The following is a 56223-nucleotide window of genomic DNA, read 5'->3' as shown; positions in this document are numbered from 1 at the left end:
ACCTCCAGCCGCTGCATCGTCTTCGACAAGGACGGCCGGATCGTCTCCGTCGACCAGAAGGAGCACGAACAGATCTTCCCGAAGCCGGGCTGGGTCGAGCACAACGCGACCGAGATCTGGGAGAACGTCCAGGAGGTCGTCGCCGGCGCCATCGTCAAGGCGGGCATCACCGCCGCCGATGTGAAGGCGATCGGCATCACCAACCAGCGCGAGACCACTCTGCTCTGGGACAGGAACACCGGTGAGCCCGTCCACAACGCCCTGGTCTGGCAGGACACCCGCACCGACGCGCTCTGCAAGGAGCTCGGCCGGAACGTGGGCCAGGACCGCTTCCGCCGCGAGACCGGTCTGCCGCTGGCCTCGTACTTCGCGGGCCCCAAGGTCCGCTGGCTGCTCGACAACGTCGAGGGGCTGCGCGAGCGCGCCGAGCGCGGCGACATCCTCTTCGGCACCATGGACTCCTGGGTCATCTGGAATCTGACCGGCGGCACGGACGGCGGCGTCCATGTCACCGACGTCACCAACGCCTCGCGCACCCTTCTGATGAACCTGCACACCCTGGCGTGGGACGACAAGATCCTCTCGTCCATGGAGATCCCGGCGGCCGTGCTGCCCGAGATCCGCTCCTCCGCCGAGGTGTACGGCACCGCCAAGGGCGGCGTCCTGGACGGTGTCCCGGTCGCCTCCGCGCTCGGCGACCAGCAGGCGGCCCTGTTCGGCCAGACCTGCTTCTCCGAGGGCGAGGCCAAATCCACGTACGGCACCGGCACCTTCATGCTCATGAACACCGGTGAGACGCCCGTCAACTCGTACAACGGACTGCTGACGACGGTCGGTTACCGGATCGGCGACCAGAAGCCGGTGTACGCCCTGGAGGGCTCCATCGCCGTCACGGGCTCGCTGGTGCAGTGGATGCGCGACCAGATGGGCCTGATCAAGTCCGCGGCCGAGATCGAGACCCTGGCCTCCTCGGTCGAGGACAACGGCGGTGCGTACTTCGTGCCCGCCTTCTCGGGTCTGTTCGCCCCGTACTGGCGCTCCGACGCCCGCGGCGTCATCGCCGGTCTGACCAGGTACGTCACCAAGGCGCACATCGCCCGTGCCGTCCTGGAGGCCACCGCCTGGCAGACCCGCGAGATCACCGACGCCATGACGAAGGACTCCGGTGTCGAGCTCGCCGCCCTGAAGGTCGACGGCGGCATGACCTCCAACAACTTGCTGATGCAGACACTCGCCGACTTCCTGGACGCACCCGTGGTGCGGCCCATGGTCGCCGAGACCACCTGCCTCGGCGCCGCCTACGCCGCCGGTCTCGCCGTCGGCTTCTGGCCGGACACCGACGCGCTGCGCGCCAACTGGCGCCGGGCCGCCGAGTGGACACCCCGCATGGCCGCGGACACCCGCGACCGCGAGTACAAGAGCTGGCTCAAGGCCGTGGAACGGACCATGGGCTGGCTCGAAGACAGCACAGTCGAGGAGTAATCACAATGACCACCCTGCAGAGCGTCCCGTCACTCGGGACGCACCCGGCCTCCGGCTCTCTTCCGAGCCGCGCCGAGACTCGGGAGCAGCTCTCCAAGGCGACGTACGACCTCCTGGTGATCGGTGGCGGCATCCTGGGCATCTCCACCGCCTGGCACGCCGCTCAGTCCGGGCTGCGGGTGGCCCTGGTGGACGCCGGCGACTTCGCCGGCGCCACCTCCTCCGCCTCTTCCAAGCTGCTCCACGGCGGTCTGCGCTACCTGCAGACCGGCGCGGTGAAGCTGGTCGCGGAGAACCACTTCGAGCGGCGCGCGGTGTCCCGTCAGGTCGCCCCGCACCTGGCGAATCCGCTCACCTTCTACCTGCCGGTCTACAAGGGCGGCCCGCACGGCGCGGCCAAGCTCGGTGCGGGTGTGTTCGCGTACTCGGCGCTCTCCGCGTTCGGTGACGGGGTCGGGCATGTGATCAGCCCGGCGAAGGCTCAGCGCGATGTGCCGGAGCTGCGTACGGACAATCTGAAGGCCGTCGCGGTCTACGGCGACGACCAGATGAACGATGCCCGGATGGCTCTGATGACGGTCCGCGCGGCCGTCGACGCGGGTGCGGTCGTCCTGAACCACGCGGCGGTGACCGGGCTGCGGTTCACCAAGGGCCGGGTGACGGGCGCCGATCTGGAGGACCGCACGGACGGCACGGAGTTCGGCGTCGATGCGCGCCTCGTGCTGAACGCCACCGGCCCGTGGGTCGATCACCTGCGCAAGATGGAGGACCCGAACGCGGCGCCCTCGATACGTCTGTCCAAGGGCGCTCACCTGGTGCTCAAGCGCACGCGTCCCTGGAAGGCCGCGCTGGCCACCCCGATCGACAAGTACCGCATCACGTTCGCCCTGCCGTGGGAGGACATGCTGCTGCTCGGGACGACGGACGAGGAGTACGAGGGCGATCCGGCGGACGTCGCGGTCAACGAGAAGGACACCGCGCAGATCCTCGACGAGGCGGCGTTCTCCATCAAGGACCAGCAGCTGTCACGCGATCTGATCACCTACTCCTTCGCGGGCCTGCGGGTGCTGCCGGGTGGCCCGGGCGACACGTCCAAGGCCAAGCGCGAGACGGTCGTGACGGAGGGCCGGGGCGGCATGCTGTCGGTCGCGGGCGGCAAGTGGACGACGTTCCGCCACATCGGCCGTACGGTGATGAACAAGCTGGCCGCGCTCCCCGGGCACCCCCTCGCGGAGGACATGGAGCCGATCTCGCACCTGCCGAAGAAGCTCCCGCTGCCCGGCATCGCCAACCCGAACGCGGTGGCGCACCGGCTGCTGGTCGACGGCGGTACGCCCGGTCCGCGGATGGCGGCCGACACGGCCCGCCACCTCGCCACGCACTACGGCTCGCTCTCCTTCGACATCGCACGGCTGGCGAACGAGAACCCGGCGCTGGCCGAGCGCATCCACCCCGACGCGCCGGAGATCTGGGCGCAGGTCGCCTACGCACGTGATCACGAGTGGGCCGAGACGGCGGACGATGTGCTGCGCCGCCGCACGACACTGACGATCCGGGGTCTGGCGACGGACGAGATCCGGGCCGGCGTCGAGTCCATGCTCGGCGACCGGGGCTGACGGGGCCGAACGGATCGGACGGGGCGGCTGCCACGGGGGGAGCCTCCCCGTCCGTATGCCGGGAGGACCGCAGCCCGGTGAATGCGCCACACGGTTGCCATGCGGGCGCAATATGACGCAGGGACAGTTGAACCATGAAGCTCTCCGTACTGTCCCTCATCGGCCACGCCCCGCACCCGCTGAACGGTCGACGCCCCTCCCCCGCCGAGCGGTTCGAGGAGGTGATCGAGACCGGAGTCGTCGCGGAGCGGCTCGGCTTCGACGCGTACTCGATCGGCGAGCGGCACGCCGGGCCGTTCCTCCACCGTGGACGGCTTCGGACTCGGCCACCCCGAGCAGATCGAGACGCTGCGGTGGTTCGCCGAGGACATCGCTCCGGTGGTGCGGCGTGAGACACCGTCCGCGCTCCGGGACCTGCCCCGCCCGGCCCCGATAGCCGTGCGGTAGCCGCGTACCTGGGACGATCTGCGGCAGTCCTGGTTCATCCACCTCTTCCGACCCGCATAATGAAGAGAGACATCGGATGTCTGATTCCAGTCCGGATCCAGGAGGACCGTCATGGCTGTCACCGACGAGGCGATCGAGAAGATCAAGGGAATGATCGTCTCGGGTGCGCTACGGCCCGGCGACCGGCTCCCCAAGGAGAGCGAACTCGCGGCGGAGCTGGGGCTCTCCCGCAATTCTCTGAGGGAGGCGGTGCGCGCCCTGTCACTGATCCGCATTCTCGATGTGCGGCAGGGCGACGGCACGTACGTGACCAGCCTCGATCCGCAGTTGCTGCTGGAGGCGCTGAGCTTCGTGGTGGACTTCCACCGCGACGACACGGTGCTCGAATTCCTCGCGGTCCGCCGCATTCTGGAACCGGCCGCGACGGCGATGGCCGCGACCCGGATCAGCGAGGCCCAACTGGACGTACTGAGCTCACAGTTGGACGCCCTGGGTGCGCAGCCCTCGGTGGAGGAGCTGGTCGCCTGCGATCTGGAGTTCCACCGCGGCATCGTGCAGTCTTCCGGGAACTCGGTGCTCTGCTCGCTGCTCGACGGGCTGTCGGGGCCGACGACCCGGGCGCGGGTCTGGCGCGGCCTGACGCAGGAGGACGCGGTCAGCCGCACGCTCCATGAGCACCGGGCGATCGTGTCGGCGCTGCGGGACCGGGATACGGAGGCTGCGCGGGCCTGGGCGACGGTGCACGTGGCGAGCGTCGAGCAGTGGCTGCGCTCGACGCTGTAACGCACGGCGGATGGGTGGCCGGGGCCCCGCGCGTCGGACGCCGGTGGGGCTGAGGAATCAGCCCCACCGGCGTCCGCGAGAACGGGTTCAGTCCTGCTTCTCGCCGCTCGCGAAGCGGGAGATGACCAGGGCGACGATGATGATGGCGCCGTTGAGGAACTGGTTCCAGAGCGCCGGGACACCGCCGAGGGTCATCACATTGACCACCAGCTGGAGCGTCAGTACGCCGGTCAGCGCGCCGAACAGGGTGCCCCGGCCGCCCTTGAGGCTGATACCGCCGATGACCGCGGCCGCAAACACCTGGAAGATCCAGCCGTTGCCCTGGGTCGCCGCGACCGATCCGTAGTGGCCGGTGTAGAGGATGCCCGCGAAGGCCGCCAGCAGACCGCCGATGGCGAGCACGATCCAGGTGACCCGGTCCACCCGGATGCCCGCGGCTCGCGCCGCTTCCGGGTTGCCGCCGATGGCGTACAGCGAGCGTCCGTGGCGCAGCCAGGCCAGTGCGGCGCCACCGACGGCGAACAGCGCCAGGCAGATCCAGACAGCGGCCGGTGCGCCGAGCCATTCGCTCTTGCCGAGGTAGCGGAAGGACTCCGGGACGTCGGTGATGGACTTGCCCTCGGTGATGCCGATGTGGAGGCCGCGCAGCATGGTGAGCATGCCGAGCGTGGCGATGAAGCCGTTGACCCTCAGCTTCAGCATCAGGAAGCCGTTGATCGCACCGATCGCGAGGCCCACCAGCAGACAGAGCGGGATCGCCGACCATGTGGGCAGCAGGCCGAGGCCCGCGAAGCGGCCGCCCTCCGCGGGCAGGACCAGCCACATCGCGACGACCGGCGCGATACCGATCGTCGACTCCAGTGAAAGGTCCATCCGTCCGCAGATCAGGATCAGTGCCTGGCCCAGGACCAGCAGGCTCAGCTCGGAGGACTGCTGGACGACGCTGATCAGGTTCTCGGAGGTCAGGAACACCGGCGAGACGATGAACCCGATCACCATCAGCACCAGAATCACCGGTACCAGGGAGAAGTCGCTCCACCGGATCAGCTTCAGCCGGTCCAGCGGGCTCTCGCCCGTCAGGGAGCCCTTCGGCCCGCCGTCGATGCCGTCGGCCGCCACAGGCCGTACCGTTCCGGTCATTCCCTTTCCCCCACACCTTCCATGGCGGCGACGAGTTCCCCGTCGGTCCACCCGCTTGCGAATGTTGCGACCACGCGCCCGTGGAACAGGGCGAGCACTCGGTCGCAGACCCGCAGATCGTCCAGCTCGTCCGAGATGATCACTGCGGCGTTCCCCTCGTCGGCGACCCGCCGCACGACTCCGAGCAGTGAGTCCTTGGACTTGATGTCCACACCCGCGGTGGGCCGCACGGCCACCAGCACGCTCGGCTTGCGGGCCAGCGCACGGGCGACGACCACCTTCTGCTGGTTGCCGCCGGAGAGCCCGGAGACGGGCTGCTCGGGCCCCTGCGTCTTGATGTCCAGCGAGGCAATCATCGACCGTGCGAACTCCCTGGTGCGGGAGGGCAGTACGGTCCCCCACGGGCCGAGCTGGTCGGTGACCGTGAGGGTGGCGTTCTCGGCGACGCTGCGTTCCAGAACGAGGCCCTGGTCGTGCCGGTCCTCGGGGATGTAGCCGATCCCGGCGTCCAGCGCATGCGGCACACTGCCGGTGCGCACGGCCCTTCCGTGTACGGAGACCGTGCCGCCGCCCGCCTTTCGCATACCGGCCAGGGCCTCACCCAGAGCCGTGTTGCCGCTGGCCGCGGAGCCGGCGAGGCCGACCACCTCGCCGGGGCGGACCTCCAGGTCCAGCGGTTCGAACTGGCCCTCCAGAGTGAGCCCTTCGGTACGCAGGACGGGGGCAGCCGACTGATTCCGTACCGCCGCACCGTCACCGCCCGCGTGCCAGGCGGTGGCGCCGGCGGACTGCTCTCCGGTCATCGCCGCCACCAGTTCCGCCTTGGCGATGTCGGCGACCGGGGCGCTCAGCACATGGCGGGCGTCACGGTAGACGGTGACCGCCGTGCACAGTTCGTACACCTCCTGCAGATGGTGGGAGATGAAGAGGAACGCCACTCCCTGGCTCTGCAGTTCCCTGAGCTTGTCGAAGAGCCGCCCGATGCCACGGGCATCGAGCTGGGCGGTCGGCTCGTCCAGGATGATCAGCCGGGCGCCGAAGGACAGCGCCCGGGCTATTTCGACGAACTGCCGCTGCTCGACGGCGAGATCGCGCGCCCGGGTGCCGGGGTCGACCTGGACCCCGTAGTCGGCGAGGAGCCGCTCGGCGCGCCTGCGGAGCTTCCCCCAGCTGATCCAGCGGGAGTTGTCGTCGAAACGGTTGAGGAAGAGGTTCTCGGCGACGGTCAGGTCGGGGACGACCATGGACTTCTGGTAGACGCAGGCGACCTTCGACTGCCAGGCCGTGGTGTCCCCGAAGTCGGGCGCGGGCTCCCCGCCGAACGTGACCGTGCCCGCGTCCGCCTTGTGGAGTCCGGTCAGGACGCTGACCAGCGTCGACTTGCCCGCACCGTTGCGACCGACGAGGGCATGGGACTCGCCGGGCTGCACGGTGAGCCGGACCCCGTCGAGCGCCACGGTGGGCCCGAAGCGTTTGACAACGCCTTGTGCCTGTACGGCGGGTGGTGCCGTTTCCATCAGACCCCTTCTCAGCGAAGCGCTGTAGCAATGTCGGTGCCCTGCCTTCGGGCGGCGGTCAGGGCTTGGCCGCGTCTCGGCTCTTCGTTGCCGAGAGGGAAGCCCTCTCGGCAACGAGAGGGAGGAGTCACGGCTAGCTCTTCTTGTCTAGCTGATTGGCCCACAGTTTCGGGTCGTCCACGTTGTCCTTGGTCACCAGGGGCGCGGGAAGCTGGTCCTCGAAACCATTGGGAATCTTGATGATGTTCGAGTCGTGGTCGGTCGGGCCTTCCTTGAAGGTCTTACCGTCCAGGGCCGCCTTGGCGTAGTACAGCGCGTACTTCGCGTACAGGTCGGCGGGCTGGGAGATCGTCGCGTCGATCTTCCCGGCCTTGATGGCGTCGAACTCCTCCGGGATGCCGTCGTTGGAGATGATCGTGATGTGGCCCGGCGTGCCGGCCGGCTTCAGCAGCTTCTTCTGCTCCAGGAGCGCGAGGGTGGGCTGCAGGAAGACACCGCCGGCCTGCATGTAGATGCCGTTGATGTCGGGGTTGGCGGCCAGGGTGGCCTGGAGCTTGGCGGAGGCGACATCGCCCTTCCAGTCGGTGGCCAGCTCGAAGACCTTGATGCCGGGGAATTCCTTGTCCATGCAGGACTTGAACGCCTCGGACCGGTCGCGGCCGTTGATCGAGGCGAGGTCGCCCTGGAACTCCACGACCTTGCCCTTGCCCTTCAGCTGCTCGCCGAGGTACTTGCAGGCATTGGCCCCGTACGCCTTGTTGTCGGCCCGCACCACCATGTAGATGTCGCCCTTGTCGGGGCGGGTGTCGACGCTGACGACCGGGATCTTCTTCTCGTTCAGTGTGTTGAGCGACTCGGCTATCGCACCGGTGTCCTGGGGTGCCATCACGACGGCCTTGGCGCCCTGGTCCGTGAAGGTCTGGACGTTGGCGACCAACTTGCCGATGTCGTTCTGCGAGTTGGTCAGCGGCAGCGCCTTGACCTCGCCCGCCTTGACCCCCTTCTCCACATAGTTCTGGTACGAGTTCCAGAAGTCGCTGTCGCTGCGCGGCAGGTCGATGCCGACCTTCCCGCTGCCCGCGCCGTCAGCGGTGGACTCGCGGTTGCAGCCCGCGAGGGCAGTGACGGCCAGCAGTACGGCGCAGGCTGCCGCACTCGTCGTACGCACTCTCATTGGTGTCCCGTCCTTTGTGGAGTACCGGCTCGGAGCTCTGTTGGCAATGCGGCGGTGCATGGTTCACAGGGGTGCGGCCCGTCTGTGCGGCTCGGGCCTGTCCGGCCCTGGTCCGCCGGACAGGCCCGCGGGCCGCGCACCCTTGATCAGTTCTCGGCGGGGCGCAGGCGCAGGCCCTGCATGCCGCCGTCGACGGCCAGTGCCGTGCCGGTGACCGAGGCGGCGGCAGGGCTGGCCAGGTAGACGATCGCGGCGGCCACCTCGTCGGCCGAGACCAGCCGTCCCAGCGGCTGGCGGGCGTCCAGCGCCGCTCGCTCGGCGGCCGGGTCGTCGGCCTGGCCCAGGAGCCGCCCGATCCACGGAGTGTCCGCGGTGCCCGGATTGACGCAGTTGACCCGGATGCCCTCACGGACGTGGTCGGCGGCCATCGCAAGAGTCAGCGAGAGGACCGCGCCCTTGCTCGCGCTGTACAGGGCACGCTGCGGCAGTCCGGCGGTCGCGGCGATCGAGCAGGTCTGGGTGATCGAGACGGCACCGGGGCGGTCGGCCGCCGCGCGCCGCAGATGGGGCAGGGCGTGCCGGGCGGTGCGGACCATGCCGAGAACGTTGATGTCCAGGACCCGGGTCCACTCGTCGTCGGCGTTGTCCTCGACCGTGCCGATGGAACCGATGCCCGCGTTGGACACGACGGAGTGCAGACCGCCCAGTTCACCGGCGGCCAGGTCGACCGCCTCGCGCACGGCGGCGTCGTCGGTGACGTCCGCCTTCAGCGCGAGCGTGCCGTCGGGGGCGCCTGCAGTCTCACGGTCGAGTACGGCCACGCGCGCACCGCGCGCCAGCAGCATCGTCGCCACGGCGGCCCCGATACCGGAGGCGCCTCCCGTCACCAGGGCGTTCATGCCCTCGAAGTCGCTTGTGCCGGTCATCGGTCATCCTCCTCGGTGGTGCGGCGGGCCTGCCACACGGGGCCCTCCGGATAGCGGTGTGCGGCGATCGATTCGGGGAGCATCCGGGCGGAGAAGCCCGGGGAACTCGGGGCGGCGTAACGGCCGGACTCGATCACGGTGGGGTCGGCGAAGTGTTCGTGGAGATGGTCGACGTACTCGATCACACGGTTCTCCCAACTGCCTGAGACCGCCACATAGTCGAACATCGAGAGGTGCTGCACCAGCTCGCACAGTCCGACACCGCCCGCGTGCGGGCAGACCGGTACGCCGTACTTGGCGGCGAGCAGCAGGATCGCGAGGTTCTCGTTGACGCCCGCGACACGGGCCGCGTCGATCTGGACGAAGTCGACGGCTCCGGCCTGCAGCAACTGTTTGAACACGACCCGGTTGGCGACATGTTCGCCGGTGGCGACCTTGACCGGCTGCCCGGCGCGGACCGCGGCGTGGCCGAGGATGTCGTCGGGGCTGGTCGGCTCCTCGATCCAGTGCGGGTCGTACGGCGCGAGCGCGTTCATCCACTTCACCGCGTCGGCGACGTCCCAGCGCTGGTTGGCGTCGACGGCGATCCGGACGTCCGGCCCGACGGCCTCGCGGGCCAGGGCGAGTCTGCGGACGTCGTCGCCGAGATTGCCGCCGACCTTCAGCTTGATCTGGGTGAAGCCGTCGGCAACGGCTTCCTTCGCCAGCCCGACCAGCTTGTCGTCGGTGTATCCCAGCCAGCCGGGCGAGGTGGTGTACGCCGGGTAGCCCTCGGCGCGCAGTCGCTCGGTGCGCTCGGCCCGGCCCGGTTCGGCGGCCCGCAGGATCGCGAGGGCCTCATCGGGGGTGAGGGCATCGGTGAGATAGCGGAAGTCGACGAGGGAGACGATCTCCTCGGGTGTCATCTCGGCGAGGAACTGCCAGACGGGCCTGCCTGCCTGCTTCGCCGCGAGGTCCCAGGCGGCGTTGACGACCGCGCCGGCCGCCATGTGCATCACACCCTTCTCAGGGCCGAGCCAGCGCAGTTGGGAGTCATGGGTGAGCTCACGGTGCAGTGCGGCGAGGTCGGCCGCGGTGCGGGGCACCGGGCGCCCCACCACGTACGGGCGCAACGCTTCGATGGCTGCGGCCATCACCTCGTTGCCGCGCCCGATGGTGAAACAGAAGCCATGCCCCTCGATGTCAGTGCCGTCGGTGCCGTGGGCGGGAGCAGTGCTCAGTACGACATAGGCGGCCGAGTAGTCCGGGTCGGGGTTCATGGCGTCCGAGCCGTCCAGTTGTTCCGAGGTCGGGAAACGGATGTCGTGGACCTCGAAATCCGTGACGGTCTGACTCATGTGCGCCCCCAGGGGAATAACATCGGACCTTTGCTTTGGTCATCCGATGTATAGCGTCACGAAGGCCCCAACGTCCAGGGTTGAGACGAAATTGACTGGACACAGCTCGGATGTATTCAGAGACTGATGCCCTGATTCGACCGGTGATGCACCTTCGCGGGTCGGGTTCACCCAGCTGTGCACAGGGGCTGCGGCGAGAGTGGCCGGAAGCCGTAAGGTTGGTGGGTACGCAAGGGAACTTCGGAAGGAGGCCTGGGTGATCGAGCTCGAGGGGGTTCCCGAGCTGATCGACCCGGTCATGGTGGCCGCGTTCGAGGGATGGAACGACGCAGGTGACGCCGCATCCACGGCGGTCGCGCATCTGGACCGGGAGTGGAAGGGCGAGGTGTTCGCGGCGCTGGACGCCGAGGACTACTACGACTTCCAGGTCAACCGGCCGACGGTCTGGCTGGACGGCGGGGTGCGCAAGATCACCTGGCCGACCACCCGGCTCTCCGTGGTCCGCATCGGCGGGGACAAGCCCCGCGATCTCGTCCTGGTCCGCGGTATCGAGCCGTCCATGCGCTGGCGCTCGTTCTGCAACGAGATCCTCGCCTTCGCCCATGAGCTGGGCGTGGAGATGGTGGTGGTCCTGGGCGCGCTGCTCGGCGACACCCCGCACACCCGCCCGGTACCGGTCAGCGGAGTCACCTCCGACCCGGATCTGGCACGGACCATGGACCTGGAGGAGACCAGGTACGAGGGTCCGACGGGCATCGTCGGCATCCTCCAGGAGGCCTGTACGCACGCGGGCGTGCCCGCGGTGAGCCTGTGGGCGGCGGTGCCGCACTACGTGTCGCAGCCGCCCAACCCGAAGGCCACGCTCGCGCTGCTGAACCGCCTGGAGGATCTCCTCGGTCTGCGCATCCCGCTGGGCGAGCTGCCCGAGGACGCGCGTGCCTGGCAGCTCGGAGTCGACCAACTGGCCGCCGAGGACAGCGAAGTGGCGGAGTACGTGCAGACGCTGGAGGAGGCCCGGGACACCGCGGAGCTTCCCGAGGCGAGCGGCGAGGCCATCGCCCGGGAGTTCGAGCGCTATCTGCGCCGCCGGGACGTCGGTCCGGGCCAGACGCCCGGCGGGCATGCGACGGAGAGCGGCGATGCCTCGTATCTGCGCGACACCTCCAGCGGCCGCACCCGTCCGCCGAAGCCGGTCCGGCCGGACAGCGGGGGCGAGACGGGACCCGGCTCGCCGCCCACGAGCGGGCCCGGCCGGAAGCCACCGGCCGACCAGGAGAACGAGGACAGCGACGGCGACGACGGCCCACAGGATTCGTCGGAGGAATCCTCGGAGGACTGATGAGACCGGCGGAGCGCCGGGCGGGTACGTCCCCGCCCGGCGCTCCTGTGCTGTCCGGGTCATTCAGGAACAGATGAACCGCGCAGCGGCCCAGTCCCCGTGGTCACCGGTCTTGGATCCATTGGTGTCCGTGACCTTCAGGTGCACATGGCGCGCACCGTCGAGCTTCACATCGACCGGTACGGTCGCCGACGACCCCGTCACCTTCGGCGAGGTCCACAGCACCTTGCCGTCCGCCTCGACGGAGAACGCCACTTCGCCGTAGCCGTTGATCTCGTCGTCGATCCCCACGTCGGCGGTGAAGGCGGTGCAGCGCCCGCCGAGATAGACCTCGATGTCGGAGTCGGCATGGGTGCCGATCCCCTTGTCGTACGTCTTCCCCGCGAGGGTGAGCCGGTGTCCGTCGGCCGCGCCCGACTCGCCGTTGCTGCGGTCGCGTTCGGCGGGCCCGTAGCCATTGACCGACTTCAGCCACACCAGATCGCTCGCCCAGGCCTCACCGGTGGGCGGCGGTGGCATCACACCGGCAGCGAACCGCTGGACGGAGGTCCGGGCTTCGCCGGCCGCCCGGTAGCGGGCGAGTGCGGTGATCCTCGCCTCCCCCGCCGTGGCGTCCTTGGCCGGCGTGAGCGACACCTCGACCCGCCGGGTGGTGCCCGCCGGAATCCGGTCCACGGCCGGGGCCTGGGTGACCTGCCAGCCCTCGGGAACGTCGAGGGTGACCGCGGCGTCCGTCACGTCGGCATTGCCCGCGGTGACATCGACGGCGACGGTGCCTTCGACCCCGGCGCCGATCTCCTGCCCGGCCGGCGCGGAGAGGACGGCCGTCGCGGCCGCGTTCCTCCCGCCGACCGCGCTCGTGTTCTCCAGCTTCACGGAGAACTTCTTTCCGGTGGAGAGCGGCGCTGTCTTGATCTTCACGACACCGCCGCGGTCGTCCTGGTCGTACCACCAGCCCTGCTTCGCGGCCTTGTACGCGGCCGCGGAACCCAGCCGGGGCAGCTTGCCGTTGAGCTTGACCGCGCCCGGCGCGGAGCCGGTGTGCACGCTGAACTCGTACGGGCGGGTGTTCTGCTTGCCGGTGAACTCCCCCTTGCTCTCGCCGATCCGCACGGTGACGTCGCCCGCACCCCGCACCGGGGCGTCGACGTCGGCGGTCTGTGTGGCGTACTTGCCGTCGCGGTGCTGCCGGGTGACGCCGTCGTCCTCGTAGAGCGTGAAGGACGACTTGCCCTGCGGGTAGATGTCCCAGGCGAGCGGGGAGTCGGCGGTGCGGTCCTTGTACGAGCGGATGCCGGGCCACATCGGCACACTGGCACCGCCCTTGACGAACAGCGGCAGGGTGTCGAGCGGGGCGCTGTAGTGGTCGACGGTGGTCGGCCCCTCGTACGTGCGGCCGCTCCAGTAGTCGGTCCAGGTGCCCTTCGGCAGATAGATTCCGTTGCGCTCGGTGCTGTCCTGGTAGACGGGCGCGACGAGAAAGTCCTCGCCCGACATGAACTCGTACTTCGCCGCGTCCGTCGCCGCCTTCGGGTCGTCCGGGTATTCGAGGACCAGCGGGCGGACCATGCCGACGCCGGTCTTCGTCGCCTCGTGCGCGTAGGAGTACTGGTAGGGCAGCAGCGACTCCTTGAGCTTGAGGTAGTCGCGGTTGATGGAGGTGTACGGCTCCCCGTACCGGTAGGGCTGCTTGTCGCTGGCCGCCCAGCCGTCCATGGTCATCGTGGTGCCGAGGAACATCTTCCACTGGAGGTCACGGGTGTATGTCTTGGCGCTGCCGCCGAAGATTCCGTCGACGTCGCCGGTGGTGTAGGCGAGACCGGACATCGTGGCGCCGGCGTAGGTCGGGATCTGCCAGCGGATGTAGTCCCAGGTGCCGTACTGGTCGCCGGACCACTGGACGCCGCAGCGCTGCGCGCCCGACCAGCTCTCGGGGGCGTAGGTGAAGCCGCGGGCGTCGCTGTTGTCCTCGATGCCCTTGTACGCGTCCTTGCAGCCGTCCAGGGCGAACTTGTAGCCCGAGCCGACCCAGGCGACATCCAGCTTGGCGACCCGCTGGCCCGCCTTGACCTGGTCGGCGATCTTGTCGATGCCGTCCTCGGTCCACAGGCCGAGCTGCATGTCGCGGTCCTGGAGGCCCTTGGCGGTCTCGGCGAGGTCCTCGTAGCCGCAGCCGTATCCGTCGTTGACGAGCATCCAGCCGTTCGGCATGTCGTGCTCGACGTAGCCGTCGGCGATCTTCAGGGAGTCCAGGGTGCGGCGCTCGCCGCGGTTGGCGTTGTGGAGGTAGCAGTCGGCGTCGCCGATCTCCATGCCGTACACGGGTGGCAGGAAGGGCTTGCCGGTGAGCTTCGTGTACTGGCCGATGACGTCCTTGGCGCTGTCGCCCGCGAAGTAGTAGGCGTCGAAGCGCTTTTCCTTCGCGCTGGTGGTCACCGGGTCGGTGAACGCGTAGGTGTTGGGCGCGTAGGTGTTGCGGTAGACGCCGTAGCCGGCCGAGGAGAGGTAGAACGGCACGGAGTTGGGGTGGCCCCCGTCGTTCCAGTTGTAGTCGACGCCGACCTCGACGGTCTTGTCGCGGTGCGAGGTGTTGCCGCGGCCGTTCTGCATTCCGGCGCCGTAGAACTGCTCGTCCGCGCCGCGGGCCAGGGTCTGGGTGGTCTGCTTCCCGTCCCAGCTCAGCCCCTTGGCCTCGGACCAGACCTGGGTGCCGTCCGCCCGGTACAGCGCGAAGCGCAGGGGCGTCTTGTAGGCGCGCAGGGTGACGCTGCCGGTGGAGAGTTCGTAGCGGTCGCTCCGCTCCTTCCACCGGGTGTGCGGCGGGGTGCCCTGCGGCATGACTATGTCGTCGCCGGTCGGGTCGGAGAACGTACCGTCCGGGGCGAGTTCGATACGGAAGGTCTCGTCGGAGACGAAGCTGACACGGGCCTCGGCGGCGCCGGCCCTCAAGTGGTAGACGGATCCGTCGGCGGAGAATCCGGTGAGGTCGCCGACCGTGGTGGTGTCCGGTTCGGCGGCGCCGGCCTGGGCTGCGCCGGGCCCCGCGAAGACGGCCATCAGCCCCAGCAAGGCTGCAAGTGCCGCCGTTCTGATGCGCGTTGATGATTGCATAGAGCGCTTTTAGCGCAACATCGAGCACTTGACCATGGACAAAACGGAACCGGCCCTGAACTTCGTCGAGAAGTCCAAGGCCGGCTCATCGGATGGCGATCAGCGGGTTGTCACCGTGCGCGGCACTACAGTGCGACGCCCAGCAGCGCGTCGACGGCGCGCGAGACGAGGCCCGGTGCGCCCTCGTCCGTACCGCCCTCGGCGTTCTGGCGCTCGGCCCAGCGGTCCACGGCCGCCAGGGCGGCCGGTGCGTCCAGGTCGTCGGCAAGGGCCTCGCGGACCTCCTCGACCAGGGCCTCGGCGGGCAGTCCGTCAGGCCGGGAGACGGCGGCACGCCACCGCCCGAGCCGCTCGACGGCATCGGCGAGCACCTGGTCGGTCCACTCCCAGTCGGACCGGTAGTGGTGCGACAGCAGGGCGAGCCGGATCGCCGCCGGGTCCACGCCGTCACGGCGAAGCTTCGAGACGAAGACCAGGTTGCCCTTGGACTTGGACATCTTCTCGCCGTCCAGGGCAACCATTCCGGCGTGCACATACGCCTGGGCGAACGGGTACTCGCCGGTCAGCACCTGGGCGTGCGAGGCACCCATCTCGTGGTGCGGGAAGGCGAGGTCGGACCCGCCTCCCTGGACGTCGAAGCCCATGCCGAGGTGGTCCAGGGCGATGGCGACGCACTCGATGTGCCAGCCGGGCCGGCCGGGGCCGAGCGAGGCACCGTCCCAGCTCGGCTCGCCCTCACGGGCGGCCATCCAGAGCATCGGGTCGAGCGGGTTCTTCTTGCCGGGGCGCTCCGGGTCGCCGCCACGCTCGGCGGAGAGCAGCCGCATCGCCTCGGCATCGAGGTTCGAGACCCCGCCGAAGTGCGGGTCGGTCTCGACGGAGAAGTACACATCCCCGTCGAGTTCGTAAGCGGCGCCGGCGTCCCGGAGCCGCTCGACGAGCGGGACGATGCCCGGTATCGCCTCCACGGCACCGATGTAGTGCTTCGGCGGGAGCATGCGCAGGGCAGTCATGTCCTCGCGGAACAGGGCCGTCTCGCGCTCGGCGAGCTCGGTCCAGTCCTGACCGTCGCGCACGGCCCGCTCCAGCAGCGGGTCGTCCACGTCGGTCACGTTCTGGACATAGTGAACCTGCCGCTTGGTGTCGAGCCACACGCGCTGAACGAGGTCGAACGCGTTGTAGGTCGCCGCATGACCCATGTGGGTCGCGTCGTACGGCGTGATGCCGCAGACGTAGATACGGGCGACGGGACCGGGGTCAAGAGTGATCCGTCCGCCGGTCGCGGTGTCGTGGATCCGAAGGTCGCGGCCCTTGCCAGGCAGGGCGGGGACCTCAGAAGCGGGCCAGGCATGCATGCCACGAGCGTAACCGGATGCATGTTCCGGATACGAACCGGATGCCGGATCTTGACCGAAGAGGCGGTCTTGCGCGGCGTGGGTTCATCTGCTCCGGTACGGGCCCGGCCCGACTGCCCCCGCTTCCCCACCGCCGGTGTGGCTTGATCTCGTCACACCGGCGGCCAGGGGATCGACGGCCACTCACCGCTCGGCTCCGGGTGCTTCCCCGACGCCCTCAGCCCCTCCACGCGTCCCCGCAAGGCCTCGATCTCGACCTCGGTGATCAGCTCGGCCAGCCGGGTGACGAGCGAGCTCCCGGGCGCCAGCTCCGCACCGAGCCGGTCGACGACCTCGGCGGCCTCGGCCGTCAACGGCTCGCCCGCCCACCCCCAGAGCAGGGTGCGCAGCTTGTCGTCGGTGTTGAAGGTCACTCCGTGGTCGATGCCGTACAGCCGGCCGTCGGGTGCGGGCAGCAGATGGCCGCCCTTTCGGTCACCGTTGTTGATCACGGCATCGAGGACCGCCAGCCGCCGCAGCCGCGGATCGTCCGCGTGGACCAGCAGGGCCGTCTTCCCCTCCCCGACCTCGGCGAGGACGACGGCCCTCCAGCCCTCCCCCGGCTCCTCGTCCTCGACGAGCGCCAGGAGCGCGGGCTGACCGTCCGCGGAGGACTCGTCGCTCCCCGGCGCCGCTTCGATCCACAGCTGGCACATGCCCTCGCCGTACGGCCCGTCCCGCAGCACGGTGGGCGGTATGAGCCCCCATCCGGTCGCCTCGGAGATCTCGTACGCGGCCACCTCACGCCGGGCGAGCGTGCCGTCCGGGAAGTCCCACAGGGGCTGTTCCCCGGCCACCGGCTTGTATACGCACGTCACCTCGTCGCCCTCGTGGGCGACAGTGCAGTAGAGCACCGCGTTGGACGCCCCACGGATCCGGCCGCGGACGGTGAGCCGGCCCTCGGCGAGGAGGGTGACCAGCTCGGTGTCGGTCAGACTCCGCGACGGTACCCGTTCTGGCGCGGGCATACGTGTCCTTCCGGGTCGAGCGGCAGGCTGCACAGCGGGCACGGCGGGCGCCCGGCGTTCACGACATCCAGGGCGCGCTTGGCGAAGGCGCGGGCCTGCGCGCCGCTGAGGCGGACCCGGAGCATCGGCGGACCGTTCTCCTCGTCCTGGAGCAACCGCTCCTCGGCCTCCGCGAGATCCTCGTCGGAGTCCACGTCGAGCTCGACCAGCGCCTGTGCCTCGACGATCATGCGCTGCTCCTCGCCGTCCCAGGCGAGCGCCATCGTGCCGACCCGGAACTCCTCCTCGACAGGCACGTCGAGCGGCGCGGTGTCGGTGACATCCATCGGAGCCACGGCAGGCACCGGAGAGTTCCCGCCGGTCCGCCGCACCACCTCGTCGAGCAGTTCGTCGATGCGCTCGGCGAGCGCGGCGACCTGAGTCTTCTCCAGGGCCACGCTGGTGACGCGTCCGCCTGAGGATGCCTGCAGGAAGAACGTACGACGTCCAGGCAACCCGACCGTACCGGCCACGAAGCGGTCCGGGGGGTCGTAGAGGAACACCTGACGGGACACGTCCTGTCTCCCTTGAAAATTGACGGCAGATGAGGGGCGGCCGGGCTCCGGGGGATTCCCCCGGAAAGGGCACCTACGGCGCGTCCACCCTACTGCGCGAAGCGATCACGGCGCCCCAGCGCCGCCCCCGACCGCCGCGTCCGCATCGGCGTCCGCAGCCGGGCGCCGGCCCTCGTCCGTTCCGGCTGTGTGCTCACGGGGCGCCAGCGGGGCGAGGTCCCCCGTGTCGCCGAGGCGCAGCAGGAAGGGCCGCAGCCTGGTGTAGCGGATCGCGGTGACCGAACAGGGGTCGGCGTGGATCCGCTGGAAGAGGTCGAGATGCATGCCGAGCGCGTCGGCGACGAGTGCCTTGATGATGTCGCCGTGCGAGCACATCACATAGGCGGCGTCGTCACCGTGCTCGGTCTCGATCCGCGCGTTCCAGTCCCGTACTGCGTCGACGGCTCGTGCCTGCATGGCGCGCATGGACTCGCCGCCGGGGAACGCCGCGGCCGACGGATGCTGCTGCACGACCCTCATCAGCGGTTCGTCGGTGAGTTCCGCCAGCTTGCGCCCCGACCAGTCGCCGTAGTCGCACTCGCTGATCCGCTCCTCGGTGTACAGCACCAGTCCCGGCCGCGCCCGGAGCAGCGGCTGCAGGGTCTCCCGGCAGCGCTGCAGGGGGCTGCTGACGGCGGCGGCGAGGGGCAGTGCGGCCAGCCGTCCGGGCAGCGCCGCGGCCTCGGCGGCACCGCGCTCGTCGAGCGCGACACCGGGAGTGCGGCCCGCGAGCACCCCGGCCGTGTTGGCGGTGGAGCGTCCATGGCGTACGAGGATCAGGGTGGGCATACGGGCCAGCGTAGGCCGCTGCCGCCGGTGAGGTGCGCCGGGGACCGGAGCAGGGAAGAATGCGCGCCGTGATTGTGGACAGTGCGATCTACCGGGGCGGGCGGCGTACCGAAGGCCCCGCCGATCTCTCCGATGCCCTCGCGGAGGCACGGGCCACCGGGGACGCGTTTCTCTGGATCGGTCTGCACGAGCCGACGGAGAAGGAATTCGAGCTCGTCAGCAGCGAGTTCGGACTCCATCCGCTGGCCGTGGAGGACGCTCTGAGTGCGCACCAACGGCCCAAGCTGGAGGTGTACGACGACTCGCTCTTCGCGGTCATCAAGCCGGTGGTGTACGAGCATCTGAGCGACACGGTCACCACCGACGAGCTGATGGCCTTCATCGGCGATTCGTTCGTCGTGACGGTCCGGCACGGGGAGGGCGCCCCGCTCGCCGCGGTACGCCGTCGTCTGGAGTCCGAGCCGGAGGTCCTCAAGCACGGACCGACCGCGGTGCTGTACGCGATCAGCGACGCCGTCGTCGACCACTACATCGAGGTGGCGGGCGAGCTCCAGATCGACCTGGAGGAGCTGGAGACCGAGGTGTTCGCGCCGACCGGCGCCGTGGACACCAAGAACACCGCGTCGCGCATCTACACCTTCAAGCGGCAGATCATGGAGTTCCGCCGGGCCACTGGTCCGCTGAGCGCCCCCATGGCCCGGCTGGCGAGCGCGGAGGTGCCGTTCGTCCACGAACACTCGCAGCCCTTCTTCCGCGACGTGAGCGACCATCTGACGCGCGCCAACGAGTACGTGGAGGGGCTGGACCGGCTGCTCTCCGACATCCTCTCGGCGCAGCTGGCCCAGGTGGGCGTGCGGCAGAACGACGACATGCGCAAGATCTCGGCCTGGGCGGCGATGGCCGCCGTACCGACCATGGTGGCGGGGATCTACGGCATGAACTTCGAGCACATGCCGGAGCTCCGCTGGGTGTGGGCCTATCCGGCGGTGATCGTGCTGATGGGCTCCGTGGTCTTCGGCCTCTACCGGCAGTTCAAGAGACGCGGCTGGCTCTGACGGGCGGCCCGGCGCGGCGCCCGGATCAGGCGGACTCGGGCGCCTGCGTCGCGGGACCGCCCAGTGCGTCGCGCCGCTCGGGCGGCGCCAGGCTCACCATGCGCCGCCACCCCACGAGCCGTTCGTACGCGTAGACCCCGTGGATCCCCGCGGCCAGCACCGCCGCCTTGGCCCGGGGCCAGTGCAGGATGCGCCCCATGTGATGCATCACGGCGAGGCTGACATCGCGGTACACGCGGATCTCGGTGAGCGCGCTCTCGCGCAGAATGCGCTGGATCGTGCGGCCGTGTCCGAAGCGGGCGAAGCGGAGCAATTCCTCATGGCAGTAAGCCAGGTGGTTGTCCTCGTCGTTCGAGATCATCTTCACGGCGCGGCCGAGGTCGGGGTGCTCGGCGAAGTACTTGTGCAGCAGCGCCATCTGCTCGGAGGCTCGCTGTTCGGTGACCCGGCTGTGGGCGAGGTAGGTGATGATGTCCCGCTCGGAGAGCAGCTCCTGGCGCCCCAGCTGCTCGTGGGCGAGGCCGATGCCGTGCTTCTCCAGCAGCATCGTGTAGTCGGTCTCGTGCGGAACCTCGACCGGCTGCAGCCCGCGCTTCCTCAGCAGCGCGTCGAAGATCCGGCCGTGCTTGTCCTCGTCGGCGCCGTGCCGCGCGATCTTGGGCGCCAGGGCCCGCTGGCTCTCGGGCACGAGGGCCGCGATACGCCCGTTCTCCCAGCCTCCCTGGGACTCTCCGCTCGCCGCGATGGAACAGAACAGCCGGAACGACTCGTCCTCGTCGAGAATCTCCTGGAACAGGCTCCTTGCCGAGAGCACCACTGCCACCTCCGTACCGGCATCCGCCCATCGCCAGTCAAATGCGACGCACCCACCCGGGCAACAGGAACGCACCACGGCTACGCCGGACGGGCTGCAGCGCTCCGGCCCGTCCGGCGAGCGAGGACGGAACCGTCAGCCCGGTGACCCCGCACCGAAACGCACGCCGTTCGGCGTAACCACACGCCCCCCGAACGCGTTGTTCCACGCAACGGCCGTGGCGGGGAGGCCCCCCCGAGCCCCCACCACGGCCGTAGCGCTGTCCCGGGGCGCCGGGAGCCCCCGGAAGTCCCGCGCCCGCGTTACGCGAGCCCGGACCGCTCCAGCGCGTCCGTCCCGGCCCGCAAAGCCGTGATCCGCTCATCGAGCGTGAACCCGGCCGGAGCCAGAGTCAGCGTCGTGACGCCCGCCGCGGCATACGCCCGCATCCGCTCGGCGATCCGCTCGACCGGACCGAGCAGCGTGGTCTGGTCGATCAGCCGGTGCGGCACAGCGGCAGCGGCGCCGTTCTTGTCGCCGGACAGGTACTTGTCCTGAATCTCGGCGGCTTCCTCCTCGTACCCCATGCGCTGCGCGAGCCGGTTGTAGAAGTTCTGCTTGCGGCTGCCCATGCCGCCCACGTACAGCGCGGTGTACGGACGGAACATGTCCGCGAGGCCATGGATGTCGTCACCGACGGCCAGCGGCAGCGTCGGGCAGACGTCGAAGCCCTCCATGGTCTTGCCGGTCTTCTCACGGCCCGCCCGCAGGTACTTCACCGCGGTGTCCTCAAGGTGCTCCGCGGACGGGAGGATCAGCAGCGCGCCGTCGGCGATCTCGCCGGTCTGCTCCAGGTTCTTCGGGCCGATCGCGGCGATGTAGAGCGGGATGTGCTCGCGCTGCGGGTGGACGGTGAGCTTGATCGGCTTGCCCGGACCGTCCGGCAGCGGGAGCGTCCAGTGCTGCCCCTCGTACGACAGCCGCTCACGGGACATCGCCTTGCGGACGATCTCGACGTACTCCCGGGTGCGGGCCAGCGGCTTGTCGAACTCGACGCCGTACCAGCCCTCGGACACCTGCGGTCCCGACACGCCGAGGCCGAGCCGGAAACGGCCGCCGGAGAGCGAGTCGAGGGTGGCGGCGGTCATCGCCGTCATCGCGGGCTGGCGGGCCGGGATCTGCATGATCGCGGAGCCGACGTCGATCGATTCGGTCTGGGCGGCGACCCAGGAGAGTACGGTCGGCGCGTCGGAGCCGTACGCCTCGGCCGCCCAGCAGACGTCGTAACCGAGCCGGTCGGCCTCCTGGGCGACGGCGAGGTTGTCGCCGTCCATTCCCGCGCCCCAGTAACCGAGATTGATGCCGAGCCGCATAGCCGCTCCCCTTACTGATCAGTAACGTCCCTGAGATTCGGACTCTAGCGCGCGGCAACGGGTTCCGGCAGGGGCGACTTGATGCCGGGTTGTCCACAGGCTTCCGTCCGGTGGGGCTCTGGCCAGTAATCTCAGCGCACATGGAGCAGAGGCATCTCGGCCGCACCGGCCTTCGAGTGTCCCGAATCGGGCTCGGCACCCTGACCTGGGGCCGGGACACCGACGAGCACGACGCTGCCGAACAGCTGAAAACCTTCTGGGAGGCGGGCGGCACGCTGGTCGACACTGCCGATGTGTACGGCGGTGGGGAGGCCGAATATCTGCTCGGGCGGCTCACCGAGGGCCTGGTGCCACGGCGCGATCTGGTCATCGCGACGAAGGCGGGCAGTGTGGCCGACCCGTACCGCCGGTTCAACGGATCCCGCGGCCATCTGCTGGCGGCGCTGGACGCCTCCTTGGAACGGCTCGGTACGGATTACGTCGATCTGTGGCAGATCCACGCCTTCGACCCGGTGACTCCGCTGGAGGAGACCCTTCAGGCGGTCGACCTGGCCGTGTCCACCGGCCGCGCCCGGTACGCGGGAGTGTCGAACTTCTGCGGCTGGCAGCTGGCCAAGGCGGCGACCTGGCAGCTCGCGTCGCCCGGCGTACGCACGCGGCTGGCGAGCACCCAGATGGAGTACTCCCTGTTGCAGCGGGGTGTGGAACGCGAGGTGCTGCCGGCCGCGCTCGATCTGGGCATGGGGCTGCTGCCTTCCTCCCCGCTGGGCCGGGGTGTCCTGACCGGCAAGTACCGGACGGGCACTCCGGCGGACTCACGCGGCGCCTCGGAGCTGCTCGCCCCGTTCGTCGAGCCATATCTCGACGACCCGGCCGGCCGTATCGTGGACGCGGTGGCGACAGCGGCCGACGGCCTGGCCACGACGGCGCTCCAGGTAGCTCTCGCCTGGGTGCGGGACCGGCCGGGAGTGGTGGCCCCGATCGTCGGTGCACGCAACGCGCAGCAGCTCACGGCGGCATTGTCAGTGGAGGCGCTTAGTCTTCCTGACGAGATCTGCCAGGCGCTCGACGATGTGTCGGCGCCCGTGCACCGCTATCCCGACCAGGACTGGAGCACGCTGTGACTGCGCTTCCCCGGGGGGAAACCCCCGGCTCCCCGGCCGCCGACGACGACAGCGTTGTCGCGGACCCCTCCGCCGCCGTGCCCGCTCCGTCCTCGGAGGACGAGGGTCACGACGGGGGCGAGGGATCGACGACGGCCGATGACGCCGCCGACGCCGCGGAGACGGACGGCGACGACTCCGGGACCGACGCGGCAGCCGGGGCCGCCGCCGGGGCCGACGGCATGACGCACACCGATGAAACGGCCGACGGGACCGGCGGCACGACCGACACCGACGGGACAGTCGCGACCGACGGCGCCGTGGACGGTTCGGCCGTCGCCCCCGCGCCGCTCTCCGAGGCCGAGGCCGAGCTCGCCGCCCAGCGTGAGCTGAGGGAGCGGATCGAGAAGCGCAAGGCCGAGAAGGAAGGGCCCATCGCCGCCGGTGCGAAGCTGAGCGGCCCGGCGGCCGATCTGCTGGCGGCCGTGCGTGCCGTGGAGAGCGGCGAGAAGCCCGCCGCCGCGTTCTTCGACTCGCCCGCACCCGCCGCCCCTCGCCGGGCCGCTCCCGCGCCTGCTCCGGTACGCCCCCGAGCGCCGGAGCAGGCCCCGGCTCCGCAGGGCGCCTCACCGGAGGTCGTCGCCGCGGTGGCCGCCGTACTGGCCGAGGGCGGTGCGCCCGGAACGCTGGCGCGCCCGGCGGCGGAGGCACTCGGCGCGCAGGCCGCCGATGCCCTGCGCGAGGACCCGTGGCAGTTGCTGGCCGTGCCGGGAGTCAGGCCCGAGCAGGCCGACGGTTTCGCACGGGCCGTGCTGGGCACGGAATGCGGCCCGGACGACGAGCGGCGCACTGCGGCCCTGGTCGGCTGGCTGCTGGAGCGGGCCGCGCTCCAGGGCCATACGGCACTGGACGCGACGGCGGTACGTGCCGCGCTCGCCGAGCGCTCGGTGACCGACCCCGACTCGGCCGTACAGCATGCCGTCGCCGAGGGCGTCGTCCTGGTCTTCCAGGACGGGCAGGACGACCAGGAGTCCGAGGCACTCGCGGAACCCGGCGAGGACGCCGCAGGAAGCGCGGAGGACCGGGCCGGGCAGGAACCGGTGCAGGTGCTGCTCGGCCTCGACCGGTACGCACTCGCCGAGGAGAGCCTCGCCGACGGGCTGGCCCGCCTGATCAACGCCTGTGAGAAGGACGCCGACTGGACGGGGCCGGCCGCGGCCGCGGGCTCCCCGTCGGCCGCTGAGCTGATCCGTGCGGTCGCGGCCCATGGTCTCGTGGCGCACACCGGCGGCGAGGCGGCCAGGGCCGAACCCGCCGCGCTGGTCAGCGCGGCCCGCGGCCTCGGACTGCGCGCGCTGGGTGCCGTGCACAGCGTCGACGGCAGGCGTCGGCTGGCCGAGGCGACCGGCGATCCGTCGGCGGCCGTCACACTCGCCGGACTGCTCTCCGACGCGGAGGGTCCGGGGCGGGACGAGGAGGGGGCGATCGCCGTCGACCTGCTCGTCGTGCTGGACGCCCCGCAGCTGGACGTCGAGACCGCCGCGATCCTCGTGGAGTCGCTGGCCGACGGCGCCCGGCTGGTGCTCAGCGGCGACCCGGGCGTGCTGGGCTCGGCCGGTGCGGGGCGGGTGTTCGCCGATGTGCTGGCGGCCCGTGCCTGCCCGCAGATCGTGTCCCGTACGCCGGATCCGGGGCCGATCGGCGAACTGGTCTCCGGCATCGGCATCGGCGAGCTGAACCAGGTCGCGGCGCCCGGCAAGGAGGTGGTGATCGTCCCCGTGCGCGATGCGGGCGAGGCGGTGCACCGCACCGTGCAACTGGTCGCCGACTCGGTGCCGCGCGCCATCGGCGTACCGTCGGCCGACACACAGGTGATCACCGTCGGCCACGGCGGCTCCGCGGGCACCCGGGCGTTGAACGCGGCACTGAAGCAGCGGCTCAACCCCGGTCCGGGGCGGTTCGGCGGCTTCGACCCGGGCGACCGTGTCGTCCATGTCCCGACGCCCGGCAGGACCGTGCCCGGGGTGGTCGTCTCGGCCGACGCCGAAGGCCTGCACCTGGACTGCGCGGGCACGAAGGTCGTCGTACCGCAGGAGCGGGTGGAGTCGTCCGTTCGCCACGGGTGGGCCCTCAGCGCCCACCAGGCGGCCGGGATGCGGTGGCCCGCAGTGGTCGTCGTGCTGCCGGGTGACGCCGCCCAGGGGCTGAGTCGCCCCTGGGTGTACACCGCCTTCAGTCGCGGGGAGCGGCATCTGTCCGTCGTGCACGGGGTGGATCAGGCACTCCAGCACGCGGTCGCGCAGTCCCCGGCCCAGGACCGCACGACGCGACTGCGCACCCTGCTGGCGGCTCCGGCCGGATGACCGGGTCGCGCCCTGTCCCCCACCGCCGGACGGGCCCGGTTTCGGGCCCGTCCGGCGGACGGATCAGGAGTTGTCCACCACCAGGCCGACCGGCTCCTCGTCCGATTCGTCCTCGTCGAAGACGGCGCTGACGTCGAAGCGGCAGACCACCAGTTGCGGGTCCGCTTCGTCGAACGGTGCGCCGAGCCACTCCCCCGCCTCGGGCAATCCCTCCGCGGCCGTGACCCAGAGCGTGGAGTCGCCCTCCTCCAGACCGAACTCCGTATGCCGGGAAGCGATCTCGTCCGGTTCGTACTCACCGAAGAGCACTCCGAGCGCGGCATGGACGCTGGAGCCCACCACCGCGGCGCTCCCGCCGGCGCGGTCGTCCGGATCGAGGTCGGCGATGCGCTGGGCCTGTGCGAGCAGCCGCGGCGGCTCCACCACCGCGTAGTCGCGCCGGATCAGCACACTCAGCGCGTTCGGCTCCTCGGGGCCGGCGTACGGCGGCAGGGAGTCCTCCGCGCCCGGGATCTCGAAAGGAGTGACCTCGTCGTAGCGGTCGTAGAGCAGCTCGTCGTAGAACTCGGCGGCAGCGGCCAGTGCATTGAACGCGTCATAGACAGCGGGATCATCGTCCCCGGTCCGGCGTTCGACCGCCTCGAGGTGATGGTCGAGCGCGGCTTTGATCGCTTCGGCGGCGGCGCGTACCTCGGCAGCGGTGGGCTGCGCAGCATCAGACATAGTGCAGACGCTATCCGTACACGGCCTCTGCCCGCACAATAGATGCGATGCCGGAATACGAATTTGTCGATGTGTACGTACCACGCGGGGTGTCCCGGAAGGAGACGGCCCGCCTGCTGACCGACCATGCCGAGTACGGGCACTGGGAGTTGGACCGACTGACGCTGCGCCGTGACGGCAGCCGCAGGGTGCGGCTGCGCCGACGGATCATCCGCCAGCTCCGGGCCACCTGGTGAGACGAAGCGGGCCCCGCAGTCGCGGGGCCCGCTCCCTTCACCGTGCTTGCGTCGCCGCTCAGGACCGCTATGCGGACATCCGGGCGCGGCGGTACAGCACTGTGCCCGCACCCGCCAGCAGCAGGCCCACGCTCGCCGGGACCAGCAGGTCGAGCCCGCCCGCTCCGGTGTGTGCGAGCTGCGCGACGTTCTGTGTCTCGTGCGCGTTCGACACGTTTCGCGGTCCGGGCGCCGGGGGCTGGTTCTCGGTGACCGGAGTGACCGGGGTGACCGGAGTGCCGACCGGCGGCGTGACGACGTCGGGAACATTTCCGCAGTCGTTGCCGGAGGCGGGATTGAGCAGTCCGCCGATGGTGACACTGTTCCCGCAGGCGTTCACGGGGATGTCGATGGGCACCGCGATGTTGTTGCCCGAAAGCACACCGGGGGAGCCGCTCGTAACCCCCTCGGCCGTTGCCCCGCTCCTGGTGTCGCTTGTGACGGCCCGGTGCCTGCCGGTCCCCGCCCGGTGCGCCTGGGCCCGGTCGTCGGACTCCTGACTGCGCGAGGCGTGGCGGTCCGAGGCAGCGCTCTGCGAACCGTTTCCGCAGGTGTTTCCCGCGGCCGGGTTGAGCAGTCCCACGACACTCACGGAGTTGCCGCATACGTTGACCGGTACGTCGACCGGGATCTGGACCGAATTCCCTGAAAGCACCCCCGGGGAATTCGATGCGCCGCCGGCCGCTCCCGCGTCGGCGTGGGCATAACCGCCACTCAGCGCGAGCACGCCGCCCGCAGCCGCCATGGTGATCAGGCCTTTACGCGTGACCTGTCGCATAGGTTGTTTCCTGCCTTCTACCTTCCGGAATACCCCCGGACCTGACCGTGCGGGGGCGGATTACCCAGCGGCCCCGGAGTGCATGGCGTGCACTCCGGGGCCGACCGGATTCAAACCCTTACGGGTTGACGCACAACGTCAGGCATTGGCGCAGGTGTTGCCGAAGGTGGGGTTCAGCAGCCCGACCACGGAGATCGTGTTGCCACACACGTTCACCGGCACGTGCACGGGCGCCTGGATGACGTTGCCCGAGACCACACCGGGGCTGCCGACAGCGGCGCCCTGGGCACCGGAGTCCGCAACGGCCATGCCCGCACCCGCGAGCACCAGACCACCGGTGACAGCCGCAGCAGCGACGACCTTCTTGATCATTATTCCTCCTAGTTGGCAATGCGGTCCCAGCCGCGGACCGCATCACTTGTAACGAGGAAGAGGTAATTGGGCTACGAGCGTATGGTTCCTTTCACTCGTTCCGGTCAAATACGCACACGCTGGCGATTGTTGACGCGGAGAATCGACGGAAAAGCGGCAGAAAATCAGCAGTTGTCGATGAACCGGTCGAGCACCCGCACCCCGAACTGCAGACCGTCCACCGGTACACGCTCGTCCACGCCGTGGAACATGCCTGCGAAGTCGAGCTCCGGCGGCAGCTTCAGCGGTGCGAACCCGAAGCAGCGGATACCGAGATCGTCGAAGGACTTGGCGTCGGTACCGCCGGAAAGCATGTAGGGGACGGCACGCGCGATCGGGTCCTCCGCCTTCAGGGCGACCTGCATCGCGTCCACGAGCGAACCGTCGAAACTGGTCTCCAGCGCCTTGTCCCCGTGCACGTCCTCGCGCTTCACCCGCGGGCCGAGGATCCGGTCCAGGTCGGCCAGGAACTCATCCTCGAAACCGGGCAGGAAACGGCCGTCGACATGGGCGGTGGCCTGGCCGGGAATCACGTTCACCTTGTAGCCGGCGCCGAGCATGGTGGGAGCGGCGGAGTTGCGGAGCGTGGCGCCGATCATCTTGGCGATGCCGCCCAGCTTGGCCAGCGTGGCCTCCATGTCCTCCGGGTCGAGCGGGGTGCCGAGCGCATCGGACAGCTCGTCGAGGAAGGACCGTACGGTCTTGGTCACCCGGACCGGCCACTTGTGCCGCCCCAGCCGTCCGACCGCCTCGCAGAGCTCGGTGATCGCGTTGTCGTTGTTGGTCATCGAGCCGTGGCCGGCGGTGCCGTCCACGGTGAGCCTCATCCAGTGCATGCCCTTCTCGGCCGTCTCGACGAGGTAGAGCCGCAGGTTCTCGTTCACCGTGAAGGAGAAGCCGCCGACCTCGCCGATCGCCTCGGTGACACCCTCGAAGAGGTCGGGGTGCTTGTCCACGAGATACCGCGCACCGTACGTACCGCCCGCCTCCTCGTCCGCGAGGAAGGCCAGCACGATGTCCCGCGGGGGCTTGCGGCCGCTGCGCATCCGGTCGCGGACGACCGCGAGGGTCATCGCGTCCATGTCCTTCATGTCGACCGCGCCGCGGCCCCACACGCAGCCGTCCGCGACCTCGCCCGAGAACGGGTGGTGCGTCCAGTCGTGAGCATTGGCCGGAACCACATCGGTGTGCCCGTGGATCAGCAGCGCGGGCTTGGACGGGTCCTCGCCCTCGATCCGCGCCACGGTCGAGGCCCGGCCCTTGTGGGACTCGAAGATCTGCGGCTCCAGCCCGACCTCGGCGAGCTTCTCCGCGACGTACTCGGCGGCGACCCGCTCTCCCGGACCCGAGTGGTCCCCGTAGTTACTGGTGTCGATCCGGATCAGCTCACGACAGAGGTCCACGACCTCGTCCTCGCCCGAGACGGTCCGGGCCGTGTTGGTCTCGCTCACACTGCTTCCTTCCACTGTCGCCGTGGTGCTCCCCCTCATCCTCCCGCGCCCGGCCCGCACACCCAAGGCCCCCCACCCCTCGTCATGCGCCCTTCACACTCCCCCTGGCGTGATCGAGCACCCCCGAATGTTTGCTATTGTTTTCCACGTCGGAACGGGCCGGGCCCGCGAGACAGACACCTTGTCCGGGTGGCGGAATGGCAGACGCGCTAGCTTGAGGTGCTAGTGCCCTTTATCGGGCGTGGGGGTTCAAGTCCCCCCTCGGACACAGAAAGAATGCCGATCAGGAGCGATCCTGGTCGGCATTCTGCGTTGTGCCCGCACGGTCGCACATGGGCCGGAGCAGGGTACAACTCGTGTTGAAACGGTTCATCCCCCGCCGGCGTCCAGCAGCACGGAGGCCCCCGCAGAGCGAGGAGTCCCATGAACCGCACACACACGCCCGCCCTGCCCCGGTACGAGGACATGGATCCCGGATCGGGCGGGCTGGAGCCGCAAGCCCGGTATCCGGCGTCGGATTCCGGGCGGATGCCGTTGCACGGGGAGTGGCGCTTGTGGCTCTCGCCGGGCGCCGCCACGCAGGACGACTCGTTCGTGCCGGTAGGGCTCCTGCGTGCACGTCGTGCGGATGACCACGGTGACGGACCCGGCACTGACCGAGATCTTCTTCGGGGACACGCACGAGGCCGGTCTGCCTCTCAAGGGCTCCCAGGGGTTCGGTCGGCTCGACGGATCGCGGGGCGTCTACCGGGCGAACTGCCGGACCGGGCCCGTGATCTTCATGGTGGATCAGTTGGACAAGCCGACGGACGAGGGCGTCGACCTCACGCGCGAGCTGCTGCCCGGCTATGTCGCCGTCGAGGCCGAGCGCATCGGGTGCGGCCCGGAGAAGGTGACGCTGCCGAACGCCTGGGTGCGGGCGGGGGCCGGGCCCCGGTGGGCGGGCGGAACGGGCGATACTGTGCGGACACCCCGGCCGAAGATACGAGGAGCCCGCATCATGCTCACCGCCGCACCGGTCGGCGCACCCGGATGAGGGGGCGCGCGAAGCCGCCGTCGGCGCCGTTGCCGCAGCGGGACGGGATCGATCCGGTCCGGCTGCGGCTCCCCGAGGATCCGGGCGGCCGGTGGGCGACGGTACGCGATCATCTGCTGGCGCGGTTCGCGGGTGCGATCGGGGCGGCGCGGGTGGACGCCATGCTCGCCGAGGGCCGGTTCGTCTCCGTACAGGGCCCGGTGTCCGCCGACGAGCCGTACATCGCCGGCCGGTACATCTGGTTCCACCGGGATTTCGCACCGGAGGAGCCGGTGCCGTTCCCGGTCGGCGTCGTCCACCGCGACGAGCACGTCGTGATCGCCGACAAGCCGCACTTCCTGGCGACGACACCGCGCGGCCGGCACATCACGGAGACCGCGGTGGCCCGGTTGCGCCGCGAGCTGGACCTGCCCGAGCTGCAGCCCGCGCACCGGCTGGACCGGCTGACCGCGGGCCTCGTCCTCTTCGTCGTGCGGCCCGAGGAGCGGGGCGCGTACCAGACGATGTTCCGGGACCGCTCGGTGCTCAAGGAGTACGAGGCGGTGGCACCGTACGACCCCGAACTGGCCTTCCCGCGGACCGTACGCAGCCGCATCGTGAAGGAACGCGGGGTCATCGCCGCCCGCGAGGAGCCGGGCGAGCCGAACAGCGAGAGCCGGATCGAGCTGCTGGAGCACCGGGAAGGTCTCGGCCGGTACCGGCTGCTGCCCGCCACCGGACGCACCCATCAGCTACGGGTCCATATGAACAGTCTGGGGCTGCCGCTCGTCCACGACCCGGTCTACCCGGTGGTCCGGCCGGAGGGTGCGACCGACGACTGGTCGCACCCTCTCCAACTCCTGGCCCGGGTGCTGGAGTTCACCGATCCGGTCACGGGCGGGCCGCGCCGCTTCGAGAGCGGGCTGCGGCTCTGCGCATGGCCCGGACCGGTGAGCCGCGGTTCTCAGTGACCGCGGGCGATCCACTCGTCCAGATGCGGAGCCTCCGCGCCGATGGTCGTGGAATCGCCGTGCCCGGTACGGACGGTGGTCTCCGGCGGCAGGGCGAGCAGCCGGTCCCTGATCGACGCGACGATCGTCGGGAAGTGGGAGAAGGACCGACCGGTGGCACCGGGGCCGCCCTGGAAGAGCGTGTCACCCGTGAAGACGGTGGACAGCTCGGGGACGTAGAGGCACACGGCGCCCGGGGCATGACCGGGGGTGCTCAGGACCTGGAGCGTCGTTCCGGCGATCTCCAGCTCCTGGCCGTCGGCCAGTTCGCCGTCCGGGGCGCGGTCCGGGTGGGTCTGCTTCCACAGCGGCAGGTCGTCGGGGTGCAGCAGGACCGGTGCGCCGGTGGCGTCGGCGAGGGCCGGGGCCGCGTCGATGTGGTCGTTGTGCGCGTGCGTGCAGACGATGGCGCGCAGCGTACGGCCGTTCAGTGCGGCCTCGATGGCGGCGGCGTCATGGGCGGCGTCGATGACGATCGCCTCGGTGTCGTCGCCGACGATCCAGACGTTGTTGTCGACGTCCCACTCCCCGCCGTCGAGGGCGAAGGTGCCGGAGGTGACGAGGTGGTCGATGCGGGCGGTCATCAGAAGACCACCACCGAGCGCAGCACGTCGCCTTCGTGCATCCGGGTGAATGCCTGCTCGATGTCGCCGAGTCCGATGGTCTCGGTGACGAACGCGCCGAGATCGATCCGGCCCTGCTGGTGCAGGTCGATGAGCATCGGGAAGTCGCGCGAGGGCAGGCAGTCGCCGTACCAGGAGGACTTGAGCGAACCGCCGCGGCCGAAGACGTCGATGAGCGGCAGTTCCAGCTGCATCTCCGGGGTCGGGACGCCGACCAGGACGACGGTGCCTGCGAGGTCGCGGGCGTAGAAGGCCTGCTTGTACGTCTCCGGGCGGCCGACCGCCTCGATGACGACGTCCGCGCCGTTGCCGTCGGTCAGGGAGCGGATCGCCTCGACCGGGTCGGTGGAGCGGGAGTTGACGGTGTGCGTGGCGCCCATCGTCTTCGCCGTCTCCAGCTTGCGGTCGTCGATGTCCACGGCGATGATCTTCGCTGCGCCGGCCAGCCGCGCGCCCGCGACCGCCGCGTCGCCGACACCGCCGCAGCCGAACACGGCGACCGAGTCGCCGCGGCCGACCTGCCCGGTGTTGATGGCGGCGCCGATGCCTGCCATCACTCCACAGCCGAGCAGCCCGGCGACGGCCGGGGAGACCTCCGGGTCGACCTTGGTGCACTGACCGGCGGCGACCAGGGTCTTCTCGGCGAATGCGCCGATACCGAGTGCCGGCGACAGCTCCGTGCCGTCGAGCAGCGTCATCCTCTGCTTGGCGTTGTGGGTGTTGAAGCAGTACCAGGGGCGGCCGCGCAGGCACGCACGACACTGCCCGCACACGGCACGCCAGTTGAGGATGACGAAGTCGCCGGGCTCGACGTCCGTGACCCCCTCGCCGACGGACTCCACCACGCCCGAGGCCTCGTGGCCGAGCAGGAAGGGGAAGTCGTCGTTGATGCCGCCCTGCTTGTAGTGGAGATCGGTGTGACAGACGCCGCACGCCTGGATCTTCACCACGGCCTCGCCGGGGCCCGGGTCCGGGATCACGATCGTCTCGACCCGTACCGGCTCGTTCTTCCCCGGTGCGATGACTCCTTGCACCTGCTGCGACATACCGTGGTCTCCCTGTTTCCGTCTCTTTGCGAAGATCGATCGCGAACAACCGTACGCCCCGCGAGGGTGTCACGGCGGCGCGCCGCGTTGGCGGGAAACGACTGCCGACCGCCTGGCGGGCCGTACCGGTTTCGGTCAGATTACGCATATCAGTGAACTGCCGTGCTTTCCGGGTGGTCCTTCGATACACAGGGGCCGCCGAATCAGTACCTGCGGGGGCAGGGGGCGTGTGGTCCACCAGCAGTGGAATCACTGATCATGGGGGAAGTACCTTGACGGAGATCACCGAATTCACCGAACCCGCCGAAATCACTGAGAAGACGGGGCGGACAGGGCGGCGCACCGACGGACCGGAGCCGGGTTCCGGGGCGGCGGCGTCCGTGGCGCCGGTCGGCGGACTCGTGCCGTACACCGACGCGTTGCCCGTCCCGCCGGTGCTGCGCCCGCAGACCGGTGACGTGCTCCGCGAGACGGAGATCGCACTGTCGCCCACCTGGGTGCGGCTGCACGCGCAGCTGCCGCCGACGCTGATGTGGGGATACAACGGCACGGTGCCGGGACCGACCATCGAGGTGCGGCGCGGGGAGCGGGTCAGGATCGCCTGGACCAACCTCATCCCCAGGGGCAGCGAGTACCCGGTCACGGCGGTGGAGGTCGGCCCGGTCAAGCAGGGCGAACCGGCGCCGCACAACCGTCCCGGACGCGACGGCGTCGAGCCGAACCCGGATGTCGCCGCGCTGCCCGCCTGGACGGTGACGCATCTGCACGGCGCGCAGACCGGTGGCGGCAACGACGGCTGGGCGGACAACGCGGTCGGCTTCGGCGACGCGCAGCTCTCGGAGTACCCGAACGACCACCAGGCCACCCAGTGGTGGTACCACGACCATGCCATGAACATCACCCGGTGGAACGTGTACGCCGGGCTCGTCGGCACCTATCTGATCAGGGACGACGAGGAGGACGCGCTCGGTCTGCCGTCCGGCGACCGGGAGTTGCCGCTGATCCTGGCCGACCGCAATCTGGACACCGACGAGGACGGCCGGCTCAACGGGCGGCTGCTGCACAAGACGACGGTGATCTCCGAGGCCGACCCGGAGACCGGGAAGCCGGTGTCGTTGCCGTTCTTCGGCCCGTACACGACGGTCAACGGCCGTATCTGGCCCCATCTGGACGTGGACGACGCGTGGTACCGCTTCCGGCTGGTCAACGCGTCCAACGCGCGGATCTACGACCTGGTGCTGGTCGACGAGGACAACAACCCGGTCCCGGGCGTGATCCGGCAGATCGGCAGTGACGGCGGGCTGTTGCCTCGCCCGGTGCCGGTCGACTTCGACGAGTTGCTGCCGCAGCTGACGATCGCCCCGGCCGAGCGGATGGATCTGCTGATCGACTTCTCGGCGCTGGCCGGCCGCCGAGTACGGCTGGTCAACCGCGGCAAGCTCGCGCCGGGGGTGCCGGACCCGGCCACGAACGTGCCGTTCCCGCAGGTGATGGAGTTCCGGGTACGGGAGACGGGGCAGCGGGACGGTTTCGAGCTGCCCGAGGTGCTGTCCGGTTCCTTCCGGCGGTACGAGCACGGCCGGGTGGAGCACGGGCACCGGCTCGTGGTGCTGACGGTGCCCGGCACGGTCGGCGGCGGCGGCCACCCGGAGATCTGGGAGATGACGGAGGTCGAGGACGCCGCCGATGTGCAGGTGCCCTCGGACGGTGTCATCCAGGTCCGGGGCGAGGACGGCACGGTGCGTACGTACCACAGGATCGCGCGGACCTTCAACGACGGGCTCGGCTTCACGGTGGGCGAAGGCGCCTTCGAGCAGTGGTCGTTCCTCAACCTGGGCGGTCCGACGCATCCGATGCACATCCATCTGGCGGACTTCCAGGTGATGGGCCGGGAGGCGTACGAGCTCGACGGCTTCGACCCGGCACTCGGTGGAACCCGCTCCCCCGTGGCGTTCGACCATGGCACCACGATCCCCACGGCACCGAACGAGCAGGGCTGGAAGGACGTCTTCCGGGTGCCTGCCGGGCAGTTGGTGAAGGTGCTCGGGAAGTTCGACGGGGCGTACGGGCGGTTCATGTACCACTGCCATCTCCTGGAGCACGAGGACATGGGCATGATGCGGCCGTTCGTCGTGATGCCGCCCGAGGCGGTGAAGTTCGACCACGGCGCCGGGCACGGCGGCCATCACGGGCACAGCGGCTGACCATGCGTACCGGCTGAACCGACGGCCCCCGCGGAGCGATTCCGCGGGGGCCGTCGTGCGTCCGGGCAGCCGTGGCTCAGGGTGCGAGCACGTCCAGCTCGTGCAGGGCGCCCACCGCGATCTCCTTCGTCAGCCGCTCCGCCGCCACCGTGTCGCCCTCGCGCACCGCTTCGGCGAGCCGGACGTGGAGGGTGACCGCGGCCGGGTCGGGGTCCTCGAACATCACCTGGTGGTGGGTGCGGCCCGCCAGGACCTCGGCGACGACATCGCCGAGGCGCGCGAACATCTCGTTGCCGGAGGCGTTGAGCACGATCCGGTGGAACGCGATGTCGTGCTCCAGATAGCCCTCCAGCTGCTGGCCGCGCGAGGTGGCGACCATGCCGAGCGCGCACTCGGTGAGGGCCGCGCACTGCTCCGGGGTGGCGTTACGGGCGGCGAGGCCGGCCGCGACCGGTTCGATCGCCGAGCGGAGCACGGTCAGGGAGCGCAGCTGGCGCGGACGGTCGGCACCGGCCAGCCGCCACCGGATGACCTGCGGATCGTAGACATTCCACGCCTCGGTCGGCTGCACGGTCACGCCGACCCGGCGCCGGGACTCGACCAGGTGCATGGATTCGAGGACGCGGACGACTTCGCGGACGACCGTGCGCGAGACGTCGAAGCGCCGGGCCAGCTCGTCGGTACGCAGTACCTGCCCCGGCCGGTGCTCCCCCGCGGCGATCTCCAGACCCAGGGTGTCCAGCACATGTGTATGCAGCCCAGGGCCCTGTGTGGTCATGAGCACAGCCTACGGGGCACCCTTCGGGAACAAAAAGTACGACGTTTATGTCACAGCATCTTGAATAAGTCGTACGTATGGGTTTCAGTAGCGCGACGGACCGATGTCGAGGAAGACGTCGAAGAAGACAGCGAGGCACCACCAATGAGCACCCCCCACGTCGTCGTGGTGATGGGCGTCGCAGGGACCGGCAAGACCACGATCGGCCCCCTGCTCGCCACCGAACTCGGCGTTCCGTACGCCGAGGGCGATGACTTCCATCCCGCGGCGAACATCGCCAAGATGTCGGCCGGTACCCCATTGGACGACTCCGACCGGTGGCCCTGGCTCGATGCGATCGGTCAGTGGGCGCACGGCCGGGCGGGGCTCGGCGGGGTGGTGAGCAGCTCGGCGCTCAAGCGCGTCTACCGGGACCGGCTGCGCGCCGAGGCCCCCGGTGCCGTCTTCCTCCATCTGACCGGCGACCGGGCTCTGATCGAGGAGCGCATGGCGGAGCGCAAGGGCCACTTCATGCCCACCGCACTGCTCGACTCGCAGTTCGCCACCCTGCAGCCGCTGCAGGAGGACGAGGCCGGAGTCTCGGTCGACGTGTCCGGCACCCCTGAAGAAATCACCCAGCGAGCCGTCGCCGCGTTGCGCCGGCTCGAAAACTAAGGATCACCACCGTGACCAGTCTCAGCGTCGAGATGCTGGCAGCGGATGCCGTCGAACCGATCACTTCGGCAGGCAACGCGCAGTTGGGCATCGCAGTTCTGGCGGGCATCGCCGTCATCGTTCTGCTCATCACCAAGTTCAAGATGCACGCGTTTCTCGCGCTGACCATCGGCTCGCTGGCGCTCGGCTCGTTCGCCGGCGCCGCACCGGTCAAGACGATCGCCAGCTTCACCGCCGGCCTCGGCTCGACCGTCGCGGGTGTCGGTGTCCTCATCGCGCTCGGCGCCATTCTGGGCAAGCTGCTCGCCGACTCCGGCGGCGCGGACCAGATCGTCGACACGATCCTCGCGAAGGCGAGCGGGCGGGCCATGCCGTGGGCGATGGTCCTGATCGCCTCGATCATCGGTCTGCCGCTGTTCTTCGAGGTCGGGATCGTGCTGATGATCCCGGTGGTGCTGCTCGTCGCCAAGCGCGGCAACTACTCCCTGATGCGGATCGGTATCCCGGCGCTGGCCGGACTCTCCGTGATGCACGGGCTGATTCCGCCGCACCCCGGCCCGCTGGTGGCGATCGACGCCCTCGGCGCCAATCTCGGTGTCACGCTGGCGCTGGGTGTGCTGGTCGCCATCCCGACCGTGATCATCGCTGGGCCGGTCTTCTCCCGTTACGCCGCGCGCTGGGTGGACATCAAGGCTCCGGAGAAGATGATTCCGCAGCGTCCTTCGGAGGAGCTGGACCGTCGGCCCAGCTTCGGCGCCACCCTGGCGACGATTCTGCTGCCGGTCGTGCTGATGCTGGTCAAGGCCCTGGTCGACATCGTCGTGGACGACCCGGAGCAGAGCGTCCAGCGGGTCACCGATGTGATCGGCTCGCCGTTGATCGCGCTGCTCGCGGCCGTCATAGTCGGCATGTTCACGCTGGGCCGGGCGGCCGGTTTCACCAAGGGCCGGCTCTCCACCACCGTCGAGAAGTCCCTCGCCCCGATCGCGGGTGTGCTGCTGATCGTGGGTGCGGGCGGCGGTTTCAAGCAGACCCTCATCGACGCCGGTGTGGGCCAGATGATCCTGGACTTCTCCAAGGACTGGTCGATCCCGGCACTGCTGCTGGGCTGGCTGATCGCCGTCGCGATCCGGCTGGCGACCGGTTCGGCGACCGTGGCCACCATCTCCGCAGCCGGTCTGGTCGCCCCGCTGGCCGCCGACATGTCGACGTCCCACGCCGCTCTGCTGGTCCTCGCCGTCGGCGCGGGCTCGCTCTTCTTCAGCCATGTCAACGACGCCGGTTTCTGGCTGGTGAAGGAGTACTTCGGCATGAACGTCGGCCAGACGGTGAAGACCTGGTCGGTGATGGAGACCATCATCTCCGTGGTCTCGCTGGCCTTCATCCTGCTGCTGTCGCTAGTCCTCTAGCGAGCGGCTGCCCGCACGGTCCTCCCCCCACAGCGCATGCTGTGACCGTGCCCAATGGCGCTCGACCGACCCGGTGCGCATGCCACGGCGTGCCTCCGGGTCGGCGAGCGCCATCGCCATGTGCCCGGCCAGCACGATCCCGATCGCAAGCGCCAGCCAGTCGTGGACGAACGTCGCGCTCGTGCGCCACATCAGCGGTGCGAGGCCGGTGAACCACATCAGCGCGCCGGTGCCGGTCATCACCAGTACCGCTCCCGCGATCCAGGCCGCGTACAGCTTCTGCCCGGCGTTGAACTTTCCGGCCGGACGCGCCTCGGGCCGGTGGTCGCGGCGCCACACCGCCCGCAGCCACTGACGGTCGTGCGGCCCGAAACGGTTGAGCCGGGACAGATCGGCCCGGAACGCCCGTGACAGCAGACCGGCCAGGAACGGCAGGGGGGTCAGCACCCCGGACCACTCGTGCACGGTGACCACCGAACGGCGACGGCCGACGACCTCGGCGAGCTGGGGTACGTACAGACACGCCGCACTCGCCACGCACAGCAGCATCAGCGTGGCCGTACCGCGGTGCACCCAGCGTTCCGCACCGCTGAAGCGCCGCACACGCTCCACGGGGTCAGGCAGTGGGGGCGTCGTCGCGGCCGTTGGACCGGCCGACCCAGGCGTCGACGTCATAGCCGAGCTCCTCCCAGTAGCCGGGCCGCACGGAGTCGGTGACGGTGATCCCGGAGAGCCATTTCGCCGACTTGTAGAAGTACATCGGGGCCACGTAGAGCCGGACCGGACCGCCGTGGGAGTGGGCCAGCGGCCGGTCCTGCATGCGCAGCGCGACCAGCACGTCGGCGCGGCGGGCCTGCGCAAGGGTGAGGCTCTCGCTGTAGGCGCCGTCGAAGCAGGTGAAGCGGACGGCCTTCGCCCCGGGCCGTACGCCCGCCGCGTCCAGCAGTGCCGAGAGGCGTACCCCCTCGAAGGGGGTCTCGGGCACCCGCCAGCCGGTGACGCACTGGACATCGCGGACCATGCGGGTCTGCGGCAGCGCCTTCAGGGCGTCCAGGGTGTATGCGGCCGGGTGGTCGACCAGCCCGTCGACGGTCAGCCGGTAGTCGTCCGCACCTTTCTCCGGTACGGACGAGGCGACGGAGTAGTAGCGGAAGCCGCCGCCGTTGGGGAGCAGGCCGGTCAGGCCGGTGGGGTCCTTGTCGGCGACCGCTCCCAGCGCGGATTCCAGCGTGCGTTGCAGCACGGGCGCAGCGACGACTCCGGCGGCGCCGAGACCGAGCATGGCCAGGACGACACGGCGTCCCAGGGGTGTGCCATCGGCGTCGGGAGGGCGACTGTTCACCCGGCCATTCGAGCATCTGCGGCCGCAGGTCACCAGGGGTGGCGGGCACCTGCCCGTACCCGATGTCAACTCTTCTCGTTTCCGGCACAGTTGACGACCCCCGATCGGGTGCGCGTTCCGGCGCCGCGCCCGGCCGGACATGTCAGACTTGGCGCCATGTCGAACCGTGAACCTCTCAAGCCCTTTCTGCTCGCCTTTCCCGGGCCGCTGCGCGACCGGCTGGTGGGGGCGGTGCTCGCCGGTGAGAAGGTGTCGACGACCGGGCTGCTCGCGGAGTACGTGGCGGAGAAGGAGGAACTGCCTCCGGTGGGCGAGCGGTCCGCGCTGATCGACTCGGACGGCCGGGAGACCGCGGTGCTGGAGGTGACGGAGGTTCGGGTGCTGCGCCTCGGCGACGTCGATCTTCAGCATGCGATCGACGAGGGCGAGGGCTACGCCTCGGTGGCCGAGTGGCGTGCGGGTCACGAGAAGTTCTGGCACAGCCAGGAGATGCGAGGGGCGCTCGGCGACCCGGAGTTCACGGTCGACGACGACACCATGGTCGTCGCCGAACGGTTCCGGGTCGTCGAGCTGCTGGATCCCGTCGTGGCCGCGGTGCGGCGATAGGCGGGGTCCGCCGGTTCTCTACGCCTTCGGGGCGGGGATCTCGCGGCAGAATGCCCATGCCGTACGCAGGTCCGTCGGGCCGGACGATGGTTCCGGGGTCGAGGTCCAGGCAGTCCTCGCCCTGCGGGCGCCGGTCGAGCCGCGATCCCGTCATCGCGTCGAGCCCGGACGGCAGTTGCGGACGGATCTCGCCGCCCGACGGGCGGGCGTATCGGACGCCGCGGGCCGGGCGGGACTTCGCGCCCTCCTAGGACGTGGCCTGGGCGGCCGCCCGCCCCGCCGCCCGGCCGGAGAAGATGCAGCCGCCGAGGAAGGTTCCTTCGAGGGAGCGGTACCCGTGCACCCCGCCGCCGCCGAAGCCCGCCGCCTCCCCCGCCGCGTACACACCGGGCAGGGGCGTGCCGTCCTCGGTCAGCACCCGGGAGGACAGGTCCGTCTCCAGTCCGCCGAGCGACTTGCGGGTCAGGATGTTGAGCCGTACCGCGATCAGCGGGCCGGCCTTGGGGTCGAGGATGCGGTGCGGCGGCGCCGTACGGATCAGCTTGTCGCCGAGATAGGTGCGGGCCCCGCGGATCGCGGTGATCTGGAGGTCCTTGGTGAAGGGGTTGGCGATCTCACGGTCGCGTGCGGTGATCTCGCGGCGCAGTTCGGCCTCGTCGATCAGCGACTCGTCGGTGAGCGCGTTCATCCCGCGGACCAGTGCGCCGAGGTCCTTCTCGACCACGAAGTCCACCCCGTGGTCCATGAAAGCCTTCACCGGGGCCGGTACGTCCGCGCGGGCCCGGCCGATCACGTCACGGATCGACTTACCGGTCAGGTCGGGGTTCTGCTCGGAGCCGGAGAGCGCGAACTCCTTGCCGATGATCTTCTGGTCGAGGACGAACCAGGTGTAGTCGTGGCCGGACTTCATGATGTGTTCGAGGGTGCCGAGGGTGTCGAAGCCCGGGAAGAGCGGGACCGGCAGCCGCTTGCCCCGGGCGTCCAGCCAGAGCGAGGACGGACCCGGCAGGATCCGGATGCCGTGCTCGGCCCAGATCGGGTTCCAGTTCTCGATGCCCTCGGTGTAGTGCCACATCCGGTCGCGGTTGATGTGGTGGGCGCCCGCTTCCTCGGTGATGCCGAGCATCAGCCCGTCGACATGGGCGGGGACCCCGGAGAGCATCTTCGCGGGCGGGGTGCCGAGCCGTTCGGGCCACTGCTTGCGTACGAGGTCGTGGTTGCCGCCGATGCCGCCGGAGGTGACGATCACCGCCTGGGCCTTCAGCTCGAACGTGCCGGTCGTCACCCGGCTGCTCGCGGTGCCCCGGGCGGCGGCGCTCGGCTCCAGGATCTCGCCGCTCACCGTGTCGACGGCGCCCGCGGTGCGGCCGAGACCGGTGACCCGGTGGCGGAATCCGAACTGTACGAGGCCCTTGGCGACGCCCGCGCGGACCCTGCGCTCGAAGGGGGCGACGACGCCGGGACCGGTGCCCCAGGTGATGTGGAAGCGGGGTACGGAGTTGCCGTGGCCGGTCGCGTCGTAGCCGCCGCGCTCCGCCCAGCCGACGACGGGGAAGAGCCGCAACCCCTGCGCGTGCAGCCAGGAGCGCTTCTCACCGGCCGCGAAGTCCACGTACGCCTCGGCCCACTTCCGTGGCCAGTGGTCCTCCTTGCGGTCGAAGCCCGCCGTGCCGAGCCAGTCCTGGAGGGCCAGCTCATGGCTGTCCTTGATCCGCATCCGGCGCTGCTCGGGCGAGTCGACGAGGAAGAGACCGCCGAAGGACCAGTGTGCCTGGCCGCCGATCGACTGTTCGGGCTCCTGGTCGAGCAGGATCACCGAGCGGCCCGCATCGACCAGCTCGGCGGTGGCCACCAGACCCGCGAGCCCCGCCCCGATAACGATCACATCAGCGTCGTACGCCATGGGTTCCATCCTTGTCGGGGCGATCCGGTCACGGTCACGGTGACCGTCCGGCCAGGGAGCTGGAAGTTACTCGTGCGTCAGATCCTCTGCATCGGCCGCCGCGGCGTCAACCGCCCGGTCGGCGGCGCTCCGGCCGCACCCGCGGGGCGCAGGCGCTATCGTCGAAACAAATCACCCACTTCTGGCCTGACTTGAGGTAGAAGCGTGTCGGTGCTGGTCCTCGTGCTCGCCGTGAGTGCCGCCTGCTGTCTGGGATTCGGTTTCGTCCTGCAGCAGGCCGCCGCTTCGCACGCCCCGAGGAGCGACTATCTCTCCTTCCGGCTGCTGCTGGACCTGATGCGGGTGCCGAGCTGGCTGGCCGGGATCGGGCTGATGGTCTGCGGCATGGTGCTGGGCGCCCTGGCCCTGGGCAAGGGCGAGGTGTCCGTCGTCGAACCCCTGCTGGCGACCAATCTGCTCTTCGCGATGGCCCTGTCGCGCCATCGCACGGGGCAGCGGCTCGGCCGGCAGGGCTGGGCCGGGCTCTGGCTGCTGGCGGGCGGCGTGGCCGCCTTTCTGGTGGCGGGCCAGCCGCAGGGCGGCGAGGCGGTGACCAGTCCGCTGCGGCACTGGCTGGTGATCGGCGTGGTCGTGGGCGCGGCCCTGCTGCTCACCACCTTCGCCAAGCGCTCGCAGTCCGGGGCCGCCCCGGCGCTCCTCGCGGTGGCGGCCGGACTGCTGTACGGACTCCAGGACGCCCTCACCCGGCTCAGCGGCCAGCGCCTGTCCGAAGGGGGCTGGACAGAACTGGTGACGTCGTGGCAGCCGTACGGGGTGGCGGCGCTGGGGGTGACGGGTCTGCTCCTGGTGCAGAGCGCGTTCGAGACGGGCCCGCTGCGCGTCTCACTGCCTCCGCTGACCGCATCCCAGCCGCTGGCCGGGATCGCCTGCGGGGTCGGCTTCCTCGGCGACCGGTTGCGTACCGACACCGGCGCACTGACCTGGCAGGCGGTGGGCCTCGTGGCGATCGTCGTCGGGATCGTGCTGCTGGGCCTGCATCCGGCGATGCCGGAAGGGCCCATGAGCGGGCGCCGGGAAAAGAGCCTCCAGCCGAACTGACCGGAGTCTGTCCGGTCACAGGGGGGCGCCCGCCTGGTTATTAATAATGGCCAGCATTACAGTGGCCTCATGGCGAGAATGTCAGGGCAGGAGACCAGGGACAAGCTGATCCGCGCGGCCGAGGAGATCTTCGCCGCGCAGGGCACGGACGGCGCCCAGCTGCGGGACATCGTCCGGCTCGCCGGGCAGAGCAACCCCTCCGCGGTCCAGTACCACTTCGGCTCCCGGGCCGGGCTGCTCGACGCGGTGATGGAAGGCCGCCAGACCCGTACCGAACAGGTGATCGCGCCGCTGCTCGACGAGCTGGCCGGGGACTGTGGCGTACGGGAACTGCTCACCGCGCTGGTGACGGCCGAGGCGAGCCTGCTCGCCGACGACCGGGGCCGCCGCTGTCTGCGGATCTCGGCCCAGCTCAGCCATGAGACCGGGCTGCGCACCGGCCGGTTGCACCCCGCCCTGGACGGCACCGCCTACGGGCGGCTGATCGGCCGCATCGGGGACTGCCTGGGCGCACTGCCCGGACCCGTGCGCCTGGAACGCCTGGACCTGGCGCTCACCCTGATCGGCGCGGCGCTGGCCGACCGTGCCCGCCAGGGTCTCGACGGCACCCGGCCGCTGACCGGCGAGGAGTTCTTCCTCGCCGATCTCGTCGAGACCACCACCGCGTTCCTGCACGCGCCCGTGCCGGGCGGCGCGTGAACCATCCGCACCACATGAGGGGCAGTGTCATGACCGACAAGAACAAGCTCAGCGACAAGACCGTCATCATCACCGGCGGCGCCCGGGGCCTCGGCGCCGAGGCCGCCCGCCTCGCCGTTGCGGGCGGCGCCCATGTGGTGATCACCGATGTGCTCGACGACGAGGGAGCCGAAACCGCCGCCGCCCTCGGGGCGCAGGCCCGCTTCATGCACCACGACGTGACCTCCGAGAAGGACTGGCAGCGCGTCGCCGAATTCGCCGTCGCCGAATTCGGGCGGATCGACGGCCTGGTCAACAACGCCGGCGTATCGACCGGTCAGCCGCTGGAGACCGAGACGGTCGAGCACTTCCGCAAGGTCATCGACATCAACCTGACGGCCGTCTTCATCGGCATGAGGACGGTGATCCCGGTGATGAAGGAGAACGGCGGCGGTTCGATCGTCAACATCTCCTCGGCCGCCGGTCTGATGGGCCTCGCCCTGACCTCCAGCTACGGCGCCTCCAAGTGGGGGGTCCGCGGTCTGACGAAGGTCGGCGCGGTGGAGCTCGGCACGGCGAAGATACGGGTGAACTCCGTGCACCCGGGCATGGTCTACACGCCGATGACCGCGTCCGTCGGCATTCAGCAGGGGGACGGCAACTACCCGAACACCCCGATGGGCCGGGTCGGCGAGGCCTCGGAGATCGCGGAGGCGGTCACCTTCCTGCTCTCGGACGCCGCCTCGTACGTCACCGGCGCCGAACTGGCCGTGGACGGCGGCTGGACCACGGGTCCGACCGTCAAGTACGTCATGGGCCAGTGATCACTGTCAGCGGCCTGATGTTGGATGAGGGGCATGACTCCTTCTGACGAGATCCTGGACATCGTCGACGAGAACGACGTGGTCGTGGGGCAGGCCCCGCGCGGCGAGGCGACCGCGCGGGGCCTGCGCCATCGCTGTGTGTTCATCGAGGCCAGGGATGCCGGGGGCCGGCTCTTCGTGCACCGCAGGACCCCGACCAAACTGGTCTTCCCGTCCCGCTACGACATGTTCGTCGGCGGGGTGGTCGGGGCGGGCGAGTCGTACGACGAGGCGGCGCTGCGGGAGGCCGAGGAGGAGCTGGGGGTCTCCGGCCTCCCCCGCCCCGAGCCGCTGTTCAAGTTCCTCTACGAGAGCGCGGAGCACTCCTGGTGGAGCCACGTCTACCAGGTACGGTGCGAGCTGCCGGTGCACCCCCAGGTGGAGGAGGTCGCCTGGCACACGTTCCTCACCGATGCGGAGCTGGAGCAGCGGCTCGACGACTGGGAGTGGGTGCCGGACGGCCTGGAGACGTACCACCGGCTGCGCGCCTTCCGGGCGGGCGGGACGGCCTCCTGAGCCGGGGTTCGATTGCCGGTCTAAGGTTCACGCGTGATCGAATTCGTACAGAGCCTGCGGCTGTGGTTCGCGCCGCAGCGAATCCGCGAAGAAGGCGACACCCCCGACTACCGGTTCTCGCTCGCCAATGAGCGCACCTTCCTCGCCTGGATCCGGACGGCTCTCGCGCTGATCGGCGGTGGTTTCGCGGTCGACCAGTTCCTCCCGGAGCTGGCGTGGGGCATCCGCGCGGGGCTGGCGCTCGCGCTGCTCGCGGCCGGTGTGCTGTGTGCGCTGCGGGCGGTCAATCACTGGGTGCGGTGCGAGCGGGCGATGCGGCGCGGGGAGGACCTGCCGGTCTCTCGGTTCCCGACGCTGCTCGGGCTCGCGGTCGCCGTCGTCGCCGTGGCGATGGTGGTGGTGGTCCTCTTCGGCTGGGAGGGCCGGTGACGGCCGACGGGCGCGACCCCGGACTTCAGCCCGAGCGGACCAGACTGGCATGGCGGCGTACGACCCTGTCCTGCACGGTGGTGGCGCTGCTGGCGGTCAAGCAGGCGCTGCACAGGGGGGCGAGCCCGGCCGGGATCGTCGCCGTGGCGCTGAGCGCGCTGGCCTGGCTGGGCTTCCTGCTCGTGGCGCAGCGGCGGGTGCTGGGGATGGGGACCGCGCGGCCGCAGCCGCTGTCGGCGCGCGGTGCGCTGACCGCGGGGGCGTGCACGGTCGCGCTCGCGGTGTTCGCCGCGGCCATGCTGTTCTGAGGTCCGGCACCGGGCGTTGTCAGACGTCCGGGGCGTCCCAGGGGACGGTGACGACGATCTTTCCGCGGGTGCGCCCCTGCTCGTTCAGCCGGTAGGCGTCCGCCGCCCGTTCCAGCGGGAAGACCCGGTCCACATGGACGGTGACGATGCCCTGCTCGGCCAGTTCTGCCAGGTGGGCGAGGTCCTTGGCGTCCGGGCGCACGAAGGCGTAGCGGCCGCCGTACGAGAAGACCTCGCCGTCCGCGATGGAGGCCAGCCGGCCCTCGGGCTTCAGCACTTCGGCGGACGCCCGGAGCGCCTCGCCTCCGACGGTGTCGAACGCGGCGTCGACCCCGTCCGGGGCCAGCGCCCGCAGCCGGTCGACGAGGCCGTCCCCGTAGGCCACCGGCTCCCCGCCGAGCTGCCGCACGTGTTCGTGGTTGGGTTCGCTCGCGGTGCCGATGACGCGGGCGCCCGCGTGGCGGGCGATCTGGACGGCGAGCGAGCCCACGCCGCCCGCCGCCGCGTGGACGAGGACCGTCTCGCCGTCCTGGATCCTCAGTGTGCGGTGGAGCACCTGGTACGCGGTGAGGCCGGCCAGCGGCAGGCCCGCGGCCTCCTCGAAGCTCAGGCTCAGCGGCTTGCGGGCGAGGGTGCGCACGGGTGCGGCAACGTACTCGGCGAACGTACCGCGGCAGAGAAAGTCCTCCCGGACATAGCCGATGACCTCGTCGCCCACCGCGAATTCGTCGACGGCGACACCGGGCTGCACCACGACGCCGGACACGTCCCAGCCGGGGATCACCGGGAACACGGCCTGCAGACCGGCGTCCAGGTAACCCTCGCGGGCCTTCCAGTCGACCGGGTTGACCGCCGCGGCCCGCACCTTCACCAGGACGGTGTCGGGGCCGACCTTGGGGTCGGGCCGTTCCCCGTACTCCAGGACGTCGGCCCCGCCGTAGCTGCTGTAGCTGATCGCCTTCATATACCGACCCTCGGTGCGGGCCGGGGCGCCCGCAACTCAGGCCGTGGCCGCTGCGGGGAACGTTCCGTCACCAGCGCGGGATCGAGGGGGTCTGCCATCCGGGCTCGGCCTTGCGCATCGCGGCCGCGTCGTCGCGCTCGCGCATCGTGCCGTCGTCGTCGAGCCAGCGCCGGTGCAGCACGGCCAGGCGTTCGCGGTCGAGTTCGACGCCGAGCCCGGGTGCGTCGGAGACGGTGAGCCGGCCGCCTCGGAAGACATGGCGGGTGGTGATGACGTCCTCGGTCTGCCAGGGGTAGTGGCTGTCGCAGGCGTAGTCGAGGTTGGGGACGGTGGCCGCGACGTGGGTCATCGCGGCGAGGCTGATGCCGAGGTGGGTGTTGGAGTGCATGGAGAGTCCGACGCCGAAGGTACGGCAGATCCCGGCCAGTTCACGGGTGCGGTGCAGGCCGCCCCAGTAGTGGTGGTCGGAGAGCACGACCTGGACGGCGCCGCGGGCGAAGGCCTCCGGGACTTCGGCGAGGGTCGTGACGCACATGTTGGTGGCGAGCGGTACGTCGGTGCCTGCGGCGACGGCGGCCATCAGGTCCGTGCCGCTTGCCGGGTCCTCCAGATATTCGAGTACGTCCTTCAGCTGCTCGGCGACGTACAGCGAGGTCTCAACGGACCAGGCGCCGTTGGGGTCGAGGCGCAGCGGCTGCCCGGGGAACTCCTCGGCCAGAGCACGGATCGCGGCGATCTCCCGGTCGGGTTCGAAGACGCCGCCCTTGAGCTTGAAGGAGGCGAAGCCGTGCTCGCGGGCGAAGCGCCGGGCCTGGGCGACGACTCCGGCCGGGTCGACGGCGGCGCCCCAGTCGTCCTGTCCGCCGCCCTCGGGGTGGGCGGCCCAGCGGTAGAAGAGGTACGCGCTGTACTCGACGCTGTCGCGGACCTTGCCGCCGAGCAGAGCGTGCACGGGGAGGCCGAGGGACGTGCCGAGCGCGTCCAGGCAGGCGACCTCGAAGCCGGAGACGACGGAGAGCCGGAGCTTGTCGGCGGTCTGGACGCCGCGCAGCCCACCGGCGTCGACACGCTCGTCGGCCGCCCGTGAATCACCGCACACCTCGTCGGCCAGTGCGAACAGGCCGTTCAGATCGCTGACCGGGCGTCCGACGAGAGCGGTGGCGAGCGGCTGGGCGAGTTCGAGGTACTTGCCGTCCCCGTACGTCTCCCCGATACCGGTCGCACCGCCGCGTGTGACGACTTCCACGATGAGCCGCGGGGTGTACGGCTGGTGAACGCCCTGGGTGTTGAGCAGGGGCGGGTCCGCTATCAGGATCGGGGTCAGCCGGACTTCGTCGATCAGCAGCTCAGTATTCATACGTGAACCATATTCAGGGATACAGCCGAACACCAGACTCCGGCCCGAGTCGGAGCGGAGTCCACACGCCGGATTCCGGGGGTTCACTGGACGGCATACCGACTGGTCGGCATCATGAACACCGACCGTCTCTCACCCCGGAGGTGCGCACGATGAGCCCAGTCCATCCGCCAGGTCTCGACCTCGACCGGCTGCGCGGACATCTCGACCGCGAGCGGCCGGGTCTGGTGAACGGACCGCTCGAAGCGCGGCTCATCGAGGGCGGCCGCTCCAATCTGACGTACATCGTCACGGACGGCACCGGCCGCTGGGTCGTGCGCAGGCCCCCGCTGGGCCATGTGCTGGCCACCGCACACGACATGAAGCGCGAGCACCGGGTGATCAGCGCCCTGCACCCCACGGCCGTTCCGGTGCCCGAACCGGTGCTGCTCTGCGAGGACGACTCGGTGATCGGGTCGCCCTTCTACGTCATGGAGTACGTCGAGGGCACCCCGTACCGCACGGCCGAGCAGCTCGCCCCCCTGGGCGCCGAGCGCACCCGGGAGGCCGTCCTCGGTCTCGTCGACACCCTCGTCGAACTGCACGCCGTGGACCCGGAGTCCGTCGGGCTCGGCGACTTCGGGCGCCCCGAGGGCTTCCTCGACCGGCAGCTGCGCCGCTGGGGCAAGCAGCTGGACGCCTCCCGCAACCGCGAACTTCCGGGCATCGACGAACTGCACGCCGCGCTCGGCCGAGAGCTGCCCGTCTCCCCCGCGCCCACCGTCGTGCACGGCGACTACCGCCTGGACAACGTCCTGATCGGCTCCGACGACCGGATCAAGGCCGTTCTCGACTGGGAGATGTCGACGCTCGGCGACCCGCTGACCGACCTGGGCCTGCTGGTGATGTACAGCTCCGACCTCGGTCTGCCGAAGTCCCCGGTCTCCACCACCAGCGGCGCGGCCGGCCATCCCACCCCCGCCGAGCTGATCGAGCGCTACGCCGCACGCTCCGGCCGGGACACCTCCGCCATCTCCTGGTACACGGCGTTCGCCTGGTTCAAGCTCGCCGTGATCCTGGAGGGCATCCACTACCGCTACACCCTGGGCCAGACGGTCGGCGCCGGCTTCGACCGGATCGGCGATCTCGTCCCCGTCTTCATCGAGCACGGCCTCACCACCCTCCAGGAAGGCTGATCAGCCCATGGACTTCGCATTCGACGCCCGCACGGAAGAGCTGCGCACCAAGCTGCTCGCCTTCATGGACGAGCATGTCCACCCGGCCGAGAAGATCGCGGACGAGCAGCGCGCACTGCTCGCCTCCCCGTGGGACACCCCGCAGGTCGTCGAGGACCTGAAGGCGGAGGCGCGCAAGCAGGGCCTGTGGAACCTCTTCCTGCCCGACGCGGAGTACGGCGCCGGGCTGACCAACCTCCAGTACGCTCCGCTCGCCGAAATCACCGGCCGGTCACCGCAGTTGGCGCCGACCGCGCTGAACTGCGCGGCGCCGGACACCGGGAACATGGAGGTGCTCTTCCAGTTCGGCACAGAAGAGCAGAAGAAGCAGTGGCTGGAGCCGCTGCTCGCCGGGGAGATCCGCTCGGCGTTCGCGATGACGGAGCCCGAGGTGGCCTCTTCGGACGCGACGAACATCGAGACCCGGATCGTGCGGGACGGCGAGGACTACGTCATCAACGGCCGCAAGTGGTACATCTCCGGGGCGATGAACCCGGACTGCCGGATCTTCATCGTGATGGGCAAGACAGCGACTGCCGATGGCCCTGACGGCGCCGACATCCGCCGCCAGCAGTCGATGATCCTGGTCCCGCGCGACACGCCCGGCCTCGACGTGCGGCGCGCGATGCAGGTGTACGGGTACGAGGACCACTATCACGGCGGTCACGCCGAGGTCGTCTTCACGGACGTACGGGTGCCCGCCTCGAACCTGATCGGTGAGGAGGGCGGCGGCTTCGCCATCGCCCAGGCTCGTCTGGGGCCGGGGCGCATCCACCACTGCATGCGGCTGATCGGGATGGCCGAGCGGGCCATCGAGCTGATGTGCAGGCGGGCGGTGTCCCGTACGGCCTTCGGTAAGCCACTCGCCCAGCAGGGCGTCGTGCAGAACTGGATCGCCGACGCGCGCGTCACGGTGGAGCAGCTGCGGCTGCTGGTGCTGAAGACGGCGTGGCTGATGGACACGGTGGGCAACCGGGGTGCGCACACGGAGATCCAGGCCATCAAGATCGCCACCCCGCGCGCGGTGGTCGACATCCTCGACCGGGCGGTGCAGCTGCACGGCGCGGGCGGCGTCAGCCAGGACTTCCCGCTGGCGGAACTGTGGGCGGCGGCGCGGACGTTGCGGCTGGCGGACGGGCCGGACGAGGTCCATCAGCGGTCGTTGGCCCGGCGGGAGATCAAGCGGTACGTGTAGGCGGTGACCCGGGCGGGGCCGGTGGGGGCGAGGGCCCGCCCGGTTGCCGTTTCGTCCTCAATCGCCGGACGGGCTCGCAATGCTGCCGGACGGGCTCGAATTCCCGAGCCGGTCGAGGACATCCGTGTAGAGGGAGCGTTTGTCGGGACGGGCGTGGGCGGCGGCTCGGCGCAGGGCGGGGATCGCCGCCTCGCTCATCCCGACGAGCCCCTCGGCCGCCGCCCTGTGCACGACGGGATGCGGGTGTGCGAGCAGTCCGGTCATGGCGGGGATCGCGGGCTCCCAGCCGGCGTGGCAGAGCGTGCGGACCGCCGTACGCGCCAGTTCCGGCCGGGGGTCGTCCAGCAGGAGCATGGTGTGGCTCAGATAGGTGCCCCGGTCCAGCATCGTCCGCGAGGTCCGGTGGGCACGCAGGCGTACCTTGGTCCGGGGATGGTTCAGCAACTCACCGATCAGGTCGCGCAGTCCGGGGTCCCGGTCCGGGTCCGGGCCCGAGTGGGCCTCGGCCAGTTCTGTGAGTGCCCCGCAGATCTGATCCGGGGCGCCGGTTCGGGCCAGGTCCAGCAGTTCCTGCCTGGACGGGCGGTGCGAGGCTCCGTCGGGTGCGGCCGGGGGGCGGTCACGGAGCGCTGCCAGCGCTGCCGCGTCCTGCTGTGCGGCGTCCGGGCCGCGCAGCGGACCCTCGACGAGAAGAAGCCGGTCCGCCATGTCGTCGCGCCCTTCGGCGCGCAGCCGCCGACACGTGCGCGTCAGCGCAGGGGTACGCAGGAGTCGGCGGCCGAGGAGCAGGTCGAGGAAGCCCCAGGCCCCGGCGTCGAGGCGGTCGCCGAGGGTCCTGGCGAGCGCGTCGGCGGGGTAGTTGCGCAGTGCGTCGCCGACTGCCGGTCCGACGGCGGGCGGGGCGTGCTCCCACCACTCCAGCAACAGCGGCACCAGTGGTTCCAGTGTCCACGGGGAAAGCTTCGAGGCCGCGAGAGCCACCCTGTCGCGCAGGACGTCCTCGCCCCGGAGCTCCGTCTCGTCGAGGGTGTGCAGTGCACGGGCCAGGTCCGCACCGATGGGTAGGTCGATGTGCCCGCGGAGGTAGGCGCGAAGAACCGGCAGCCGGGCCTCGGGCTCGGGCCATTTCACCAGCGCCAGGGCGGCGGTCTCCCTGCGGCCTGCATGGGTCGACCCCAGCATGTCGAGCAGGCGCTCCCTCAGGGCCGCCGAACGGGGCTGGTCGAGGTCGTCGATGTGTACCTGCCGGGGCGGCGGCGTCGTGGCCCGGGTGGTCTCGGTGAGGGTCCAGGGCGGTGCGTCGAGGGGCTGAAGAAGCGTCATCCAGTCGAGCAGGGCGGCCCGGACTCCGGGGTCCGCACTGTGGTGGACCTCGATGAGTGCGGTCAGCCGGTCCCGCGAACCGACCCTGCCGTCGTCCTGTCCGCGGAACTCCTCCAGGGTGTCCGGCGCGCGCACCGCCTCGTCCAGCGCCGCTCGCCATGCCCGGGTCTCGGCGGGCACGGGTGCAGCGGTGGTCTCCGGGGCTGCGAACGCCTCCCTCAGCACGGCGGTCCGGGCCTGCCAGGGGTCGGCCCCGAGCCGGGCCGACGCGAGTGCCTGATCGAGGTCGGCGCGGACCAGCACCGCGCCGAGGCGGCGCAGCAGCGTCAGCGTGGACCGGTTCGGCGTCGTGGGTGCGGGCCGCAGTGCCCGTACCGCAGCGACGACGGCCGGTCCGCCGGCCCCCGTCAGCATCGGCGCGACCTCTTCGAGTACCGCGATCAGGTCGTGCCGGTCCTCGTCCCGGGCGTCGGCGAGCACGTCGAGCAGGACCCGTGCGGACCGGGCGAATGCCGTCAGCTCCCCGGCCGCCCGGGGCGCGGGGCAGATGCGCAGCGCGAACCGCACCAGCGTGTCCCGGGACGTGGGCCGGGAGCCGGCCAGCCGGAGCCAGTCCGTGAGCATCGGCCGCAGCTCGTTCAGCCGGTCGGGGTGGGGCGGCGTGTCCCGCTCGGCGACGCGCAGCGCGACCGAGGGATTCCAGCCCCCGGCCACCAGCGACCTGATGTCACGGTCCGCCGCACTGTCCACCGATGACCGCTGTGTGACGGCCGGTGCGGTGATGCCATGCCTGGCCAGCGGTATCGCCAGATCCTTCACGTCCCCGGAGGCAAGACCGACCCGGCCGTCCGCCACCAGGGAGAGCAGGGTGGCCGCCACCGGCGACGCCTGGTCGTCCAGTGCGAGGACCGAGCGGGCGCCGAGGACGCCGTCGAGGCCCGCCAGCAGCAGTTCGCGGGTACGGCCGTCCCGGCTGTGCTCGGCGGCGGCGAGAAGTGTCGCCGTGCAGACGTCGCCGAGGACGGCGCGCAGGGCCGCGACGAGCGTGCCGCGCAGCCCGGGGTTGTCATGGTGCCCGAGCCAGAAGAGCAGCTTGGGCAGCGCCGCCGGTGTGCCCGCGCGGACCAGCACCTCGGCGGCGGTCTTCTTGATGTTCATGTTCGGATGGTCGAGACATGCGGCGATCGCGGTGGACGCCCAGTGCGCCTGTGCGTGCCCCAGTGCGAGGAGGGCCTGACGGACGGTCTGGATGTCCTGGGCGGTGGTCAGCGCGATCAGGGTCGCCGACAGCGCCTGTGCGTCCTCGCCCGTGGCGTCGCGGGCGAGCAGGGCGATGACGTGTTTGCGTACGTGCCGGTCGCGGTGGCGCAGCAGCCGGTGCACCCGGGCGCGGGTGCCCGCCCAGGGCGCCCTGAGCAGCAGTTCGAGCAGGATCGCCCGCTCACGGTCGGACAGTCCGGGCCGATCCAGCAGATCCAGTGCCATGGTCGCGACGAGTGCGTGGCCGGCCTCTTGCGCATCTGCCGTGTCGAGCAGGCAGACCGGCCGGATCGCGCCCCGCTCGTAAAGACGGCGGCCCAGGGCGTGCACGGCGTCCAGGATCTCTTGGGGCACCACGGGCTCACCGCCGGGCTGCCCGTGTTCCCGCTCCCGCGGCGCCACCTGTTCGGCCACGATGCGCAGCAGCAGGTCCGCGATGGCCGGCAGTGTGCCGGCGTTGCCGTGGGCCGCGAGACGGCACAGCGCCGCCGCCGGCTCGTCCGGGTTCAGATGGGAACGCAGCAGGGCCAGTTCCCGCTCGTCCGGGCCACCCAGGCCAGCTGCGATGCGGGCCGGCAGGTCGACGGGATCCAGCCGTACGAGGAGGGCGCGGCGGTCCGCCGGATCGCGGGTCAGCTGCCACAGCAGTTCGAGGGCGCGGCCCCGTACGGCGTACAGGTGGGGCGCGATCGCATCACCGGCCAGGCCCAGCCCTTCTCGCACGGCCAGTACCGTCCGCTGCCCGCCGATGGCCTCCAGCGCGTCCAGGGCCTCGGCGGGCGCCGAGGGCAGCAGAGCGATCACGGCGTCTTCGGCATCCGCATGGCGCAGCTCACGGATCGCGTCGAGGAACGGACCGGGGGCGGACGCCGAAGGAAGTACGCGTGCGATCGCGTCCCCGATCGGAAGCCCGCCCGTTCCCTGCCCGGCCAGGGCCACCAGCAGAGCGAGCCGTCGCGGGCTGCTCGGATCATCGGCGGCCACCTCCGTCAATACCCGGAATGCCTCCTTCCGGGAGGTGAACAGGATCGTCGCGATCTCACGGGGCGGAATCGAGTGATCGGCCAGGGCCAGGCCGATCACAGCCGGAACCTCCGGACCGTCCACGAAGTGCCCGCGCCGGTGGAGACCGCGCAGGCACGTCACCGTCGGCCCGCCGAACAGCAGCGGATCGCGTGCGGCGACGGCCGTGACTTCGCCGATGTCGTCGCGGTCCGCCAGATCGCCGAGCAGTTCCATTCCCTGTCGGCGTAGGCCCGGCGGACGATCCGGATCGTCGATGATCTGCCGCAGCAGGTCCTTGTGGCCGTGGCGGGCGGCAGTCGCGAGGGCAGCATCGGCCACCGCGGGCCTGTCCCCCGCCGAACCGGCGGTGAGAAACGGAGAGATGCACCCCTGCGGCAGCGGATCCATCGCCGCCCACGGCTCGGTGAGTTCGCCCAGCGCGCCGGCGACGACCCGGTCGCTGTCGGCGCCGAGCAGGCCGATCAGGTCTTCGCGGACCAGCACGGGAGCCAGCAGTCCGGCGTGCAGCCCCTGCCGCGCGAGCCGCAGCGCCTCGGCCTGCAGCACGGGGTCGCCGCTGTCCGCCAGCTCGTCCACAAGTCGAGCCGGCCGATGGGCCGCGGTGATGTCCGTCTCCCGTACGGCCTGGTAGAGGAGTTCACCCGGGGCCTCGTCACGGATCACCGCCGGCTCGTCGAGGAGTTCGGAGCGCAGCCACGCGATCCTCACCCGTACCGGCAGCCCGGCCGTGCGCCACGACGGGCGGGGGCGGCCCCGGAGACAGTGACCGAGTCGCTCGTAGAGCCCCGCCAGGAGGAGATCCGCCTCCGGCGGCCCCATCAGCGATACGGGCAGCAGCCCGGCGAGTTCGGCCGTCTCCGCGTCGTCGGACGGGCGGCCCGCTGTCACTCGCTCGTCGAGCAGGACCAGTCCCATATGACGCAGGGCGGGGTCCTCGTGCCGGATCAGACGTCCGAGGACTGCCGGTGGGCAGTCCTGCGCGCCCAGGAGCCTGGACAACCGCTCGGTGTCGGCCCGGCGTACGGCATCGTGGAACTGTTCATCGGCGGGCGTCTTCACCGTCGGATGCTAACCGGGGCGCTCCCGGCTCCACCAACGGGATTCGACCCCGTCAATAACCGCCGAACGGCACATGATCGGCCAGCGCCAGGTCGCGGGCGAAGGCCCTCACACGCAACAGGCACCGGGCGACGAGGCGGACGGCCGGTGTGTGGCGCGGGCCGTATGCCGTGGCCCAGAGTGCGGGAACGTGTACGGATGGCTGGATGTGAGTCATACATCCAGCTTCGACCCGTACCGACGGTCGGCCCAACAGATGGTTCAGCCGGCTGCGATCGATACCGCGGATGGACGGAGATACGCCGACTCCGCCACTTCATGGCGGTGGTCACGCACGGCAGTTTCACCGCCGCCTCCCGTGCCGAGCTGATCGTGCGGTCCGCGCCGGGCACCTCTCCGTGCGCAACCTCGAACGGGAGCCGGGTGCCGAGCTGTTCGACCGGACCGGCCGGCGCGTGATCCTCACCGAGGCGGGCCCGGCGCTGCTGCCGTCGGCCCGGTCGGTGCTCGCTGCTCGTCGATCTCGTGCGGGCCGGGATCGGCGTAGCGATCGTGCCGCGGCGGATCGGTGAGGAAGCGGGCCTGCCCTGTGCGAGCATCCGCCGGCCGGACGGTGGTCCTTGCGCGGGCGGGCGCCCCGCCCCGCAACCCTGGGGTGCAGGCGCTCCTCGGCCGGCTGACCGGCGGCGCTCCCCGGGTGGCTAGGGACGCAGGGCACGCAGCAGCAGGTCGGCCAGGTGGTCGGCGACCTCCTGCTGGCTGAGCGGGCCGTCGGGCCGGTACCAGGTGGACAGATGGTGGACCGAGCCGAAGTGGTAGTCGACGATCAGGTCCGCCGGGGTGGCCGTGGAGAACACCCCGCTCCGCTGTCCTTCCTCCACCAGGGCCCGGAAGCGCTCGTGGTAGCGGCGTCGCTCCACCCGTACCTGCTTGTTCTTCTCCGGGCTGAGGTGGTGCATGGACCGGAAGAAGATCGAGGCGTCGTCCAGATTCTCGATGGTCGTGACGACCACGTCCGCGGCGGCGTCGCGCAGCCGCTGTTCCACCGGGGCGTCGGCGTCGGCGAAGGCGTCGAGGCGCTCCTGCTGAAGCCGGAGCACCCGGGCGTAGATCTCCTGGAGAAGGTCCTCCTTGGAGCCGAAGTAGTGGTAGAGCGCGCCCTTGGTGACGCCTGCCGCCTCGACGATCTCCTGGACCGAGGTGCGGTCGTACCCCTGCTCGGCGAAGAGCCGGGTGGCGGCGGCCAGCAGCCGCTGAGGGACGGGGGCCGTGTCCTCGTCCGTCGCCTTGGCCATTGCCGCCACCTTCCTTCCGTACCGTGCGTGAATCCGTGCCGTGCGTGAAACGGTCTACCGAGGGAAACGCAGTTCCCGCCTGAGGATCTTCCCACTCGCCGTCTTCG

General features: G+C 70.4%; 51 protein-coding genes, 1 tRNA gene and 1 pseudogene (2 of these 53 running past the window's edge). 25 read left to right on the top strand and 28 right to left on the bottom strand.

Features of this window, described 5'->3' with window-relative positions:
• The 4 genes and pseudogenes from glpK to GA0115254_RS05450 form a co-directional block, all read left to right on the top strand.
• Nucleotides 1–1482 carry the 3' portion of a glycerol kinase GlpK gene (gene glpK / locus GA0115254_RS05465; RefSeq protein WP_093894138.1) on the top strand. It extends 54 nt beyond the left edge of the window, so the window shows 1482 of its 1536 coding nt (coding positions 55–1536); its start codon lies off the left edge, out of view; it ends in the stop codon at nt 1480–1482.
• 5 nt (nt 1483–1487) lie between these two features.
• Nucleotides 1488–3098 (top strand): glycerol-3-phosphate dehydrogenase/oxidase, encoded by a 1611-nt coding sequence (locus GA0115254_RS05460; RefSeq protein ID WP_093894137.1) that lies wholly within the window; start codon nt 1488–1490, stop codon nt 3096–3098.
• Between the two features lie 134 nt (nt 3099–3232).
• Nucleotides 3233–3400: pseudogene (locus GA0115254_RS05455) on the top strand (LLM class flavin-dependent oxidoreductase); the annotation flags it as partial.
• A 256-nt stretch (nt 3401–3656) separates the two neighbouring features.
• Entirely contained in the window at nt 3657–4328 is a 672-nt protein-coding gene (locus GA0115254_RS05450; protein WP_093894136.1) for a FadR/GntR family transcriptional regulator, read from the top strand.
• A gap of 87 nt (nt 4329–4415) precedes the next feature.
• On the opposite strand, the gene GA0115254_RS05445 is transcribed toward GA0115254_RS05450, so the two are convergent.
• From GA0115254_RS05445 to GA0115254_RS05425, 5 genes are all read right to left on the bottom strand, one after another.
• On the bottom strand, nt 4416–5468 hold the full coding sequence (locus GA0115254_RS05445) for an ABC transporter permease (RefSeq protein WP_093894135.1): 1053 nt from the start codon (nt 5466–5468) through the stop codon (nt 4416–4418).
• Nucleotides 5465–6985, bottom strand: a complete 1521-nt coding sequence (locus GA0115254_RS05440) for a sugar ABC transporter ATP-binding protein (RefSeq protein WP_093894134.1) — start codon at nt 6983–6985, stop codon at nt 5465–5467. The genes GA0115254_RS05445 and GA0115254_RS05440 overlap by 4 nt, the downstream gene beginning before the upstream one ends.
• A 133-nt stretch (nt 6986–7118) precedes the next feature.
• Nucleotides 7119–8159, bottom strand: a complete 1041-nt coding sequence (locus GA0115254_RS05435) for a sugar ABC transporter substrate-binding protein (RefSeq protein WP_093894133.1) — start codon at nt 8157–8159, stop codon at nt 7119–7121.
• Between the two features lie 146 nt (nt 8160–8305).
• Complete coding sequence (locus GA0115254_RS05430; RefSeq protein WP_093894132.1) at nt 8306–9085, bottom strand: SDR family NAD(P)-dependent oxidoreductase; 780 nt, start codon at nt 9083–9085, stop codon at nt 8306–8308.
• Nucleotides 9082–10422 (bottom strand): L-fuconate dehydratase, encoded by a 1341-nt coding sequence (locus GA0115254_RS05425; RefSeq protein WP_093894131.1) that lies wholly within the window; start codon nt 10420–10422, stop codon nt 9082–9084. The genes GA0115254_RS05430 and GA0115254_RS05425 overlap by 4 nt, the downstream gene beginning before the upstream one ends.
• 256 nt (nt 10423–10678) lie before the next feature.
• Between GA0115254_RS05425 and GA0115254_RS05420 the strand changes: the two genes are divergently transcribed.
• Nucleotides 10679–11761, top strand: coding sequence for a PAC2 family protein (locus tag GA0115254_RS05420; RefSeq protein ID WP_093894130.1), 1083 nt, complete (start codon nt 10679–10681; stop codon nt 11759–11761).
• A gap of 63 nt (nt 11762–11824) precedes the next feature.
• On the opposite strand, the gene GA0115254_RS05415 is transcribed toward GA0115254_RS05420, so the two are convergent.
• From GA0115254_RS05415 to GA0115254_RS05395, 5 genes are all read right to left on the bottom strand, one after another.
• Nucleotides 11825–14872, bottom strand: a complete 3048-nt coding sequence (locus tag GA0115254_RS05415) for an NPCBM/NEW2 domain-containing protein (RefSeq protein WP_093894129.1) — start codon at nt 14870–14872, stop codon at nt 11825–11827.
• 125 nt (nt 14873–14997) lie between these two features.
• Complete coding sequence (gene mshC, locus GA0115254_RS05410; protein ID WP_093894128.1) at nt 14998–16227, bottom strand: cysteine--1-D-myo-inosityl 2-amino-2-deoxy-alpha-D-glucopyranoside ligase; 1230 nt, start codon at nt 16225–16227, stop codon at nt 14998–15000.
• 152 nt (nt 16228–16379) lie between these two features.
• On the bottom strand, nt 16380–17234 hold the full coding sequence (locus GA0115254_RS05405; RefSeq protein ID WP_093894127.1) for an SCO1664 family protein: 855 nt from the start codon (nt 17232–17234) through the stop codon (nt 16380–16382).
• Nucleotides 17198–17788, bottom strand: a complete 591-nt coding sequence (locus tag GA0115254_RS05400; RefSeq protein ID WP_093894126.1) for a DUF3090 domain-containing protein — start codon at nt 17786–17788, stop codon at nt 17198–17200. Before GA0115254_RS05400 ends, GA0115254_RS05405 begins: the two co-directional genes overlap by 37 nt.
• 105 nt (nt 17789–17893) lie before the next feature.
• Entirely contained in the window at nt 17894–18616 is a 723-nt protein-coding gene (locus GA0115254_RS05395) for a histidine phosphatase family protein (protein WP_093894125.1), read from the bottom strand.
• A 59-nt stretch (nt 18617–18675) separates the two neighbouring features.
• Between GA0115254_RS05395 and corA the strand changes: the two genes are divergently transcribed.
• Nucleotides 18676–19671 (top strand): magnesium/cobalt transporter CorA, encoded by a 996-nt coding sequence (gene corA, locus GA0115254_RS05390; protein ID WP_093894124.1) that lies wholly within the window; start codon nt 18676–18678, stop codon nt 19669–19671.
• Nucleotides 19672–19696: 25 nt separating this feature from the next.
• Here the strand turns inward: corA and GA0115254_RS05385 are convergent, their stop codons facing one another.
• Together GA0115254_RS05385 and GA0115254_RS05380 are read right to left on the bottom strand one after the other, a co-directional pair.
• Nucleotides 19697–20485, bottom strand: a complete 789-nt coding sequence (locus tag GA0115254_RS05385) for a hypothetical protein (RefSeq protein WP_093894173.1) — start codon at nt 20483–20485, stop codon at nt 19697–19699.
• A 302-nt stretch (nt 20486–20787) separates the two neighbouring features.
• Nucleotides 20788–21837, bottom strand: a complete 1050-nt coding sequence (locus GA0115254_RS05380) for an LLM class F420-dependent oxidoreductase (protein WP_093894123.1) — start codon at nt 21835–21837, stop codon at nt 20788–20790.
• A 140-nt stretch (nt 21838–21977) separates the two neighbouring features.
• On the opposite strand from GA0115254_RS05380, the gene GA0115254_RS05375 reads away from it, so the two are divergent.
• Together GA0115254_RS05375 and GA0115254_RS05370 are read left to right on the top strand one after the other, a co-directional pair.
• On the top strand, nt 21978–22961 hold the full coding sequence (locus tag GA0115254_RS05375) for an aldo/keto reductase (protein WP_093894122.1): 984 nt from the start codon (nt 21978–21980) through the stop codon (nt 22959–22961).
• On the top strand, nt 22958–25303 hold the full coding sequence (locus GA0115254_RS05370) for an ATP-dependent DNA helicase (protein WP_093894121.1): 2346 nt from the start codon (nt 22958–22960) through the stop codon (nt 25301–25303). Before GA0115254_RS05375 ends, GA0115254_RS05370 begins: the two co-directional genes overlap by 4 nt.
• A 63-nt stretch (nt 25304–25366) precedes the next feature.
• On the opposite strand, the gene GA0115254_RS05365 is transcribed toward GA0115254_RS05370, so the two are convergent.
• Nucleotides 25367–26026, bottom strand: coding sequence for a hypothetical protein (locus GA0115254_RS05365; protein WP_093894120.1), 660 nt, complete (start codon nt 26024–26026; stop codon nt 25367–25369).
• Nucleotides 26027–26073: 47 nt separating this feature from the next.
• On the opposite strand from GA0115254_RS05365, the gene GA0115254_RS05360 reads away from it, so the two are divergent.
• Entirely contained in the window at nt 26074–26262 is a 189-nt protein-coding gene (locus GA0115254_RS05360; RefSeq protein ID WP_030918345.1) for a DUF5703 family protein, read from the top strand.
• Between the two features lie 67 nt (nt 26263–26329).
• Here the strand turns inward: GA0115254_RS05360 and GA0115254_RS47175 are convergent, their stop codons facing one another.
• From GA0115254_RS47175 to GA0115254_RS05345, 3 genes are all read right to left on the bottom strand, one after another.
• The gene (locus GA0115254_RS47175; protein WP_093894119.1) at nt 26330–27079 is read right to left on the bottom strand and encodes a chaplin; all 750 of its coding nucleotides are present in this window, start codon (nt 27077–27079) and stop codon (nt 26330–26332) included.
• Between the two features lie 138 nt (nt 27080–27217).
• Entirely contained in the window at nt 27218–27451 is a 234-nt protein-coding gene (gene chpH / locus GA0115254_RS05350) for a chaplin ChpH (RefSeq protein ID WP_093894118.1), read from the bottom strand.
• A 164-nt stretch (nt 27452–27615) separates the two neighbouring features.
• Nucleotides 27616–28941, bottom strand: coding sequence for a M20/M25/M40 family metallo-hydrolase (locus GA0115254_RS05345; protein WP_093894117.1), 1326 nt, complete (start codon nt 28939–28941; stop codon nt 27616–27618).
• A gap of 183 nt (nt 28942–29124) precedes the next feature.
• Here GA0115254_RS05345 and GA0115254_RS05340 point away from each other — a divergent pair.
• The 3 genes from GA0115254_RS05340 to GA0115254_RS05330 all read left to right on the top strand — a co-directional run bounded on the left by GA0115254_RS05340 (nt 29125) and on the right by GA0115254_RS05330 (nt 30927).
• A tRNA-Leu gene (locus GA0115254_RS05340) sits at nt 29125–29209 on the top strand.
• Between the two features lie 360 nt (nt 29210–29569).
• Complete coding sequence (locus GA0115254_RS05335; protein ID WP_141720766.1) at nt 29570–29977, top strand: hypothetical protein; 408 nt, start codon at nt 29570–29572, stop codon at nt 29975–29977.
• Nucleotides 29974–30927, top strand: coding sequence for an RluA family pseudouridine synthase (locus GA0115254_RS05330; protein WP_093894115.1), 954 nt, complete (start codon nt 29974–29976; stop codon nt 30925–30927). Before GA0115254_RS05335 ends, GA0115254_RS05330 begins: the two co-directional genes overlap by 4 nt.
• On the opposite strand, the gene GA0115254_RS05325 is transcribed toward GA0115254_RS05330, so the two are convergent.
• Nucleotides 30921–31550: an MBL fold metallo-hydrolase gene (locus GA0115254_RS05325; protein ID WP_093894114.1), complete on the bottom strand. Its 630-nt coding sequence runs from the start codon at nt 31548–31550 to the stop codon at nt 30921–30923. The genes GA0115254_RS05330 and GA0115254_RS05325 overlap by 7 nt on opposite strands.
• On the bottom strand, nt 31550–32635 hold the full coding sequence (locus GA0115254_RS05320) for an S-(hydroxymethyl)mycothiol dehydrogenase (RefSeq protein ID WP_093894113.1): 1086 nt from the start codon (nt 32633–32635) through the stop codon (nt 31550–31552). Before GA0115254_RS05320 ends, GA0115254_RS05325 begins: the two co-directional genes overlap by 1 nt.
• Nucleotides 32636–32907: 272 nt before the next feature.
• On the opposite strand from GA0115254_RS05320, the gene phsA reads away from it, so the two are divergent.
• A complete protein-coding gene (gene phsA / locus GA0115254_RS05315) occupies nt 32908–34839 on the top strand; it encodes an O-aminophenol oxidase PhsA (protein WP_093894112.1) in 1932 nt (643 codons plus the stop codon).
• 76 nt (nt 34840–34915) lie between these two features.
• Here phsA and GA0115254_RS05310 read toward each other — a convergent pair whose 3' ends face one another.
• Nucleotides 34916–35617 carry a FadR/GntR family transcriptional regulator gene (locus GA0115254_RS05310; protein ID WP_093894172.1) on the bottom strand — a complete coding sequence of 234 codons (702 nt, stop codon included), beginning with the start codon at nt 35615–35617 and terminating at the stop codon, nt 34916–34918.
• 144 nt (nt 35618–35761) lie between these two features.
• On the opposite strand from GA0115254_RS05310, the gene GA0115254_RS05305 reads away from it, so the two are divergent.
• Together GA0115254_RS05305 and GA0115254_RS05300 are read left to right on the top strand one after the other, a co-directional pair.
• Nucleotides 35762–36271 carry a gluconokinase gene (locus GA0115254_RS05305; RefSeq protein WP_093894111.1) on the top strand — a complete coding sequence of 170 codons (510 nt, stop codon included), beginning with the start codon at nt 35762–35764 and terminating at the stop codon, nt 36269–36271.
• Nucleotides 36272–36282: 11 nt separating this feature from the next.
• Nucleotides 36283–37680, top strand: a complete 1398-nt coding sequence (locus tag GA0115254_RS05300; protein ID WP_093894110.1) for a GntP family permease — start codon at nt 36283–36285, stop codon at nt 37678–37680.
• Here the strand turns inward: GA0115254_RS05300 and GA0115254_RS05295 are convergent.
• Together GA0115254_RS05295 and GA0115254_RS05290 are read right to left on the bottom strand one after the other, a co-directional pair.
• The gene (locus tag GA0115254_RS05295) at nt 37669–38355 is read right to left on the bottom strand and encodes a cytochrome b/b6 domain-containing protein (protein ID WP_093894109.1); all 687 of its coding nucleotides are present in this window, start codon (nt 38353–38355) and stop codon (nt 37669–37671) included. The genes GA0115254_RS05300 and GA0115254_RS05295 overlap by 12 nt on opposite strands.
• Entirely contained in the window at nt 38297–38962 is a 666-nt protein-coding gene (locus GA0115254_RS05290) for a molybdopterin-dependent oxidoreductase (RefSeq protein ID WP_256102404.1), read from the bottom strand. The genes GA0115254_RS05295 and GA0115254_RS05290 overlap by 59 nt, the downstream gene beginning before the upstream one ends.
• A 216-nt stretch (nt 38963–39178) precedes the next feature.
• On the opposite strand from GA0115254_RS05290, the gene GA0115254_RS05285 reads away from it, so the two are divergent.
• Entirely contained in the window at nt 39179–39628 is a 450-nt protein-coding gene (locus GA0115254_RS05285) for an ASCH domain-containing protein (RefSeq protein ID WP_093894107.1), read from the top strand.
• Nucleotides 39629–39875: 247 nt separating this feature from the next.
• On the opposite strand, the gene GA0115254_RS05275 is transcribed toward GA0115254_RS05285, so the two are convergent.
• A complete protein-coding gene (locus tag GA0115254_RS05275; protein WP_093894105.1) occupies nt 39876–41531 on the bottom strand; it encodes an FAD-binding dehydrogenase in 1656 nt (551 codons plus the stop codon).
• Between the two features lie 204 nt (nt 41532–41735).
• Between GA0115254_RS05275 and GA0115254_RS05270 the strand changes: the two genes are divergently transcribed.
• From GA0115254_RS05270 to GA0115254_RS05245, 6 genes are all read left to right on the top strand, one after another.
• Nucleotides 41736–42629 carry a DMT family transporter gene (locus GA0115254_RS05270; RefSeq protein WP_093894104.1) on the top strand — a complete coding sequence of 298 codons (894 nt, stop codon included), beginning with the start codon at nt 41736–41738 and terminating at the stop codon, nt 42627–42629.
• Between the two features lie 69 nt (nt 42630–42698).
• Entirely contained in the window at nt 42699–43328 is a 630-nt protein-coding gene (locus GA0115254_RS05265) for a TetR/AcrR family transcriptional regulator (RefSeq protein WP_093894103.1), read from the top strand.
• A 29-nt stretch (nt 43329–43357) separates the two neighbouring features.
• A complete protein-coding gene (locus GA0115254_RS05260) occupies nt 43358–44131 on the top strand; it encodes a glucose 1-dehydrogenase (protein WP_093894102.1) in 774 nt (257 codons plus the stop codon).
• A 33-nt stretch (nt 44132–44164) separates the two neighbouring features.
• Nucleotides 44165–44686, top strand: a complete 522-nt coding sequence (locus tag GA0115254_RS05255; RefSeq protein WP_093894101.1) for an NUDIX domain-containing protein — start codon at nt 44165–44167, stop codon at nt 44684–44686.
• Between the two features lie 33 nt (nt 44687–44719).
• On the top strand, nt 44720–45115 hold the full coding sequence (locus GA0115254_RS05250; RefSeq protein WP_093894100.1) for a YidH family protein: 396 nt from the start codon (nt 44720–44722) through the stop codon (nt 45113–45115).
• On the top strand, nt 45112–45423 hold the full coding sequence (locus GA0115254_RS05245) for a DUF202 domain-containing protein (protein WP_093894099.1): 312 nt from the start codon (nt 45112–45114) through the stop codon (nt 45421–45423). The genes GA0115254_RS05250 and GA0115254_RS05245 overlap by 4 nt, the downstream gene beginning before the upstream one ends.
• Nucleotides 45424–45442: 19 nt before the next feature.
• Here GA0115254_RS05245 and GA0115254_RS05240 read toward each other — a convergent pair whose 3' ends face one another.
• A complete protein-coding gene (locus GA0115254_RS05240) occupies nt 45443–46387 on the bottom strand; it encodes an NADP-dependent oxidoreductase (protein ID WP_093894098.1) in 945 nt (314 codons plus the stop codon).
• 67 nt (nt 46388–46454) lie between these two features.
• Nucleotides 46455–47744, bottom strand: coding sequence for a glucarate dehydratase family protein (locus GA0115254_RS05235; RefSeq protein ID WP_093894097.1), 1290 nt, complete (start codon nt 47742–47744; stop codon nt 46455–46457).
• Nucleotides 47745–47896: 152 nt separating this feature from the next.
• On the opposite strand from GA0115254_RS05235, the gene GA0115254_RS05230 reads away from it, so the two are divergent.
• Both GA0115254_RS05230 and GA0115254_RS05225 read left to right on the top strand, forming a co-directional pair.
• Complete coding sequence (locus GA0115254_RS05230) at nt 47897–48919, top strand: phosphotransferase family protein (RefSeq protein WP_093894096.1); 1023 nt, start codon at nt 47897–47899, stop codon at nt 48917–48919.
• A gap of 7 nt (nt 48920–48926) precedes the next feature.
• Complete coding sequence (locus GA0115254_RS05225) at nt 48927–50153, top strand: acyl-CoA dehydrogenase family protein (protein WP_093894095.1); 1227 nt, start codon at nt 48927–48929, stop codon at nt 50151–50153.
• A gap of 57 nt (nt 50154–50210) precedes the next feature.
• Here the strand turns inward: GA0115254_RS05225 and GA0115254_RS05220 are convergent, their stop codons facing one another.
• Both GA0115254_RS05220 and GA0115254_RS44230 read right to left on the bottom strand, forming a co-directional pair.
• Nucleotides 50211–54821, bottom strand: coding sequence for a HEAT repeat domain-containing protein (locus GA0115254_RS05220; RefSeq protein ID WP_093894094.1), 4611 nt, complete (start codon nt 54819–54821; stop codon nt 50211–50213).
• Between the two features lie 52 nt (nt 54822–54873).
• Complete coding sequence (locus tag GA0115254_RS44230) at nt 54874–55038, bottom strand: hypothetical protein (RefSeq protein ID WP_176739989.1); 165 nt, start codon at nt 55036–55038, stop codon at nt 54874–54876.
• 70 nt (nt 55039–55108) lie between these two features.
• On the opposite strand from GA0115254_RS44230, the gene GA0115254_RS45620 reads away from it, so the two are divergent.
• Nucleotides 55109–55393: a LysR family transcriptional regulator gene (locus GA0115254_RS45620; RefSeq protein ID WP_370740830.1), complete on the top strand. Its 285-nt coding sequence runs from the start codon at nt 55109–55111 to the stop codon at nt 55391–55393.
• 129 nt (nt 55394–55522) lie between these two features.
• Here the strand turns inward: GA0115254_RS45620 and GA0115254_RS05210 are convergent, their stop codons facing one another.
• The gene (locus tag GA0115254_RS05210) at nt 55523–56116 is read right to left on the bottom strand and encodes a TetR/AcrR family transcriptional regulator (protein WP_093894093.1); all 594 of its coding nucleotides are present in this window, start codon (nt 56114–56116) and stop codon (nt 55523–55525) included.
• 54 nt (nt 56117–56170) lie between these two features.
• Nucleotides 56171–56223, bottom strand: partial view of a class I adenylate-forming enzyme family protein gene (locus tag GA0115254_RS05205; protein WP_093894092.1) — the end only. It continues 1606 nt past the right edge of the window; 53 of the gene's 1659 nt are visible here — the last part of the coding sequence; the start codon falls outside the window, past its right edge; the stop codon is at nt 56171–56173.

It is taken from the genome of Streptomyces sp. Ncost-T10-10d (genome assembly GCF_900091955.1).
Classification (GTDB): domain Bacteria; phylum Actinomycetota; class Actinomycetes; order Streptomycetales; family Streptomycetaceae; genus Streptomyces.
The sequence above is the reverse complement of the archived record's forward strand: the minus strand, read 5'-3'. Positions and strand labels throughout refer to the sequence as shown.

Excerpts from the sequence above, each read along its gene's own strand:
- GA0115254_RS05460 (WP_093894137.1), top strand. The coding sequence starts at position 1,488 with ATGACCACCCTGCAGAGCGTCCCGTCACTCGGGACGCACCCGGCCTCC.
- GA0115254_RS05450 (WP_093894136.1), top strand. The coding sequence starts at position 3,657 with ATGGCTGTCACCGACGAGGCGATCGAGAAGATCAAGGGAATGATCGTC.
- GA0115254_RS05445 (WP_093894135.1), bottom strand. The coding sequence starts at position 5,468 with ATGACCGGAACGGTACGGCCTGTGGCGGCCGACGGCATCGACGGCGGG.
- GA0115254_RS05440 (WP_093894134.1), bottom strand. The coding sequence starts at position 6,985 with ATGGAAACGGCACCACCCGCCGTACAGGCACAAGGCGTTGTCAAACGC.
- GA0115254_RS05435 (WP_093894133.1), bottom strand. The coding sequence starts at position 8,159 with ATGAGAGTGCGTACGACGAGTGCGGCAGCCTGCGCCGTACTGCTGGCC.
- GA0115254_RS05430 (WP_093894132.1), bottom strand. The coding sequence starts at position 9,085 with ATGACCGGCACAAGCGACTTCGAGGGCATGAACGCCCTGGTGACGGGA.
- GA0115254_RS05425 (WP_093894131.1), bottom strand. The coding sequence starts at position 10,422 with ATGAGTCAGACCGTCACGGATTTCGAGGTCCACGACATCCGTTTCCCG.
- GA0115254_RS05415 (WP_093894129.1), bottom strand. The coding sequence starts at position 14,872 with ATGCAATCATCAACGCGCATCAGAACGGCGGCACTTGCAGCCTTGCTG.
- mshC (WP_093894128.1), bottom strand. The coding sequence starts at position 16,227 with ATGCATGCCTGGCCCGCTTCTGAGGTCCCCGCCCTGCCTGGCAAGGGC.
- GA0115254_RS05405 (WP_093894127.1), bottom strand. The coding sequence starts at position 17,234 with ATGCCCGCGCCAGAACGGGTACCGTCGCGGAGTCTGACCGACACCGAG.
- GA0115254_RS05395 (WP_093894125.1), bottom strand. The coding sequence starts at position 18,616 with ATGCCCACCCTGATCCTCGTACGCCATGGACGCTCCACCGCCAACACG.
- corA (WP_093894124.1), top strand. The coding sequence starts at position 18,676 with ATGCGCGCCGTGATTGTGGACAGTGCGATCTACCGGGGCGGGCGGCGT.
- GA0115254_RS05380 (WP_093894123.1), bottom strand. The coding sequence starts at position 21,837 with ATGCGGCTCGGCATCAATCTCGGTTACTGGGGCGCGGGAATGGACGGC.
- GA0115254_RS05375 (WP_093894122.1), top strand. The coding sequence starts at position 21,978 with ATGGAGCAGAGGCATCTCGGCCGCACCGGCCTTCGAGTGTCCCGAATC.
- GA0115254_RS05365 (WP_093894120.1), bottom strand. The coding sequence starts at position 26,026 with ATGTCTGATGCTGCGCAGCCCACCGCTGCCGAGGTACGCGCCGCCGCC.
- GA0115254_RS05360 (WP_030918345.1), top strand. The coding sequence starts at position 26,074 with ATGCCGGAATACGAATTTGTCGATGTGTACGTACCACGCGGGGTGTCC.
- GA0115254_RS47175 (WP_093894119.1), bottom strand. The coding sequence starts at position 27,079 with ATGCGACAGGTCACGCGTAAAGGCCTGATCACCATGGCGGCTGCGGGC.
- chpH (WP_093894118.1), bottom strand. The coding sequence starts at position 27,451 with ATGATCAAGAAGGTCGTCGCTGCTGCGGCTGTCACCGGTGGTCTGGTG.
- GA0115254_RS05335 (WP_141720766.1), top strand. The coding sequence starts at position 29,570 with ATGACCACGGTGACGGACCCGGCACTGACCGAGATCTTCTTCGGGGAC.
- GA0115254_RS05330 (WP_093894115.1), top strand. The coding sequence starts at position 29,974 with ATGAGGGGGCGCGCGAAGCCGCCGTCGGCGCCGTTGCCGCAGCGGGAC.
- GA0115254_RS05325 (WP_093894114.1), bottom strand. The coding sequence starts at position 31,550 with ATGACCGCCCGCATCGACCACCTCGTCACCTCCGGCACCTTCGCCCTC.
- GA0115254_RS05320 (WP_093894113.1), bottom strand. The coding sequence starts at position 32,635 with ATGTCGCAGCAGGTGCAAGGAGTCATCGCACCGGGGAAGAACGAGCCG.
- GA0115254_RS05310 (WP_093894172.1), bottom strand. The coding sequence starts at position 35,617 with ATGACCACACAGGGCCCTGGGCTGCATACACATGTGCTGGACACCCTG.
- GA0115254_RS05305 (WP_093894111.1), top strand. The coding sequence starts at position 35,762 with ATGAGCACCCCCCACGTCGTCGTGGTGATGGGCGTCGCAGGGACCGGC.
- GA0115254_RS05295 (WP_093894109.1), bottom strand. The coding sequence starts at position 38,355 with ATGACGTCGACGCCTGGGTCGGCCGGTCCAACGGCCGCGACGACGCCC.
- GA0115254_RS05290 (WP_256102404.1), bottom strand. The coding sequence starts at position 38,962 with ATGCTCGGTCTCGGCGCCGCCGGAGTCGTCGCTGCGCCCGTGCTGCAA.
- GA0115254_RS05285 (WP_093894107.1), top strand. The coding sequence starts at position 39,179 with ATGTCGAACCGTGAACCTCTCAAGCCCTTTCTGCTCGCCTTTCCCGGG.
- GA0115254_RS05275 (WP_093894105.1), bottom strand. The coding sequence starts at position 41,531 with ATGGCGTACGACGCTGATGTGATCGTTATCGGGGCGGGGCTCGCGGGT.
- GA0115254_RS05265 (WP_093894103.1), top strand. The coding sequence starts at position 42,699 with ATGGCGAGAATGTCAGGGCAGGAGACCAGGGACAAGCTGATCCGCGCG.
- GA0115254_RS05260 (WP_093894102.1), top strand. The coding sequence starts at position 43,358 with ATGACCGACAAGAACAAGCTCAGCGACAAGACCGTCATCATCACCGGC.
- GA0115254_RS05255 (WP_093894101.1), top strand. The coding sequence starts at position 44,165 with ATGACTCCTTCTGACGAGATCCTGGACATCGTCGACGAGAACGACGTG.
- GA0115254_RS05240 (WP_093894098.1), bottom strand. The coding sequence starts at position 46,387 with ATGAAGGCGATCAGCTACAGCAGCTACGGCGGGGCCGACGTCCTGGAG.
- GA0115254_RS05235 (WP_093894097.1), bottom strand. The coding sequence starts at position 47,744 with ATGAATACTGAGCTGCTGATCGACGAAGTCCGGCTGACCCCGATCCTG.
- GA0115254_RS05230 (WP_093894096.1), top strand. The coding sequence starts at position 47,897 with ATGAGCCCAGTCCATCCGCCAGGTCTCGACCTCGACCGGCTGCGCGGA.
- GA0115254_RS05225 (WP_093894095.1), top strand. The coding sequence starts at position 48,927 with ATGGACTTCGCATTCGACGCCCGCACGGAAGAGCTGCGCACCAAGCTG.
- GA0115254_RS44230 (WP_176739989.1), bottom strand. The coding sequence starts at position 55,038 with ATGACTCACATCCAGCCATCCGTACACGTTCCCGCACTCTGGGCCACG.
- GA0115254_RS45620 (WP_370740830.1), top strand. The coding sequence starts at position 55,109 with ATGGACGGAGATACGCCGACTCCGCCACTTCATGGCGGTGGTCACGCA.
- GA0115254_RS05210 (WP_093894093.1), bottom strand. The coding sequence starts at position 56,116 with ATGGCCAAGGCGACGGACGAGGACACGGCCCCCGTCCCTCAGCGGCTG.